Source organism: Sphingobium sp. EM0848, from assembly GCF_013375555.1.
Lineage (GTDB): Bacteria > Pseudomonadota > Alphaproteobacteria > Sphingomonadales > Sphingomonadaceae > Sphingobium.
Genome location: NZ_JABXWB010000005.1, coordinates 57,672 through 113,769, shown reverse-complemented (window position 1 = coordinate 113,769; position 56,098 = coordinate 57,672). Strand labels below are relative to the sequence as shown.

Annotated in this window: 58 protein-coding genes and 1 pseudogene (2 of these 59 only partly in view); 33 read left to right on the top strand and 26 right to left on the bottom strand. The window is 60.3% G+C overall.

Going from position 1 to position 56,098, the window contains the following annotated elements; genetic code table 11:
• The 4 genes from HUK73_RS18770 to HUK73_RS18755 all read right to left on the bottom strand — a co-directional run.
• Nucleotides 1-413 carry the 5' portion of an outer membrane protein gene (locus HUK73_RS18770; protein WP_218036654.1) on the bottom strand. Its footprint begins 217 nt before the window's first position, so only the first 413 of its 630 coding nucleotides appear in the window; the start codon lies at nt 411-413; its stop codon lies off the left edge, out of view.
• Nucleotides 414-730: 317 nt separating this feature from the next.
• Nucleotides 731-1,123, bottom strand: coding sequence for a PIN domain nuclease (locus tag HUK73_RS18765; protein WP_176593409.1), 393 nt, complete (start codon nt 1,121-1,123; stop codon nt 731-733).
• A complete protein-coding gene (locus HUK73_RS18760) occupies nt 1,120-1,314 on the bottom strand; it encodes a type II toxin-antitoxin system VapB family antitoxin (RefSeq protein ID WP_176593408.1) in 195 nt (64 codons plus the stop codon). The genes HUK73_RS18765 and HUK73_RS18760 overlap by 4 nt, the downstream gene beginning before the upstream one ends.
• Before the next feature lie 154 nt (nt 1,315-1,468).
• Nucleotides 1,469-2,344 (bottom strand): LysR family transcriptional regulator, encoded by an 876-nt coding sequence (locus HUK73_RS18755; protein ID WP_255326428.1) that lies wholly within the window; start codon nt 2,342-2,344, stop codon nt 1,469-1,471.
• A 133-nt stretch (nt 2,345-2,477) separates the two neighbouring features.
• On the opposite strand from HUK73_RS18755, the gene HUK73_RS18750 reads away from it, so the two are divergent.
• From HUK73_RS18750 to HUK73_RS18715, 8 genes are all read left to right on the top strand, one after another.
• Complete coding sequence (locus HUK73_RS18750) at nt 2,478-3,560, top strand: Rieske 2Fe-2S domain-containing protein (protein ID WP_176593406.1); 1,083 nt, start codon at nt 2,478-2,480, stop codon at nt 3,558-3,560.
• Entirely contained in the window at nt 3,557-4,276 is a 720-nt protein-coding gene (locus HUK73_RS18745; protein WP_176593405.1) for a glutathione S-transferase family protein, read from the top strand. The genes HUK73_RS18750 and HUK73_RS18745 overlap by 4 nt, the downstream gene beginning before the upstream one ends.
• A 26-nt stretch (nt 4,277-4,302) precedes the next feature.
• The gene (locus tag HUK73_RS18740; protein ID WP_176593404.1) at nt 4,303-4,593 is read left to right on the top strand and encodes a nuclear transport factor 2 family protein; all 291 of its coding nucleotides are present in this window, start codon (nt 4,303-4,305) and stop codon (nt 4,591-4,593) included.
• 102 nt (nt 4,594-4,695) lie between these two features.
• Nucleotides 4,696-4,842, top strand: coding sequence for a hypothetical protein (locus HUK73_RS18735; RefSeq protein WP_176593403.1), 147 nt, complete (start codon nt 4,696-4,698; stop codon nt 4,840-4,842).
• 290 nt (nt 4,843-5,132) lie between these two features.
• The gene (locus tag HUK73_RS18730) at nt 5,133-5,423 is read left to right on the top strand and encodes a type II toxin-antitoxin system ParD family antitoxin (RefSeq protein ID WP_176593402.1); all 291 of its coding nucleotides are present in this window, start codon (nt 5,133-5,135) and stop codon (nt 5,421-5,423) included.
• Nucleotides 5,424-5,792, top strand: a complete 369-nt coding sequence (locus HUK73_RS18725) for a type II toxin-antitoxin system RelE/ParE family toxin (protein WP_176593401.1) — start codon at nt 5,424-5,426, stop codon at nt 5,790-5,792.
• Between the two features lie 311 nt (nt 5,793-6,103).
• Entirely contained in the window at nt 6,104-6,412 is a 309-nt protein-coding gene (locus HUK73_RS18720) for a DUF1778 domain-containing protein (protein WP_176593400.1), read from the top strand.
• A gap of 20 nt (nt 6,413-6,432) precedes the next feature.
• Nucleotides 6,433-6,948 (top strand): GNAT family N-acetyltransferase, encoded by a 516-nt coding sequence (locus HUK73_RS18715; RefSeq protein ID WP_176593399.1) that lies wholly within the window; start codon nt 6,433-6,435, stop codon nt 6,946-6,948.
• Nucleotides 6,949-6,956: 8 nt separating this feature from the next.
• Here the strand turns inward: HUK73_RS18715 and HUK73_RS18710 are convergent, their stop codons facing one another.
• Entirely contained in the window at nt 6,957-7,265 is a 309-nt protein-coding gene (locus HUK73_RS18710) for a DUF3363 domain-containing protein (protein ID WP_255326583.1), read from the bottom strand.
• 515 nt (nt 7,266-7,780) lie between these two features.
• Nucleotides 7,781-8,056 (bottom strand): annotated as a pseudogene (locus tag HUK73_RS27275) (transposase); the annotation flags it as partial.
• Between the two features lie 70 nt (nt 8,057-8,126).
• Between HUK73_RS27275 and HUK73_RS18700 the strand changes: the two are divergent.
• The 13 genes from HUK73_RS18700 to HUK73_RS18640 all read left to right on the top strand — a co-directional run bounded on the left by HUK73_RS18700 (nt 8,127) and on the right by HUK73_RS18640 (nt 19,951).
• Nucleotides 8,127-8,729: a TetR/AcrR family transcriptional regulator gene (locus tag HUK73_RS18700; protein ID WP_255326582.1), complete on the top strand. Its 603-nt coding sequence runs from the start codon at nt 8,127-8,129 to the stop codon at nt 8,727-8,729.
• Nucleotides 8,730-8,770: 41 nt separating this feature from the next.
• Entirely contained in the window at nt 8,771-9,265 is a 495-nt protein-coding gene (locus HUK73_RS18695) for a hypothetical protein (protein ID WP_176593396.1), read from the top strand.
• The gene (locus tag HUK73_RS18690; RefSeq protein ID WP_176593395.1) at nt 9,255-9,782 is read left to right on the top strand and encodes a carboxymuconolactone decarboxylase family protein; all 528 of its coding nucleotides are present in this window, start codon (nt 9,255-9,257) and stop codon (nt 9,780-9,782) included. Before HUK73_RS18695 ends, HUK73_RS18690 begins: the two co-directional genes overlap by 11 nt.
• Before the next feature lie 308 nt (nt 9,783-10,090).
• The gene (locus tag HUK73_RS18685; RefSeq protein WP_176593394.1) at nt 10,091-10,348 is read left to right on the top strand and encodes a type II toxin-antitoxin system ParD family antitoxin; all 258 of its coding nucleotides are present in this window, start codon (nt 10,091-10,093) and stop codon (nt 10,346-10,348) included.
• Nucleotides 10,345-10,617, top strand: coding sequence for a type II toxin-antitoxin system RelE/ParE family toxin (locus HUK73_RS18680; protein ID WP_176593393.1), 273 nt, complete (start codon nt 10,345-10,347; stop codon nt 10,615-10,617). The genes HUK73_RS18685 and HUK73_RS18680 overlap by 4 nt, the downstream gene beginning before the upstream one ends.
• 733 nt (nt 10,618-11,350) lie before the next feature.
• Nucleotides 11,351-11,989, top strand: coding sequence for a toprim domain-containing protein (locus HUK73_RS18675; protein ID WP_255326427.1), 639 nt, complete (start codon nt 11,351-11,353; stop codon nt 11,987-11,989).
• Nucleotides 11,990-12,191: 202 nt separating this feature from the next.
• Nucleotides 12,192-13,793, top strand: coding sequence for a hypothetical protein (locus tag HUK73_RS18670; protein WP_176593391.1), 1,602 nt, complete (start codon nt 12,192-12,194; stop codon nt 13,791-13,793).
• A 127-nt stretch (nt 13,794-13,920) separates the two neighbouring features.
• A complete protein-coding gene (locus HUK73_RS18665; RefSeq protein ID WP_218036652.1) occupies nt 13,921-14,763 on the top strand; it encodes a M28 family peptidase in 843 nt (280 codons plus the stop codon).
• 246 nt (nt 14,764-15,009) lie between these two features.
• Complete coding sequence (locus HUK73_RS18660; protein WP_176593389.1) at nt 15,010-16,068, top strand: IS110 family transposase; 1,059 nt, start codon at nt 15,010-15,012, stop codon at nt 16,066-16,068.
• Between the two features lie 271 nt (nt 16,069-16,339).
• Complete coding sequence (locus HUK73_RS26555; RefSeq protein ID WP_218036651.1) at nt 16,340-16,939, top strand: hypothetical protein; 600 nt, start codon at nt 16,340-16,342, stop codon at nt 16,937-16,939.
• Nucleotide 16,940: 1 nt separating this feature from the next.
• A complete protein-coding gene (locus HUK73_RS18650) occupies nt 16,941-17,516 on the top strand; it encodes a type II toxin-antitoxin system VapC family toxin (protein WP_176593388.1) in 576 nt (191 codons plus the stop codon).
• An 836-nt stretch (nt 17,517-18,352) separates the two neighbouring features.
• Nucleotides 18,353-18,853: a DUF736 domain-containing protein gene (locus HUK73_RS18645; RefSeq protein ID WP_176593387.1), complete on the top strand. Its 501-nt coding sequence runs from the start codon at nt 18,353-18,355 to the stop codon at nt 18,851-18,853.
• Between the two features lie 84 nt (nt 18,854-18,937).
• Nucleotides 18,938-19,951, top strand: coding sequence for a DUF2493 domain-containing protein (locus tag HUK73_RS18640; protein ID WP_176593386.1), 1,014 nt, complete (start codon nt 18,938-18,940; stop codon nt 19,949-19,951).
• Between the two features lie 190 nt (nt 19,952-20,141).
• Here the strand turns inward: HUK73_RS18640 and HUK73_RS18635 are convergent, their stop codons facing one another.
• Nucleotides 20,142-20,381 carry a hypothetical protein gene (locus HUK73_RS18635; protein WP_176593385.1) on the bottom strand — a complete coding sequence of 80 codons (240 nt, stop codon included), beginning with the start codon at nt 20,379-20,381 and terminating at the stop codon, nt 20,142-20,144.
• Nucleotides 20,382-20,429: 48 nt separating this feature from the next.
• On the opposite strand from HUK73_RS18635, the gene HUK73_RS18630 reads away from it, so the two are divergent.
• A complete protein-coding gene (locus tag HUK73_RS18630) occupies nt 20,430-20,612 on the top strand; it encodes a hypothetical protein (protein ID WP_176593384.1) in 183 nt (60 codons plus the stop codon).
• Between the two features lie 181 nt (nt 20,613-20,793).
• On the opposite strand, the gene HUK73_RS18625 is transcribed toward HUK73_RS18630, so the two are convergent.
• Nucleotides 20,794-21,066: a hypothetical protein gene (locus tag HUK73_RS18625; protein ID WP_176593383.1), complete on the bottom strand. Its 273-nt coding sequence runs from the start codon at nt 21,064-21,066 to the stop codon at nt 20,794-20,796.
• Nucleotides 21,063-21,440: an Arm DNA-binding domain-containing protein gene (locus HUK73_RS18620; protein WP_176593382.1), complete on the bottom strand. Its 378-nt coding sequence runs from the start codon at nt 21,438-21,440 to the stop codon at nt 21,063-21,065. The genes HUK73_RS18625 and HUK73_RS18620 overlap by 4 nt, the downstream gene beginning before the upstream one ends.
• A 526-nt stretch (nt 21,441-21,966) precedes the next feature.
• Between HUK73_RS18620 and HUK73_RS18615 the strand changes: the two genes are divergently transcribed.
• Genes HUK73_RS18615 through HUK73_RS18600 form a run of 4 tightly spaced genes read left to right on the top strand, consistent with a single transcriptional unit; the run spans nt 21,967 to nt 27,887 of the window.
• Nucleotides 21,967-22,269, top strand: coding sequence for a hypothetical protein (locus HUK73_RS18615; protein ID WP_176593381.1), 303 nt, complete (start codon nt 21,967-21,969; stop codon nt 22,267-22,269).
• Entirely contained in the window at nt 22,266-24,314 is a 2,049-nt protein-coding gene (locus HUK73_RS18610; protein ID WP_176593380.1) for a type IV secretion system DNA-binding domain-containing protein, read from the top strand. Before HUK73_RS18615 ends, HUK73_RS18610 begins: the two co-directional genes overlap by 4 nt.
• On the top strand, nt 24,311-27,295 hold the full coding sequence (gene mobF / locus HUK73_RS18605; RefSeq protein ID WP_176593379.1) for a MobF family relaxase: 2,985 nt from the start codon (nt 24,311-24,313) through the stop codon (nt 27,293-27,295). The genes HUK73_RS18610 and mobF overlap by 4 nt, the downstream gene beginning before the upstream one ends.
• A complete protein-coding gene (locus HUK73_RS18600; RefSeq protein WP_176593378.1) occupies nt 27,285-27,887 on the top strand; it encodes a lytic transglycosylase domain-containing protein in 603 nt (200 codons plus the stop codon). The genes mobF and HUK73_RS18600 overlap by 11 nt, the downstream gene beginning before the upstream one ends.
• A 199-nt stretch (nt 27,888-28,086) precedes the next feature.
• Here the strand turns inward: HUK73_RS18600 and HUK73_RS18595 are convergent, their stop codons facing one another.
• The 8 genes from HUK73_RS18595 to pqqA all read right to left on the bottom strand — a co-directional run bounded on the left by HUK73_RS18595 (nt 28,087) and on the right by pqqA (nt 34,844).
• Entirely contained in the window at nt 28,087-29,139 is a 1,053-nt protein-coding gene (locus HUK73_RS18595) for a sensor domain-containing diguanylate cyclase (protein WP_176594700.1), read from the bottom strand.
• Between the two features lie 272 nt (nt 29,140-29,411).
• Nucleotides 29,412-30,752: an MFS transporter gene (locus HUK73_RS18590; RefSeq protein ID WP_255326581.1), complete on the bottom strand. Its 1,341-nt coding sequence runs from the start codon at nt 30,750-30,752 to the stop codon at nt 29,412-29,414.
• Between the two features lie 5 nt (nt 30,753-30,757).
• The gene (gene pip / locus HUK73_RS18585) at nt 30,758-31,711 is read right to left on the bottom strand and encodes a prolyl aminopeptidase (RefSeq protein WP_218036738.1); all 954 of its coding nucleotides are present in this window, start codon (nt 31,709-31,711) and stop codon (nt 30,758-30,760) included.
• 10 nt (nt 31,712-31,721) lie between these two features.
• Nucleotides 31,722-32,834 carry a pyrroloquinoline quinone biosynthesis protein PqqE gene (gene pqqE / locus HUK73_RS18580; RefSeq protein WP_176593375.1) on the bottom strand — a complete coding sequence of 371 codons (1,113 nt, stop codon included), beginning with the start codon at nt 32,832-32,834 and terminating at the stop codon, nt 31,722-31,724.
• A complete protein-coding gene (gene pqqD, locus HUK73_RS18575; RefSeq protein ID WP_176593374.1) occupies nt 32,831-33,103 on the bottom strand; it encodes a pyrroloquinoline quinone biosynthesis peptide chaperone PqqD in 273 nt (90 codons plus the stop codon). Before pqqD ends, pqqE begins: the two co-directional genes overlap by 4 nt.
• Nucleotides 33,100-33,840: a pyrroloquinoline-quinone synthase PqqC gene (gene pqqC / locus HUK73_RS18570; RefSeq protein ID WP_176593373.1), complete on the bottom strand. Its 741-nt coding sequence runs from the start codon at nt 33,838-33,840 to the stop codon at nt 33,100-33,102. The genes pqqD and pqqC overlap by 4 nt, the downstream gene beginning before the upstream one ends.
• Nucleotides 33,841-33,850: 10 nt before the next feature.
• Nucleotides 33,851-34,753, bottom strand: a complete 903-nt coding sequence (gene pqqB / locus HUK73_RS18565) for a pyrroloquinoline quinone biosynthesis protein PqqB (RefSeq protein WP_176593372.1) — start codon at nt 34,751-34,753, stop codon at nt 33,851-33,853.
• Nucleotides 34,754-34,760: 7 nt separating this feature from the next.
• Nucleotides 34,761-34,844 (bottom strand): pyrroloquinoline quinone precursor peptide PqqA, encoded by an 84-nt coding sequence (gene pqqA, locus HUK73_RS27270; protein ID WP_176594699.1) that lies wholly within the window; start codon nt 34,842-34,844, stop codon nt 34,761-34,763.
• A gap of 1,011 nt (nt 34,845-35,855) precedes the next feature.
• On the opposite strand from pqqA, the gene HUK73_RS18555 reads away from it, so the two are divergent.
• Together HUK73_RS18555 and HUK73_RS18550 are read left to right on the top strand one after the other, a co-directional pair.
• Nucleotides 35,856-36,611, top strand: a complete 756-nt coding sequence (locus HUK73_RS18555; protein WP_369805564.1) for an SDR family NAD(P)-dependent oxidoreductase — start codon at nt 35,856-35,858, stop codon at nt 36,609-36,611.
• Between the two features lie 103 nt (nt 36,612-36,714).
• Nucleotides 36,715-38,550, top strand: coding sequence for an NAD(P)/FAD-dependent oxidoreductase (locus tag HUK73_RS18550; RefSeq protein WP_176593370.1), 1,836 nt, complete (start codon nt 36,715-36,717; stop codon nt 38,548-38,550).
• A 113-nt stretch (nt 38,551-38,663) separates the two neighbouring features.
• Here HUK73_RS18550 and HUK73_RS18545 read toward each other — a convergent pair whose 3' ends face one another.
• Nucleotides 38,664-40,889, bottom strand: a complete 2,226-nt coding sequence (locus HUK73_RS18545; RefSeq protein ID WP_176593369.1) for a TonB-dependent receptor — start codon at nt 40,887-40,889, stop codon at nt 38,664-38,666.
• 313 nt (nt 40,890-41,202) lie between these two features.
• Complete coding sequence (locus HUK73_RS18540; protein WP_176593368.1) at nt 41,203-42,279, bottom strand: aldo/keto reductase; 1,077 nt, start codon at nt 42,277-42,279, stop codon at nt 41,203-41,205.
• A gap of 133 nt (nt 42,280-42,412) precedes the next feature.
• Between HUK73_RS18540 and HUK73_RS18535 the strand changes: the two genes are divergently transcribed.
• Complete coding sequence (locus HUK73_RS18535; RefSeq protein ID WP_176593367.1) at nt 42,413-43,174, top strand: SDR family NAD(P)-dependent oxidoreductase; 762 nt, start codon at nt 42,413-42,415, stop codon at nt 43,172-43,174.
• 17 nt (nt 43,175-43,191) lie between these two features.
• Here the strand turns inward: HUK73_RS18535 and HUK73_RS18530 are convergent, their stop codons facing one another.
• Nucleotides 43,192-43,512, bottom strand: a complete 321-nt coding sequence (locus HUK73_RS18530; protein WP_218036649.1) for a 2Fe-2S iron-sulfur cluster-binding protein — start codon at nt 43,510-43,512, stop codon at nt 43,192-43,194.
• Between the two features lie 205 nt (nt 43,513-43,717).
• On the opposite strand from HUK73_RS18530, the gene HUK73_RS18525 reads away from it, so the two are divergent.
• From HUK73_RS18525 to HUK73_RS18510, 4 genes are read left to right on the top strand one after another with little or no spacing between them, the layout of a single operon-like run.
• Complete coding sequence (locus tag HUK73_RS18525; protein ID WP_176593365.1) at nt 43,718-45,166, top strand: hypothetical protein; 1,449 nt, start codon at nt 43,718-43,720, stop codon at nt 45,164-45,166.
• Nucleotides 45,167-45,177: 11 nt separating this feature from the next.
• Nucleotides 45,178-46,665 carry an acyl-CoA reductase gene (locus HUK73_RS18520; RefSeq protein WP_255326426.1) on the top strand — a complete coding sequence of 496 codons (1,488 nt, stop codon included), beginning with the start codon at nt 45,178-45,180 and terminating at the stop codon, nt 46,663-46,665.
• Nucleotides 46,653-46,931 (top strand): helix-turn-helix domain-containing protein, encoded by a 279-nt coding sequence (locus tag HUK73_RS18515; protein WP_176593364.1) that lies wholly within the window; start codon nt 46,653-46,655, stop codon nt 46,929-46,931. The genes HUK73_RS18520 and HUK73_RS18515 overlap by 13 nt, the downstream gene beginning before the upstream one ends.
• 25 nt (nt 46,932-46,956) lie before the next feature.
• Entirely contained in the window at nt 46,957-48,201 is a 1,245-nt protein-coding gene (locus HUK73_RS18510; protein WP_176593363.1) for an MFS transporter, read from the top strand.
• Nucleotides 48,202-48,261: 60 nt separating this feature from the next.
• Here the strand turns inward: HUK73_RS18510 and HUK73_RS18505 are convergent, their stop codons facing one another.
• The 6 genes from HUK73_RS18505 to HUK73_RS18480 form a co-directional block, all read right to left on the bottom strand.
• The gene (locus HUK73_RS18505; RefSeq protein WP_176593362.1) at nt 48,262-49,260 is read right to left on the bottom strand and encodes a TauD/TfdA family dioxygenase; all 999 of its coding nucleotides are present in this window, start codon (nt 49,258-49,260) and stop codon (nt 48,262-48,264) included.
• An 88-nt stretch (nt 49,261-49,348) separates the two neighbouring features.
• A complete protein-coding gene (locus tag HUK73_RS18500; protein WP_176593361.1) occupies nt 49,349-50,470 on the bottom strand; it encodes an amidohydrolase family protein in 1,122 nt (373 codons plus the stop codon).
• Nucleotides 50,471-50,577: 107 nt separating this feature from the next.
• Nucleotides 50,578-51,525, bottom strand: a complete 948-nt coding sequence (locus HUK73_RS18495) for an AraC family transcriptional regulator (RefSeq protein WP_176593360.1) — start codon at nt 51,523-51,525, stop codon at nt 50,578-50,580.
• Nucleotides 51,526-51,632: 107 nt separating this feature from the next.
• The gene (locus HUK73_RS18490; RefSeq protein ID WP_176593359.1) at nt 51,633-53,663 is read right to left on the bottom strand and encodes a TonB-dependent receptor; all 2,031 of its coding nucleotides are present in this window, start codon (nt 53,661-53,663) and stop codon (nt 51,633-51,635) included.
• Nucleotides 53,664-53,889: 226 nt separating this feature from the next.
• Nucleotides 53,890-55,632, bottom strand: coding sequence for an amidohydrolase family protein (locus tag HUK73_RS18485; protein ID WP_176593358.1), 1,743 nt, complete (start codon nt 55,630-55,632; stop codon nt 53,890-53,892).
• Nucleotides 55,633-55,835: 203 nt separating this feature from the next.
• Nucleotides 55,836-56,098, bottom strand: the 3' end of a protein-coding gene (locus HUK73_RS18480) for a phosphotransferase (RefSeq protein WP_176593357.1). 790 nt of this gene lie beyond the right edge of the window; the window shows 263 of its 1,053 coding nt (coding positions 791-1,053); the start codon falls outside the window, past its right edge; the stop codon is at nt 55,836-55,838.

Sequence of the window (56,098 nt, the reverse complement as noted above, 5' to 3'; positions counted from 1 at the left end):
TAGCTATATTTCAGCTTCGCGCGGGCATTCGTGTAACCCGCTTTGGCGTAAACGAGCAGTGTAGGCGAAACCGGGAAGCCGACGCGCGCGCCAACATACAGATCACGGTCAGCCATCAGCGACAGCTTATCGTCTACCAAGGCCACGTCAGTGACGCTCTCCTTGATTGTCGAATCCGTGGCTTCGCCTTCGATGCCGATCACTGCACTGCCAAGGTCCACGTCATACCCTGCCGTAATGCCATACAGCAGACCGTCCTTCGATGCATGGATGCCGTCTTCGCTGAACCGCAGCTTGTCGTAACCCAGCACCAAGCCGACCTTTGCGCCACCGAAGTTCGAAGCTTCCGGTTGCGCGTAGGCAGGTGCGGAAATAGCCGTCATAGCAACGGCTGCGATGAGAATTTTCTTCAAGATTATCCCCCTAAAACAGTTGTACGAAAAGCGACCCCGCTGCCTCGGATAGCGACGGAAGCCGTAAGGGCAAGCTCGAAGATGAAGCGAAAATGACTAAATTGTGTTAGTGTTGTATTTTTGCAGCGGTGCTAGATATAGCATGACCATCACCACATCGGTGGCATGTGTTGCTGCTGACTGTCCAACGAAATGGGAGCCAAATCCGCAATGTCAGATATTGGTGATCAGCTTTCAGCAGTTAAACGGCAAAAAATGCGCAACGTTGTTGTCCGCTCGTCGGATGGACGCGCTGTCGCTGACAGAAGGCACCGCTTTCAATATACGGACTCAAGCCCCAGATGTTCGGTAAATGGATCAAAGTCACGGTCGCTATGAAGCAGGCCCAGGCCGGCTTCGATACATCGAGTTGCGATCAACGTGTCGATCGTCTTGCGAACAGTGACGCCTAGCCCCCTAAGTATGCGGAAATTGCGAGCTGCCTGCACTGCAATATCTCGGCCGCCGATCTCGATCATTTCGAGTGATCCGAGTAGGCGATGGCCCTGATTGAAATCGCGCTCGCTGGTGAAACCTTGCAACACCTCGACCAGAATGAGATCGCCGATCAACAACGGCTCTTTGCCGAGCAGTGAATCAAGCAGGTCCGCCTGCGGAGAAGCCGTGCCGCGAAAAAAGTCGATCCAAACGCTCGAATCTACGAGGATCATACGTCGTTTCGCATAATATCAAGATCTCCTTCCCAGGCGAACTTGCCGCGAGCGCCCCGAAGTTTGGCCTGCGACTGGAGCGTAAGGAGCAACCTTAACCCCGCCTCCACCACTTCGCGCTTTGTCTTGAGGCCAGTAGCGCGAAGCGCCTTGGTCATAAGATCATCGTCGATCACGATATTGGTCCGCATAATGTGTATCCTTTTCCTGATTTATACACATAACGCGCATTGGACTGCGGATCAATCGGGTCAAGCGGGTTCGCTCAACTGTGAACGTCTTTGCGGGTAGACAGGGCTGCGACACAACCGAACGCAGAATTGAGCGCGTTCGGAATTGGTCCCTTCAGGCGTAAGTCAAACGCTGGGACAGGCGAGGTGCCATGTCACTCAAAAATGTGCGGGTAGGTTGATCCATTGGGACATCGTCCCTTACCAAAAGATGAAGGCCTGTACCAAGTTCTTCATGCAGAGGGGTAACGCGATCGAGGTTAGCTATAGAATCAGCGACGAACGTCCACAGGAAGCCCGCACCCAACCCCTGTTCAACCGACTGTTTCAGTGCTGGCCAACTATCGACATAAGCGGATACACGGATGGTGCGGCAAAAAATATCATCCCACTGCTTCATGGCGCGCACACGTGACGAACTCGCACATCGCACCCATTCGTATTCTTGGGGTGGCAGACCATGTCCCCGCGCTTCCAGATAGGCATGTGACGCATAGCCAGCTTGACGCAGCGTGCCTATTCGCGTTCCGCGAAGGTGCCGCGGGATCGGATCGACCAGACATAAGCCGACTTCGCACTTGCGCGTGATGACATCGTCTTCCGGTTCGCCCGACGTGTTCATCCGGAGTCGGATATTGGGATGCGATCGTGAGAATGCCGCGAGCTCTGGCAAAAATTCGGATCCGAGTTCGGTCGCTATGGCTATGCGGAGCTCGGCCTGTTCCGCCTCAGATTCCCCAGACAAGTCGGTTCCGAGTCCCGCAATAAGTGCTTCAATCTGGTCGGCAACGCCGAGCACACGACGACCCGCGGCAGTCGGATGGTAACCTTCTTCTCCTTGTTCGAACAATGGCACGCCAGCTTGGTGTTCAAGTCGTTCCAGGCGGCGACCTACGGTGGTTCGGTCCACACGCAGCCGCTTTGCTGCAGCGGTATAATTTCCCGCACGGACGGCTGTCAGGAAGAATCTAAGGTTATCCCAGTCGATCATGTGGGGATATTTGCACGAAAATGATGTAATGTCCTGTGCGAATATGCACATATAGGTGTGCGAACTTCAATGTTGTTCGTTGGCCGTTCGTGCCGCACGTTTCCCAGAAGAACGCAATATTCGGAGGGCGGGAATGGCATCAACGGCGGAATACAGGCTCGGCGAGTTCGATTATCCACGCGGCTGGTTCATGATCGGTGACGCTGATGAGTTGGGCAGTGGTCCAGCGACCTTGCATTTCTTCGGCAAGGATTTGGTGTTCTACCGAGGTATGAGTGGTACGCCGCATCTCGTACAAGCCTATTGCCCTCATATGGGTGCCCATCTCGGGCGTAACAGCACCTCCTATATCGTGCGGGATGGATCCCAAGTGGAAGGTGAGTCCATCCGTTGCCCGTTCCACGGCTGGCGGTTCGGGCCTAACGGGCAGTGCAACGACATTCCCTATTCGCCGAATTTCATCCCCAAGGCGGCCTGCCTGACCACATATCCCGTTGTTGAAAGGGCAGGCATTGTCTGGATGTGGCATGATCCCGAAGGGCTCAAACCTGATCAGGATCTTCCCACCTTCGCTGCCTGGGAGAAGGAAAATGAAGGCTGGGTGCGCTGGCTAATTGATGACTATGGCACACTCCCAGTCCATCCGATCGAAATCGTGGATAACATGGCAGACTTCGGTCATATGGGTCCGATCCACGGCAGCATCGACAATCAGTATTTCGACAATCTCTTCGAGGGGCATAAGCTAGTCCAACGCTTCGATGCAGGGCACCGAACGTTAACGGTGGAAGCCAACGACACATTGTCGCTCGACACATGGTACGAAGGCCCGGCAATACTCCAGGTGGACATGCGTGGTACTTTTCCTTCTCATATGTTGATCGCGCATACACCCATCGACAACGGCACGGTGCGCGTTTGGCACGCGTTGATGGTAAAAATGCCAGACGCAACGGCCGCGCAAGCTGACCTACAAACGGCGCGCGGTTATCAGCGCGCCAGTCGCGATGCGCTTGGGCAGGACGTGGAAATCTGGGCCAACAAAGCTTCTTGCGTCAATCCTATGCAAATCCCGGCCGACGGCCCTTATGGGAAGGTCCGACTATGGTACAGCCAGTTCTACAATCCGCGCGATAAGGCTGCCGCAATTCAGAAGCGCGTGGAGGGACAGGTTGTCACGTTCGGAAAACAACGGGTTGTGGAGCGTGCGGCATGACCAACGGTGGCAATCACCCTCCGGTCGAACTCTACGGGATGGCAAGTCCTAACGTCCGAAAAATCACCATTATGCTGGCGGAAATCGGCCAACCCTACGGATTTCGGCGCATCGATGTTTTCCGTGGTGGGCAGTTTGAACCAGATTTTCAGCGATTGAACCCGAACCGAAAGGTGCCGGTGTTGGTCGATTATCGTGCTGATAAAAACAGCCCTACCGTGATTTTCGAGTCCGCCGCAATTCTGATCTATTTGGCTGAGCAATCCGGTGCGTTGTTGCCAACCAGCGAACCTGCCCGCACAGCAGTGTTTCAATGGCTGATGATACAGGCATGCAATGTTGGCCCGTTGATGGGGCAGTTCAATCATTTTGCCTTCGTTGCGAGAGAAGGCAACGATTACGCGTTCGAGCGCTATCGGCGTGAAGCGGAGCGACTTTACCGTCTCCTTGACGAACGGCTGGAACACCGACCCTATCTCGCTGGCGAAGAATATTCCATCGCCGATGTCGCGTCATATCCATGGGCTCTTTACCTCGAATGCCACGGCTTCGAATGGAACGCATTTCCTCATTTGGATGCATGGCGGCACCGCATCGCCGTGCGCCCCGCGGTGGAGGCTGGCCTACAGGCAGTAGAACAGGCGGAGGCTGCAGATGCCGTGGCTTTTGAAGCCGCTACGGCACAGGATCGCGATCGCTTCTTCGGCAAAATTTAGCAACACCAGAGCAGAACGGAACGAGCATGGGCGACCTCGAACAGAGACTTCTCGCGCTGGGCGAGGAAATGGCGAAGTTGCGAGACCAGATGGCAATATATCAGCTTTTAGTCCGATATGGGCCGTTGGTGGACAGCGCCGATGACGAGGTACGACGGGAGACGGCCGGTGCGCTGTTCAGTGAAAATGGCGTCTACGATCTCGGCAGTGACTACAAAGCACGTGGCCCGGACGGCGTAGCAGAATTGCTGGCCGGAGGAACTCATCGCGACCTGGTTTGTCATGGGCCTGCTAGATTGCGGTCAGCACGATCATGAAGACGGCGCTGACCTGGCCCCATACGGGCGAACCTCGAAGCCAACGAGCGGCGCCTTCCCGCCTTCGAGGCCCGTCTGGGCCAGGCATTCCCCGACGCCGCATTGCTGGAAGATAAGCTCCAGTTACTCGCCGCGCTTGAGGAGGAACTGGCGAACAGCACGGGCGAGTTCGAACCGGGCAAGGATGGGGAGGCCTATGTGGCCGATGGCGAAGGCATCGATGGCAAGCCGTTGTCGGAGGCGGCTTGACCGGCCCCGGCGCCATATCAGGCGGCAGGCCAGCGGTACCAGCAGGGTATCTCTACGGCGCGGCCTGCCTTCGATTGCTTGGGCTTGCTGAAAACCTGCGGAAATCCATAGTCCGGCCGGCTCCGAACCGTCCCAGCTCCAGGGCAATTCTGCCTCATAGCCCGACTGAATGGAACTTCGGTACGGTGGAATTGGGCTGTCAGGCCGCCAGCAACGGCGAGCAAAGATCGCACCCATTGGCATAATCTGCCATAAGATGCTATGACTCGCTGCCGGAGGAGATACCGTAAATGCCGACTCGCAATGTGGTGCTGACCGATCACCAGGCTGATCTCGTGGATTCGCTGGTTCGCTCTGGACGCTACCAGAACGCGAGCGAAGTCCTGCGTGAGGGGCTCCGCCTGGTCGAACGAAACGCTGCCGAAGACGCCGCAAGGCTCGATGCCTTGCAAAAGGCGGCGCAAACCGGGTGGGATGACCTCGATGCAGGCCGGTTTGTCGATGTTGAAGAGCATCAACTCGGCGAATTCATCGCGGGTTTGGGTCGGCAAGCGAAGAAGCGGGCGCGCTTGGCGCAATAAATGGCAAGCTATCGGCTTTCTGCCTCGGCGCAAGCCGACATCATCGACATATTGGAATGGACGCAGGCCCGCTTCGGCGACGCAGCGCGCGAGCGCTATGAGGTGCTGCTCGCAACCGCCATCCGGGGTATCGCGGCTGAGCCTGATCGGCCTGGCGCGGTTGACCGTCCCGAGTTGGGGAAAGATGCGCGCACCTGGCATTTGCGACTCAGTCGTGAGCGGGCACGGACTGACGTCGGAACCGTCCGTCGTCCGCGCCATTTCATCCTCTTTCGAGCGACCAATCCCGATGTCTTGGAGATTGGACGCGTCCTTTACGACGCAATGGAGCTGGAGCGCTATCGCTTGCGCGAAGAAGACTGGAACTGACCGGCGCCATATTGAATCGCGGCAATCCGGGGTCAGCGAGGTCGCTATCGCGCGCCAAGGACGCAATGTGATCCCAGATTCCAGCCTTGCTTCTGGTTCTGGCATGGAGCCTCTCGATCCCGAGCCTCGCGATACTGGTGTCCGCCTTGTCCTCGACAACATAATCGCAGCGTAGCAGCGATATCGCGTCCCTGACCGCGAGGTCCCCATAAGATCTGTGTGGTATTCATTGCTGGACCTTTAGTGTGAAAGATTGTATTGCTGTTGTCATGACAGTTTTGACGGATTGTCGGTTGATGAGGATGTGAGCGATGGCGCGGGCGGAGAGTTACGGACGGGAACGGCGCGCGTCGGCACGAAAGGATGATGTCATCCAGGTGCGTGCGATGGCGGGCACCAAGGCGCTGCTCAACCGCGCGGCGGCGATGCGCGGCCAGAAGCTGTCCGAGTTCATGCTGGAGAGCGCGCGGCGCGAAGCGGAGAATGCTCTCCTCGACCAGCGCAGCTTCTTCCTTGACGACGAACGCCATGCCGCGTTCGTGGCGATGCTCGATGCACCACACACACCTTCCGAAAAGCTCCGGGAGTTGATGCATCGCAAGCCGGCCTGGGACCGCTGACCCGGGCTCGCTGAGCGACGATGACGACATGCGCCGTTACCGCGCCGGCGCCGCTTCGGGCGGAGCATGATGCCGCCGCTTTTGCGTCCGGCCAACATGACACGCTCGATAGCTGGCTGAGGGAGCGCGCACTGACCAGCGAGGGCTTGTCGGCGCGCACCTATGTTATCTGCCACGCGGCCGCGCCGCAGCGGATTGTCGCCTATTACACGATCACCACCGTGATGGAGCAGCGCGCGGCGTTGCCGAGCGCTAAGCTCCGGGGGGCGATGCCCGAGCAGGTGCCGCTGCTGCTGGTCGCGCGGCTCGCGGTCGACCGCGAATGGCAAGGCCTGGGGCTGGGCGGGGATCTTCTGGGCGATGCCCTCCGGCGGTGCTTTGCGGCATCGGTGATCGCCGGCGCCCGCGGCATCGCGGTCCATGCGATCGATGAGGTCGCCGCCAGCTTCTATGAGCATCATGGTTTCCTGCGATCGCCGTTGGGGGAGCTGACCCTGATCCTCCCGATCGAGGCGCTGCGCGGGATTATTGACTGAAGGCCGCCTCACAGCCCAAGTCCCCGGCTACGGCCGAGCGCCCAATCGACGCTGCCGCCACGCCCCATCGTGCCGCTGATATACTGGGCGAGATGCTGATCAAGGGCCGGGCGCCAGGGCACAAACTGGAGGCCGAGGCCATCGTCGATCATCGCGAACCGTTCCGATGTGAGCGTCACCCGCTCGCGATAGATGCTGCTCACATAATCGCCTTCGGCCGATGGCTGGTGGGCAAGGCCGGTACGCCTGGCGATCGCATCGGCTTCCTGGGCCATCTCCCGCGCGCGCAGCGTCTCGAGACACTCCGTTAGAGTCAGTGGCTGTCAAAGGTCGCCTTCCTGTTTGGAACTCGCCTCGCGGAAACCATCTTGGCCAGCGGCTATATGCGGCCGCAACGACAGGTCGGACATATGGTCGCAAGCGATCCGGTCGAAATATCCGCTCAAACGTCTTGCAAGAGGGAGCCGCCCACATATGAGGTGGTGCCGGAAATTTGGACAGGGTGCTCTTATGTTCCGAATCAAGAACCTTGGGCATGGCTAGGTCCTTTCCGTCAGTTATGACGAAATCAAACACGTGAAGCTGATGTACAAAGTAGGAAGCAGGGCTTTCGACGATGGTTGGCATACTCTTATGCGCGGGTTGGTCACCGCATTCCCGTATGTTCGTCTGGGGCTGCCTCTGTCTAAGAACGGGCATGGACTTTTTCAGTCCGCCACATAGCACTTGGCGAGGGTTCCCCACCGGGGCCCTGCTCCCAACTTTGCACATCAAGCAGATGATCTAAGTCTTGTTTACTCCTTTCTCATGGCGGTTTGGCGATGATGAGCCTTCACGCCTGAGCGGTAGGTGCCACCTCTTGCCCGATCGCCCAGAGGAAGGCGGCCATTTCCCGAGCGATACGTGGCGATTGGCCACGGGTTCGAGCCTTGTACCATTTCGTCAGCGGACTTTCGGGATGCTTGCCCTGCCAGATCCAGGCAATTTCGATGAGGATGCAGCGGGCCCAGCTGTTGCCTGCTTTGGAGATACCCTGGCACCTTGTCATTGAGCCGCTGTCATATGCACTCGGCGTCAGCCCGAGGTACGATCCCAAATGGGAGCGGCTGCTGAATTGACGGTGGCCAGAATCTTATATACAGAACGAATATTCTGTAATGAATTGGAAGTCCAATGTGATGCCGCGTCCTGTCACCTATGATCGCGCAAAGGTTATCGAACTGGCCGCGCTCCGCTTCTGGGAGGACGGCTTTGCCGACTGCGATGTCGAGACGCTAACGCATGCGGCCGGGGTCAACCGGCACAGCTTGTACAAAGCGTTCGGGGGAAAGAGCGGCCTATTTCTCGATGCGCTCGATTTCTATCTCGACCAGATTGCCGCCCCCTATCTTGCGCTGCTTGAGGGAGGAGCGGGACTCGATGAACTGGTCCGCTATTTCGAGATCGCGGCGGGCGTGGTCAACGATACGGGCCACGGCGACATCCAGCGCTATGATCGCCGGGGTTGCCTGATCGCCAATACCGTCGCCGAGATGGGGCGCTCCGAGCCCCAGGTCAGCGTGATCATCGACCGTTATTATGACCGGGTCGAGCGCGCCTTCGCGGCGTTGATCGCGCGCGGGCAGGCGGCCGGATCGATCCGCGCCGATCTCGATCCCGGCGCCACCGGCCGCTGGCTGCTGCTGACGAGCCAGGGGATGGGCATTTCGGTGCGTATGGGAGCGGTTTCAGCTGATTTGCCGAATATCGTCCGTATGGCGCTCGCGCCACCGTTGGCCTAACCCGCACTATTTTCACGCTTTGATCATGTAAAGGAATACCCATGATGGATAGGCCAACCAGCGTCACCCTCGATCCGCATCTCGCCAAGGCAGGGCCGGCCGCCGAGAGCTTCGCCCGATTATGGCTGAGCCTGTGGCAGCAGGATCATGTGCCAGCCGTGACCTTGGAACTGTGCCGCCTGACATTCGCCCGCATGCACGACGATACGGCCGAGATTGCCGCCGCCAACCCGCATCTGGCATCGGACGCGATATCGGCCACGCGCCGGGAGGCGGTGCTGGCGGGCGAGGCGCTCGACCATTCGGATTTTTCCGAGGCGGAAAAAGCGGCGATGCTGTTCGCTGAATATTATTGGATGGACCCCCAGTCGATCACCGATGAGGCGGCCGACGCTGTGAAGGCACATGGCGGTGAAGCGGCCCTTGTCCTGTTGATCGAGGCGCTGGGCTGCATCGACGGCCGCATCCGCACCGCGCGCTGCTTGCGCGACATGGCCGCTCATATTCCTGCTCAGGAGGTCGCTCATGTCGGCTAAGCCTCGTGCCACCGGCCCCGCCACCCAGACCGGCAATGTCATCCGTGACAGTGCGATGGGACTGGTGCCCGAGACCGTGTCCGAAATCATCGCGCTCAATAGTCATGTCTGGCGTGAAAGCCTGGTGTCGCCCGCGCTGCTGGAGATTATCCGCCTGCGCAACGCGCGCACAGTCAATTGCGTGTTCTGCAAGTCGGTGCGTTACGATGTCGCGCGTGCGGACGGTCTGTCGGAAGACCGCGCCGAGATGGTGGCCGATGGTTATCAGGAAAGTGCGCTCACGCCCCGGGAAAAGGCGGCATTGGTGCTCGCCGATGCCTATCTCGGTTTCCCGGCGGGCGTGGATGCGCAAATCGCTCGGCAGGTCGCGGCGGACTATTCGGAAGCGGAAATCGCATCGATGCTCGTTGCGTTGATGTGCTTCAACTTCACGTCACGGATGGCCGTCAGCATCGGCGGCATGCCCGAAGATCCGCTGCCGATCATGGAAGTGTCCATCGCCATTTCGGCAGGTTAACCCGAGCGGCGATGGGCTGAACCGAATGGCCCAGATATCGCGCGGTTTGAGCGGACGCTTGGGTCCGACGTTCTGACCTACGTTCCAGGGGCGCCGTTCATGCACGGCAGGGTCCAGGTCTGAGTATCCCATGGGGCTTCTCCAATGGCCGGAATGGCCAAGTACAGGATACCGGTACTGCAGCATCGTGCGTTGAAGCCTCTTGTGTGCAAACGTCTCGCCAGTGGATGCTGGCCCTGCGCCCCTACCGAGAGCATTTTATCAACTGTTGATAAAGTGCTATTCTCGTCCCGAATGGAGGCTCGATCATGATTAGCGCGGATCTCGGACAGCAGCTTGAAAGTTTCGTCGCCAGCCTCGTTGCGACGGGGCGCTACAACTCGAAAAGCGAGGTTCTACGCGAAGGTGTGCGCCTAATTCACGACAGGGAAACCCGCTTGGCCGCGCTGGACGCCTCGATAGCACGGGGTCTTGCAGACGCGGATGCAGGGCGCACGACGCCGGCCGATAAGGTGTTCGATCGCCTCGAGGCCAAGCATCGCGGCATGGGTGCAGGCAACGAGTGATCGTCGATCTTTCGGCTGAGGCCGAATATGATCTTGAGGTGATCGGCGACTTTATCGCGCGCGACAATCCGGCGCGGGCCTTGAGCTTCTTGCGGGAACTGTGTTCGAAATGCTTGGGCTTGGCTGATATGCCGGAACGATTCCCGCTCGTGCCGCGCTATGAGGCGACCGGCGTGCTGCGGCGTGGTCACGGGGATTATCTGATCTTCTACCGAATCGAGCCCGGAAAAGTGATCGTCCTTCACATTCTGCACGGTGCCCAGAACTAGAATACGATCCTCTTTCCCTCCTAATCGCCAACTTAGCCGCCGTTTGCGACGCCGTGGCAGTTCTTCGTTACTTGCCGATTGTACATGCAGGTAAACCGGCTCCCCGAGATGATCGCGGAGCCGGAGAGGTCAAATTTCGGTGCGCTCCGATATCCTCCTGGAACAGAATGATGAATGGGCGGTCCAGCGGTCCCGCTACATGGCACTGGAAAGCGTCGTCCAAATCGGCGATGATCCGCTCTGAGGGAAGGGGGGATGGTAGATTGGAGGGACGTTGCCGGCATGGGCAGGCACGTTCGCGCATCTCTCTTTCAATTCTCCCTATCTGGCTCGACATCCCGGAATCCGGCGTGCTGTGTGTCGCCACATAGGAGCTATTGCGGCGGATTCTCCTATGACCAGCGCTGTTTCTTACCATTACAACATGCAACTGGAGGCGCTTGGCGCTTCCTTGGTCGGGCGCCTGGGCGGCCTGTGGAAATCCGGCGGCGGGATGTGTCTATGCCCGGCTCATGCCGACCGAAACCCAAGCCTTTCGATCCGGATAGGCACACGGGCGCTTCTTTTCAAATGCTTCGCCGGCTGCGATAGCCGCGACGTCATCGACGCTATTCGCCGTTTGGATGTCCATGCGCTGCATCGTGTCGAAACAGATGCATTCTCTCTACCACGGCCAAACACAGACCTGATGGTGCGGCAGCGCGCTCTGCGCGTCTGGGATGAGGCGCGACCCTTGATCGGTACAGTCGCGGAAATCTATCTTCGTCGCCGTCGCATCGCCATCTTGCCGCCGTCGCTGCGCTTCCATCCACTAACCCCCCTCGGTCGGGGCGGCCAGGATGTCGTCTTTCGCCCCGCCATGATTGCCGCGGTGCATGAGGTCGACCGCTTCGTTGCCATCCAGCGGACCTTTTTCGCCTCTGGCGAGCCTCGTCGCGCGCGGGACCTTCTTGATCCCAGACTCATCCTTGGCCGCCCTTTGCATGGTGCGGTCAAGCTTGCAGCGGCCATCGACCAGCTCGGACTTGCCGAAGGTATCGAAACGGCGATGTCCGCGATGATTCTGTTCGGAATTCCCGTCTGGGCAACGCTCGGCAGCAGGCGGATGCATCAGATCGCCATTCCGCTCAGCGTGACCCGCCTCATCCTATTTCCCGATAATGACCGCGCGGGGAGGATCGGGGCCGCCAACGCCACCCATGCCTATGCCATGCCTGGGCGCCGGATCGAAGCCGAATATCCGCCGGTCGGCTTCAAGGACTGGAACGATGTCCTGCGGGAGGGAGGGAAGGGGGAATGGGAGTTGTGGACCGCTTTGGGTCCTGACCCTTCCGGAGACCTTCCATGTCCCTTCCCTTGTCGCGCTCCCTGACCCTGGCGAACCTCAACTCTCCAAAGTCGATCAGCCTTTCACCATCGCTACGGACACTGCAGACACCCTCTGCAGCGGTCGGCGGCTTTTGCTGATCGCCCTGTAGTCAACAGGGACCAGCAGCTCCTTCGCTGAACCCTCCGCAATCCGCATCAACAATCCAGCCGTGCCCAGCTGTGTGCGGCTGCGTGGAGTCACGTCCATGGCACAATTCCAAATCCTGTTCCCTTACTCGGCCACCGAGTGGCGGCCGATGACGATCGAGTTCGTCTGGGCACCGTGCGGTGACCAGCAATATCTCTGGTCCTCCTTCGAAGAGGCTGAGGTGGCCCGGCAGCGACTGCTCACGCGTGTGCCTGGTGCCGCGCTCCGGATCGCGCTCGCCGGAACCGATATCGGTGACGTCGACTGGCCAATCCGCGAGAAGCTGCGTTTTGCCGACGGCACCTATTCGCCTACGCCCTGGCATGACGAACCTTGGTACCAGGCCAGGCACGATGAGCATTTCTGCCATATCTCCAAGGAGCAGGCGGGCAAGGTCGCGTTTACCGAAAACGCTGCCAAGGGGCAGGTCGATCGTCAGTTGGTGATGTCGCCGGGCCGTTATTTGAACCGCTTCTTCTCCGAGCATCTGGACAACAGCGCGATCGAAGGCTGGTGCGCCAGGCTTTCCGTGCTGTTGCAGGAAGACGCCCTCAAAATCACCCAGGACGCAGACGAAATTGAAGACGTCTATGTCGGCGGTCCCGGCAGCTGCATGGCACATGAGGCGTGTGACTTCGACAGCTCGTGTCATCCGACACGTGTTTATGCCGGTCCGGACACGGCGCTCGCATACATTGGTCCTCGCGAGGATGCGAAGGCGCGCAGCGTCGTCTGGCCTAGCCGCAAAATCTACACCACAATCTACGGCGACGTATCTCGTCTCAGGCTGCTGCTGGAGGAGGCTGGCTACATCGAAGGCGGCCTGAACGGTGCCCGCATTCGGCGTATCGAGGATGGTGACGGCTTTGTCGTTCCCTACATCGATGCAGGAGATGATCTTGGCGACGACGGCCAATATCTTGTAATCGGACGAGGCAGTATTTCATCGGAGAATACCAACGGTCTGGCACATAGACCGTGGTATTGCCCGCGTTGCGATGAGGACGCCAGCCCTTATGGTATGGTCCATTCTGTAGATGGATCATCTGAAGAGTGGTGCTACAGTTGCTACCATAATCACACGACGTTCTGCGATCACAATGGTCACCGATATAGTGATGATGAAAACTTCATCACCGTTTACATCGAGCATGGCTCGCATACCATCCTTGAGGAGGATGCAGCAGATTTTGGCGCCGTCTATCTCGAAGATCGCGGCGAATGGTGGGCCAGCAGTTGTTGCCGTCAATGCGATGCCTCCGGCGAGTGGTTCCATGCAGAGGATCTCACCGAATATCATGGCGAATGGCTGTCCGAGGGTCATCTGCCCGAACCGTTCGATGACGACGACGTCTCCCTCGTCAATGCCCATGTTCGGGCTTATCGCCAGTTCCTTGATGAGATGGCCGCAATCCATGCCGATGTCGCCAGGTGGCAGGCTGCCGGAGAGCGCGCCCGGGACGAGAGGTTAGAGCGAGAGCGAGACGAGACGGAGCGCCTTCGGATTGAAGAACTGCGGCCCGATGTCCATGCGCCACACGGTGACGCGCGCTCGCAGGACAATTGCCACGAGCCGGCTCACATTTCCGAAGAGTTCCTTGCCACCACTGCGATGACGGTGCCGGCCTCGGCCGCGACCTCCTCCCACGCAGGAGGCTGATCCCATGACCCATGATGTTGCGGGCCGGACGGGCCTGCTCAAAATCCTGTCCTGGGCACGCCCCCATGACAGTGCTATCGAACGTGCCTTCTGCCGGGAATTTCTCGATTCAATCCCGGGCATGACCATGGACGGCTTCGGCAACCGGATGTTCACTATCGGCGACAGACCCCGCGTGATGTGGAGCTGCCACGTCGATACCGTGGCCGCCCGGGGCGGGCAGCAGGACGTGGGCATCGACGAGCGAGGAATCGCCAGCTTGTGCGATGGCAGGCCAGGTATGTCGCTCGGCGCCGATGATGGGGCCGGTGTGTGGATCATGCTCAACATGATTGCAGCCGGCCGCCCTGGCCTCTACCTGTTCCATCGCGGCGAGGAACGCGGCTGCCTTGGATCGCAATGGATTCAGCGCAACAATCCGGAGTTGCTAAAAGACATCGGCGCGGCCATCGCCTTCGACCGTGCAGGCTTGGGTGACGTCATTACGCATCAGAGTTACGGACGGACATGCTCGGACGCGTTCGCGGCCAGCCTTGCATCTGCGATCAATGATCTGGACCGGGCTTTCCGATATGCCCCTGACAATACGGGCGTCTTCACCGATACCAACGAATATGCGGGCATCATTCCCGAATGCACCAACCTGTCAGTGGGTTACTATGGCCAGCATGGGCCAAGAGAGACGCTCGACGTCGATCATTGCGAGAAACTGCTTGCCGCCATGCTGGAATTCGACGCGTCCCTGCTGGTGATCGAGCGGGATCCCTCGGCACAGGAAGACGATCGGTGGGGCTGGTTCCATAGCTATCGCGGCCATTGCGACGACTTTGCCGACGCGGTCGCGGACTATCCGTGGTTGGCAGCGCGAATGCTGGAGGAATGCGGCTGTACGCTGGACGATTTTCGGATGGCCGTCTGGGTAGAGGAGATGGGCGATGACTCCGGCTACCGCCCACTCATGGCATCATGATGACGACGGATTCCGTGCGCTGGCCCGTCGCTATCCCGCATTATCAACGCGGCGCTGCTCTGGAGGGAAAGGGGGCGGTCCGGAATGTCCCGGGCCGTGTGATCCCAGGAGCCGGTATGAAAGCGTTGAGCTTCAGTGATGGAATGGGACGGTGAAATGAGCACCGTTGCGGCAAGGGTGCACCCCCTCGTGCAGGCACGCGCGTTAAGCAAATTGCTGAACCCCATCAGCAATGGAGATGCACCCATGTCTTACGATTATCACATCGGCGTGGCTTACCACAAAGCCTATACGCATCTGGTGGTGCAGGACGGCGGCGGGAAGGTTCTGCGATCGGGCAAGGTGAAGAACGATCCTCGTTCGCTGGGCAACTTTCTGGCGCCCTATCTGGAGAACAGTCATGCGGTGATGGGAGCGAGCCGCAACTGGACGGTGATGTACGACTGGCTCGATGAGCTGTGTGACGATGTCGTTCTCGCTCATCCGTTGAAGGTGAAGGCAATCGCCGACGCCAGGATCAAGACTGACAAGATCGACGCGACGATCCTGGCGCATCTGCTGCGGGCCGATCTGATCCCGGAGTCCTATGTCCCGTGCGAGGCTGCGCGCGAGCTTCGCCAGGCGTTGCGAGAGCGGATCTTCTTCGTGCGGCTGCGCACGATGGTGAAGAACCGGGTGGTGACGATCTTCGACCGCTATCCGGAACAGACCCGAGCGCTGCGGGAGATGTCGGACCTGTTCGGCAAGATCGGGCGGGGCCAACTCGAACTGCTTTCGGTGTCGACCATCGATCGCGAGCATATCGACCGCGCGCTGGCCTTCATCGATGACATCAACCAGCGGATCCGCGAGGCTGAAAAGACGATCCGCCGCTTCAGCAAGGACAATGCGGACGTCAAACGCCTGAAGACGATCCCCGGCGTGGGGGAGTTCTTCGCGCGCCTGATCGCCGCCGAGATCGATGATGTCTCGCGCTTCCGGTCGGCCAAGAAGCTCGCCGCCTATGCGGGCCTCGTGCCTTCGACCTACGCCAGCGGCGGCAAATGCTGGAACGGGCGGATCATCAAGGCCGGCAACAAGTGGCTGCGCTGGGCCTTCGTGGAAGCCAGCATTCCGGCCATGCGGGCAGAACCTGCCCTCAAATTCGAATATGAGCGCCTCAAGGCCACCAAGGGCGCGAACCGCGCCAAGGTCGCCGTGGCGCGCAAGTTATTGACGATCGCCTTCCAGATGCTGCGCGACCAGCGCGACTATGAGCGCCGCGACGCGCTGGAGCGACCGTCTGATCCTTCTCGGCTGTCCTGATGGCTGTCTAGTGGGTCCTGCATCGCGGGGCTGCACTCTCCAGGAGAATGGGAAGCCGAGAGCCGAATAACCGGAATGTGACCGAGCCTATACGGTAAGGTCACGGATTGGAGAATGGCTCAATGCCGAAACGAGGACAGGGCGTCTGTCCTCGACAAAGAGAACTCGTCCGCAATGACGTCAGCGGACACAGGAAACATCAACGAACCCACGAGGAAACGTGCTTTTTACGTGCACTCTGCCTCTTGAGTTCTTTCATTGGAGAACTCCCATGGTCAGTTTTCCCCAATCCATCGACACGTCAGCGGCTGCGGGCGCCTATCGTGTCGACATCTCCCGCAGTCAGAATATCGGTCGTGTCTCGTCGGAATGGTTCTCGCGCCCCGCCGACGACCAGTTTCTTCCCCTCGACGACCTCTATGCGAACGTCCGTCACCGGGCCGAGGGCGCGCGACCTCAACTGACTGCGGGCAGTCTTGATCTGCCAGCATTGCTGCGCTATGTTAGACAAAATTTCATATTGTTGGACATTATGGCAAAATCGCATGGAACGGAGCCACACTCCGCAAAGCAAGCCCGGGGCAAGGCGCGCAGCGCCTCGACCGACGTAATCGTCTCCGTTCAGAATGTGCGGGTCGAAGCCGTGATGGCGGCCGCCGAACGTTCGGGCCTCCTCAAGGAGAAAGGCGGTCGCATCGGTGGCCGTGTGAGTGCCGCGCTCGTCAGGCAGGCCAAGGCGCAGACAGGAATCCAGACGGATACCGACCTCATTGAATTCGCCCTCGCGAACCTCGCACTCGAAGACAAATTCTCCGAGGCCTTCAAGGCTGCTCGCGGCAAAGTGGACTCGGATCTGAAGCTGGGTTTCTGACGTGGCGGCATTTGATATTGGAGGTGCACTGCGCTGGGCACGGTTCGATCCGGGCAAGACACTTGCGCGTCGGGCGGACAGCGAACTCCCCTTCGCCAGCGAAGAGGAACTGGTTGGCCAGCCGCTGCTGCTCGATACCTGTGTCTATATCGACCAGATGCAGGGCCGAGCACCTGCGGTCGTTGAGCGCCTGGTCGAGACGCGGCAGGCCAATCATTCGACGGTCGCCATCCAGGAACTCATGCATTCCGCTGGCGCGCTTGATCCCAAGGACAAACGAACGGGTCCGGTCATTACTGTCATCCGCAAGCAGATCGAAGCCATGCCCGCGCACCGCGTCTTTACGCCCGATGCCGAAATTCTGGGTCGGGCTGCCTTGCTTGCGGGCATGTTGAGCCGGCTGCAAGGCTATGCGCGGGATCAGCGGCTCAAGGCGTTGCAAGACTGCACCCTGTTCCTGCAAGCGCAAAAGCTCGGCTTCACGGTCGTCACGGGCAATATCGTCGAATTCGACCTCCTCCTTCAGCTCGTGCCGACCGGGCGTGTGCTGCTGTATCGCTCGGGCAAAGGAGCCTGACGGCTCTCTGCCGATCGCATTGATGCGGAGCCGGCGCGGCGCCTATCACCTGCGTTCAGCGTATCGCGCTGAGGGGAGGGGGAGGATTTGATGTGGCGGGGACTAGCCTTCGTACGTCAAATGTCCCAATCCCATGACAATGCTATCCACCACCAGCCCGCGGTCGTCGATGCGCTGACACGAAGCTGATACTCCACCGGGCTCTATCTGCGTGCTCTTTGACCAGGCCTCTTCGGGCTCTTGTTCGCTGGCGCGGTTACGATTCCTTCCGCTGGTTTTTGGGCTCCGGCCTGTGCTGTCAATCGGGCGTTGCAGCGGCCCTCGGCGGGGCGCCTCGGTCCGCTATCTGGCGCGGACAAGGTCTGTCATCGCATCCGGAGCCGCCTTCGCAGTGTCGCGGCGTGCCGGAGGCGGTCCGGGGGCACAAGGGCTGCCTCCGGCCAAGCTGCGGTAGAAGAAAAGGGGCCTGCCGGCGGGATCATTTATCCCAGTGGTGCCGACAGGCCCCTTTTCTCCAACCTCCGCTAAAGGCCGCAGCGCGACGTCCCTTGCACCCCCGGACCACCTGCGGCTCTGGCGCCCCGGCGAAGGCGGCTCCGGATGCGATGACAGACAAGGCCACCGTCCGTCCTCCCCTGATCAGGTCGGTATCGCCTTTGGCGATGCTTCTTTTTGTCTGGGGACGCTCCCGCGTCCTTTTTAATTGGCTCAGGCTCACCAGACACGATAAAAATCTGTCAAGAAATCAATGATATGGAAGAAATTGAGGGAAGGAGGTAAGTTAATGATACGGCCGGAGAGAGAAACCGGACCGCTTTAGCAGAAAGGATAAAGTCATGAAAATCGGATCATTCAAGCATGATGAACGTGTTGGTGAAATTGTCGGCAAGATCGCCACGCGCTCCATGCGTTTCCCTTATCTTATCATGCGCCGTGTCGTGGATCGTCAGAGCGAGAGCGCGCCGGTATTCGAGATTTACGAAACCAGCCCGGCAGGTGATGAAATCCAGATCGGCGTGGTTTGGGAACGCCGTATGCGGGCCAGCGACGAGGTGTTTCTCTCCGGCATGATCGACGATCCGAGCTTCAGTGAACCTCTTCCCATCGCCTTGTTCGGGGATGAAGCGAGCGGCTTTGTTGTCCAGTGGCGGCGCGAGCGGGAACGCGAACCGCAGGGCGGAGGATATGGCGGCGGAAACTATGGCAGCGGGGGCGGCGGACAGCGCCAGAGCGGCGGCGGTCGACGGAGCGGCGGTTTCACCGGCGGCAGCACCGCAGGCCCCGGCGGCGAATATACCGGAGGCTCGCGCGATCTCGACGACGAGGTGCCCTTTTAAAAATTCATATGAGGCGGGCCGGGGGAGCGCTGGAACGCTTCCCCGAACCCTAAGCCGTTACCCTGACAGTCAGGAGCCAATCCCATGTCCAAGCAAACAGCCTCCCATGGCGTTAGCAGTTTTGCAGACCTGCCGGAACTCTACGCGGAACTGATCGAAACCCCGGATTTCGTCGCCTCGTTCGGCGATCCCATTCCCCTCACCATCAGCGAGGCGGGCGAGGAACCCGCCGAGCATGACATGCCCGAACCCATCGCGGCGCAGGCCGAATGTGGGGGCGTCATCGCCTCCATCTTCGACCTGTTCACCGATACCCGGCTTGAACCGCTCGCGCCCGAAATCGCGTGGGGCTTCGTCAACAGCTTTCACTTTGTCGCATCCAAGCTGGAACGGCAGGAAGATCGACTGGCCGACCAGATACGAGACATGGCGCGGCGACTGGAGCCGAGCGAAGTCTTCATCAACGAACTGGAGCAGACTCAACTGGAATGCCAGTCGATTGCCGAGCAACGCGCCGCGATGGAGGCAATGCGCGACTATGGCGCGGCGATGTATCGCACCTGTTGCGGGCGGCCATGGTCCCCGGCGAAAGGTTCGCGCGCCTCGCAGGTGACAACCGCCAGCCAGATTTCAGCGCTCGATTTCCTGCGGGCGCGGGCGGAGCGGCGGCGCGACCGCTATGACCCGCAAGGGCCTATCGTCGTCGTGTCCGGACCGCAGGATTGGCATGACGGTCCCTTGATCTGGACCCGCCTCGACCAGATCAGGACGCGCATCCCTCGCATGCTTCTTGTCACCACCGGCCAGCGCAAAGGCGTCGATGCCGTTGCCGCCGCATGGGCCGCGCAGAGGGGCGTGCCTTGCGTCGCCTTTGGCCTTTGGGGGCGGGGCAAGGGAAAGGGGTTCAAGCGCAATCGCGATATCGCGGACTTGCGGCCGGTCGAGGCGATATTGTGTGAGGGATCGGGCATTCAGTCCAGTCTCTATGAACTGTTCAATCCGCAGAACGGGCACCGCGTACCGACCCATGTTTTCATGCGGGCCGACCAGAAGCCGGATGTGCCGGTGAGGCGCAAGCGCCGCGTCATACCGGCCTGAAACCGGCAGAAATCAAAGACGAGGAACCGGAGCGGGAAACCGCCGCCGGTTCCTTGTCGTGCTGTTGCACAAGGCGGGGGAAACCCTAGCGGTTTCCCCCGCGCCGCTCCTTTTTGCCGGGCCTATGGCCCGACAACGTCGCTCCCCTTTCCGCTAAGGCCAGGTGCGCACCGGCATACCGTATCGAAGATCAGGACGCCATTGCGGGGAGGGATTTTAGCGCCGTGACCGCCGCGCCCCCGCCGACCCGAATGGCCTGCGACAGCACCTCCCGAAACTCGCGGTCGGTCAACCTTTCAACGGCCAAATCTTCGACCAGTTTCGCATAATGTCCGCGCAGATTGCGCCGTACCGTTTCCGCTTCTTGCGCGAGATTGCGCAGGTCGATCTCGATCTTCACCAGCCGCTCGCGGTCCGTCATCTTGGGCATTTCGACTCCTTCACAAAAAGGAGGCCCGCTCGCCGGTGGCGACTATCCATGAACGAACAGGATCATGCAATGCTTGCCCGAAAGCTCGCCGTCACGCATCGGACGATCGGCACCAGAAAGGGGGATGCCGCCCTGCCAGCAGGGGCGGGGCGCAGCGGCAAGCGCGCTGCGGGCAAGGTACGCACGTCAAAGGCGTTTGTAACGCATCGCACGCACCCATTCCGCCAATAAAGAAGGTAAAATCAATCATTTATGAGATTTTGCAAAAAATCTCAAGGCACATTTTTGGGGCAGAGAAGCAGCTTGGCAAGCTCTTTTTTGCAGTGCTCGCTTATCTCCGAAAGTCGCCCCAAGCAGGGCGTTCATGCCATCCGACGTCTGAAACTGAGGTTGGAGCAAAGGCTGTGCCGGGCTACCGAGATTGAGGTGATAGCGGCTGGATTTGAGCATGCCGGATGCCGTGCTGTTTCCTGCGCAGGCCATGGCAGGGGTTCGAACCCGGTTCACGCAATCCATGGTCCTCCGCATAGAGCATCAGTCCCGAAAGAGTGGACGGCGCCATACGCACGGCGCTGCTCTTCGCGGTGATGTCCAGATGCCAGCGGTTCACCTCTTCCGGGGTTAACGCGCGAACCTTGTGTCCCCCGAAATGGGGGAGGATATGCATCTTCGTGATCGCCTTCATGTTGCGGATTGTGCCGGGCTTCCAGCGTCCCGCCTCGCCTGAAGCGAGGAAGCGAGGAAGCGAGGGAAGGCCTCCGCCATTGTCGCATCGGGACCAAAGAGGGCATCGTTCGCGACGGTGGATCGGTCCTGCGGCCCGGCGGACAGCAGGCGACGGGCGGCCTCAAGGGGCAGGTGCCGTGCATCGCCAAGCGTGGTGCGGACGGTGCGGGCCGCCGTCCGCTCGACGGCGACCCATGTGCGGGCACCCGAAGCGCGCAGGCGCAGGGCGAGGCCTTTCGCCCGCGCATCGTAGAGTAGCTTTTCTCCCCGCGCGGGAAGGGGAATGGAAAGAATATCGATGGCTTCAAAGTCGATCTTCGTGCCGCTGGGCATGACAATATGGCTCCACAAATTCCGGCACCTCGCGGGCCGGTGGAAGCGCGTCCGGGGTATGTTCCCCAGGACACGCGGGGAACTTATCGGCAGCATTGATACGTGGCGGACATCGCTCTCAGGGAAGGGCTGTCACCGATTGTCATCCGGATTTGAATTACCGTTCAGGATCAGTAGGTTGCCCGCCGCATCGAGCTATCATCTGGCGCATTCGCAAGCTCATGCGAAAGGCCGGACGCACGCCTGAAAGGCGTAAATTGTAATGCACCCCACGCACGGGTGCTGCGGGACCAAAATCCACAGATTTCTGCGCCTTTCGCGTGGCACAGGCTGGCAGCCGCCATGGCACAGCTCGGCTGCCGATGGCTGCCAAGTGACTTCTGTTGTCGACCTAACGGCTTGATTTGGCTTGGCACTTTCTGGCTGCCGCCGGCAGTTTTATTAAACCATTGATATTACGTGATAACCAAGCTAAAAGAATGATGCTTCACCACATTCCTGGCGTGTCGGACACGGAGTCCGCCGCTTGGCACGCATCACAATTCGCATAGATGACGACCTCTATGCGCGCCTTACCATTCAGGCACGCAATGCAGGTCTCGGGACCGCAACCTATTGCCGTGACATCCTCGACCGGTTCGAGGGAGTGGATCCATCGGGCTATCATGCCCGTTTCGATGAGCTGCACGCCACGGCCATCCAGGCCTTCGCCATTCTCGCCACATCGGTTGGTGAGCGCTCGCCGGACATTCTCCAGAAAGGGCTGAGTGAGGCGCGCCGGCTCCTCCGGGAGAGGGGGCTGCTCGATCCCGAGCAGGACCGCCTATGAGTATCTTCCGACACGATACGCTGGGCTCATGGACACGAGGTGGACAGGCCATCGTCCACAACGTCCGGATGACCACCCAGGTTTTCTACCAGACCTTTCTCGCCGGGCTTGTCATCTGGATCGGCGGCATCATCTGGTATGCGCTGGAGAAGTCTTCCGATTATGAACGTTTCGTCCTGCTGAAGCTCGGGCAGGCCGTCGTCATGGGGGACGCCGTTCCTGGCAATGTCTCCCCGATCCTTTTCAAGGCGCCCGCAGGCCAGCAATATTGGACGAGCCCCAAAGCGCTGCTTGAGTCCGGTATCGCCCGCAAGACGCTCGATGCTTTCGAGATTTATCTGCTCCACGGGGCTGCGCTCTCGGGGGTGTTCGCGCTCGCCATGCTCGCCTGGGCCTGGTTCTACTTTACCCGGACAGGGCGGGGCCTTGGCTCCAACCAGTTCCTGCGCGGGGCGCGCTTCGGAACGGTCCGGCAGGTCCGCCGGGCGCTATGGCGACACGCCAGGGGCAGTTTCGATATCGGCGGTGTCAATGTGCCGGACGCCTTCGAGCCGGAGCATATCCTGATCTGCGGCGCCCCCGGCACGGGCAAGACCAACATCATCGTCAAGATGCTCGCCGGTATCCGCAAGCGGAAGCGGCGCGCCATCGTCTATGACACGGCCGGCACCTTCGTCGAGAAATTCTATCGCCCGGGAGTCGACATATTGCTGAACCCGCTGGACGCCCGATCCGACCGCTGGTCGCCCTGGGTCGATGTCCCCCGTGACTATCATTATGACGAGATCGCGGAGTCGACGATCCCGGAAAAGACAGGGGATCCCTTCTGGGCAAAGGCCGCGCGCGGTACAATGGTCGCCGTGATGCGCAAGCTAGCCCGGCAGGAGCGCACCTTCGTCTCGATCCTCCTCGATATCCTGTTGCGGTCGAGGCTCCCGGACCTGGCTGCCTTTACCGTGGGCACTGACGCGGCGGCGTTCATCTCGACAGAGGGTGAGCGGACCAGTGCCGGCATCCAGGCCGAGCTGGCCTCTGTCATGCGCAGCTTTTCCTATCTCGACGACACGGAAGATGGCCTCTCCATCCGCGATTGGGTCGCCAATGAGAAGGATGACAGCTGGCTCTTCATCACCGTGAAGGCCGACCAGCTTCCCTCGTTGCGGCCGCTGATCACGGTCTGGCTCGATATCGCGATCAGCGCGATTATGAGCATGGCGCCGGACCGCAATCGGCGCTTATATTGTGTGATCGATGAACTGCCGACGCTCCAGAAACTGCCGTCGCTCTCGGACTTTCTTGCCCGCGCCCGGAAATATGGCGGATGCGGAATCCTCGGCTTCCAGTCTTATCCTCAGCTTGAAGCGACCTACGGTATCCAGGATGCCGCCGCCATCACCGGCTATTGCTCAACTTGGATAGCCCTTCGCGCCAACGACACCCCGACCGCGAAGCATGTTTCGGAAAATCTGGGGCAGGTAGAGCAGATCGAAGCCAATGAAGGCATGTCCTATGGCGTGAACGATATGCGCGATGGCGTGAACCTCTCGCGCATGCAGGTGACGCGACCGTTGGTCATGCACACCGAGGTCACCAATCTTCCGAACCTCATGGGCTATCTCCGCTTTGGGCGCAGCCTGCCGGTGGTCCGTTTCGAGGACAGCTATAATATGGTGCCTTCCATTGGTTTGGCATTTGAGGAACGCCGTGATCCAACCATTCGGCTCTCCGTCCCGATAGCGGTGAACCCGGCCAAATCTGAGGTGCCATCGGGACCCAAAAAACCGAAAACAACGCCTGCACAACGGCGCCGACCGCGCCCCTCCCCGCCCGATGCCGAACTGCCTCTCGCCCCACCTGACGATACACATGGCGACGCAGAGCCGCCCCAGCCTGGGGTGGCCCATGGCGCAAATTCTTCGGTGGACGGGGGCGCTCAACAACCGGCCGGCGCGCCGCCGCTCGTCCTTTTCGGCAAGCCCGTTGGTTTGGAACTCCGGCAACATGGTCGCCATGACGGCGCCCGTAATGCGGCGAGGCCAGCATGATCAACCCCATTCGCCTGAAAGGGAGGCCGGCGAGCATCGCCCGCTATTATACGGTCGGTGACTATTACACCAAGGGCGCTGACGAGCCTTCCGAATGGGGTGGCAAGATTGCCGCCGAACTCGGATTGACGGGAAAGGTCGATCCTACCGTCTTCAAGGATCTGCTCGCAGGAAAAGTCGGCGATCAGCAACTCGGCCGGCATCGCGCCAATGGCGCGATCCAGCATCATCCAGGCTGGGACTTCGCCGTCAATGCGCCCAAATCGGTTTCGATCATGGCGCTCGTTGCGGGCGATCAGCGGATCATTGAAGCGCATGAGCAGGCTGTCGGTGTCGCGCTGTCCTATCTTGAAGAACATGCCACCATGCGGCATCGCGTCAGGGGCGAGATTGTCGAAAAGACGACCGGGCGATTGATTTTTGCCCGCTTTACCGAGCATGCCTCGCGAGAGCTGGACCCGCATCTCCATACCCATGTCGTGGTGATGAATATCACCGACGAGCGGGACGGCGCAAAGAAAGTCAGCCTCGAAACCCGCGCGATGTTCGCCGAGCAAATGGCCGCTGGCCAGGTCTACCGCAATGAACTGGCGCATCTCCTCAAGGAGCGCGGATATGAAGTCGAATTCGATCCGCGTCGGGGGCTGTTCGAGATCAAGGGGGTGCCCGGGAAGCTGATCACCGAGATGTCTCGGCGCGCGGAGCAGATCGATGCCCATGCGAAGGAAAAAGGGCTGACCGGCCAGGCGGCCCGACAGCAGGCCTTCTATGTCACGCGCGGTCCCAAGCAGAAGGCCTCGCTCGAAGAACTGCACAAGGGCTGGGAGGAGCGCCTCGGGAAACATGCCGAGACCGTGCATGAAACATTGGCGTGGGCGAAGGAGAAGGGAGAACATTCGATTGACGTCTCGCGATCGGTCGCTGCGCGGGCGATGCTCTTCGGTCTGCGGCAGTCGGAAGGGAAGGAAGCCGTCAACAATCTCGGGCGGTTATTGCAGGTCGCGTTGGCGTCGCACGTCGGCGAGGTAAGACTCGCCGATGTTCGTCCGGTTGCGCAGGAGCATCAGGCACGAACCAAGCTTCTCGAAACCCGCTATCCAACCGGCGACGAAATCCATACTCGCGGTCGAACCTCGCGGCGGACCGCTCGCCTCGAACTGGCGATCTCCGACCATTTGGCGCTCGCCATCGATGATGCGAAACCGCTTGCGACCGTTGAAGCCCTTCGCGAAGCTGGCGCCCGTTACCAGTTGAAACCGGACCAGCAGGCCGCGCTCGAACATCTGGGGATATCTTCCGACCGGGTGGTTGGCCTCCAGGGTGTTGGCGGTTCGGGTAAATCCACCATTGCAGGTGCGCTGCGTGAAGTAGCCGGAGACAGGGTATCTCTGCTTGCGCTCGCGCCAACGTCATCGGCGGCGGCGGAGCTGGGCAGGAAGGCTGGGATCGAATCCCACACCGTCGCCAGTCTTTTGGCCGGCGGTGGTCATAAACTTGACGACAGGCACGTCCTGGTCGTGGACGAGGCTGGTCAGTTGGGCAATCGGCAGGCGATCCGGCTCCTGGAGATCAGCCGGTACACCGGCGCGCGACTGATCTTTCTTGGCGACACCAGCCAGACCGGGGCCATCGAACAGGGCAAGTCCTTCTGGCTTATGCAGCGGCTGGGCCTGTCCAAGTCCGAGCTTTTGAAGCCGGTCCGGCAGGAGGCGAAGAAGATGTACCTCGCTGTCACGCTGGCCCGACGGAAGGACTATGTCGGGTCCATCAGTTATCTCGATAAGGTGGTGAGCGGGGAGGGCAGCGAGAAGCTTGCAGGAGGGCTGGTCAGCGAATGGACGCAGTTGAAGTTTGAAACGCGGGCGAAGACCAACATCCTCGTCCTCGAAAATGCGACCAGGCTGATCGTCAATACCAAGGTTCGCGAAGCGCTCAAATCCGAGGGAGCGATCGCTGCGGAAGATACGCGCCTTGCCGTTTTGGCCCCTTCCGGGATGACCGATCAGGAGAAGCATTTTGCGCGCTTCTATTCGCGCGGGGCGGTTGTCATTTTCTCGCGCGACAATGCAAGTTTAGGGATCGCGCGCGATGCCGAATACCGCGTTGTTGGCATTTCCCGCGATGCGCGTGGGCGACAGGCAGTCGATCTCGTCGACGAGCATGGCAGGGTGATAACATGGGATCCACGGATTGGCCGGGCGTCCCAGGTCAATGTGTTCATGGAGGAGACGCGCAACCTTGCCGCAGGTGATCGCATTCAATGGCGTTTGGTCAACCACGATCTCAATATCAAGAATGCCGAGCGCGGCACGGTCGAGAACTTGGATAGCCATGTTGCCACGATCAGGTGGGATCGCAGCGGCGAAGTTCAGATGGTCGATTTGTCCCGGTACAAGACCTGGGACCATGGCTATGCCGAGACAGTCTATTCCGCGCAATCCAAAACCTATGATCGCGTCTATATATTGGCGCCGGTCAATTCACCTCTCGTAACGGGGCAGAATTATTATACGGCGATCACTCGCGCAAAATATGGCGTGAAGCTCTGGACCGAAGATCGGAAACGCTTGGCCGAGAAGCTCAAGCAACGCTCAGGCGAGAAGACGTCCTCTCTGGAAGGGCTGGGACGTCTTGATCGCGACAGCATTAAGGGGAGGGCGAGTGGCCAAGGCGAACGCTGGGGGCGCCTGCGCGATGAGCAACGAGCCGAACGGGAAGCACGCAAGGAACGCAGAGCGGCGGACCGCGCGCGTCGCTCCAGACCAGAACCAAAGGGCATGGCCGCGTGGCTGACCGGTCGCGCGCAGTCGGCAGTGCAATCTCTCGACCAGTGGATCGTGTCGCTTGTAGAGCAGCGACGATCTCTTCCTGAACGCTCCCCAGGACGCGCGAAATCCGACGGGCGGGTCGTTGTACCGCATCCAGCACCGGCGCAATCGCAGCCCAACCGGGAAAATCGGGGAGGTGAGCATGATCGCTGATCCGAGCGGATACCAGTTCACCGCGATCATCGCAATCATACTCGGCGCGGTTACGCCCGCTTTTGCAAAGCCTCTCTCGCAGCCCGATCATGAAGCCAGGCTGGGCGCATGCATCGTTCAAGCTTCAGGCGGTCGTACCTGGCTTGAGAGAACGCTCTGGGGCCTTCGTGATCAAGAAGCAGGCTGGATCGGTGCAGAAATCGCAAACACGAACGGCACGCATGATCTTGGTCCACTTCAGATCAATAGTTTCTGGGTACCCAGGCTTTCGGTTCTGGTCGGCCGATCGCCGGCCAACGTGTGGCACTGGTTGGTCACCGATCCCTGCTTCAATGTGCAGGCGGCGCGATGGATATTCCTGTCGGGCCTGGCGGTGACGAGAGATTATTGGGATGCGATTGGCGTATATCATAGCCCGGCCGCATCGCGCCAGCACCGCTACAGGAACGGCGTAGCCGGGCATTTGATCGCTCGCTTCGGCCGCGATGTATTCAGCCATTCTCTTCAGGCGGGATATGGTTCGGAAGGTCGTGATAGAGTTGTTCAAACCGTTCAGGTGTCGGCGCAACCGCTGAAAGGTGGGAAGCAATGATGCTCCCGCCGATGGCGAGAGGCCGGTACCAGCGAATGACGGCGACGCCCCGGAGGAGAAGAACGGACCAGATCCACGCATCCTCCGGATCGTGGCCGCAATAGGGCGCCAGTTCGCGCGCGAATGGCACGCGGCGAACCGGGCTGCGATGAACGGACCGGAAAATCAAGAAGAGCCGTTGGATGGGAGGGGCTATGAGTTAATCCTGACCGCCACCCAATACACCGCCCCGCGCTGGCAGCGGTTTATCGTTTATCGAGATTGGGTCAAAGCCGGTCTGTTGCATTCTCGCCCACTCAAATCGGTTCCGGCCATTGCGCTTGGCGGCATAGAGCAAGTGGTCGACCGCTGCGACGAATTCTCGTGGACTGCCCTCACCACCGACGGTGATCGTGCCTACACCCAAACTGACGGTGATGATACTGTTGACGTCCGATCTTTCGTGGCGAATCCGCAAGGTTGCGATCGCGTCGGCGCAGAGTTGTGCGCTACGTTGCGCACCTTCTGCGTCGGTTTCGGGCAACAGCAGAGCAAATTCTTCTCCACCAAGCCGCGCCGCGAGGTCCCGCGGGCGTTTTGCCAGCCCATGCAGCGCCCGAGCAATTTGACCAAGGCAAGCATCGCCTTCCGTATGCCCATAGAAATCATTATATTGCTTGAAGTAATCGACATCGATCACGATCAATGAGAGTGGTTGGCCACTGCGCCTGGCATTCTTCCACTCATTTTCTAGTCGTGTATCGAACGAGCGCCGGTTGGCGATCCCCGTCAGGCTATCAGTATACGACAGAACCTCCAGTTTCTTCTGCAATTCCAGCACCCGCTCTTCGGTTCGCTTGCGCTCGCTGATGTCAAACATGAACCCGACAAGGCTGTCGACCGAACCATCGGCCTTTCGTACGACATGCACCACATCCCTGATCCAGACGGTGCCGCCCGATGCGGTCAGTGCGCGATAATCCGCTTCGTGATCGATCCCCGCTTGTGATTGCGAGACGCAGAAATTGACCACCCTTTCGCGATCTTCGTCGTGGATGCGGGTGGCCCAGTCCTGAACCGTGATCCAGCTATCTTGACGCCAGCCCAGTAATTTTTCGATCTGCGGGCCTATATATGTGAACTGCATCGTCTCCCAATCGATCCTCCATGGAATCGCCTGAGTCGATTCGAGCAACGTCTGATAAACCGCAGTATCGCCCCCGCCGTTTGTATCCCCGGCGAACTGGCTGAAGGCGTTGTCGTGGACGAGCATGTTCACGGCTGTAATTCCTTATGAGATGGCACTGTCAGCCATATTGATCCCCTTCAGCCCAGGCTGACGAGCGATGCTATCTTCGGCTTGGGTTGAAATGTTATTAACGATGAATTGATGGACAGCTTCTTATAATGCTTAGATGAGTCCATGAGCTTGAACTGCAGGCGATCCCATTGAAAACGCACAGTACGGCCGGATATAGCAGCGTTATTCGAGTCGGTTGACTACGACCGCTTGCCATATCAGACCCGTCGCGCGCCGGATGGGTCCTATCGACGATAGGCCAGGTAGGCAGCGGCTAGAGCCACGAAAACGGCTACATGAAACGCCATCAATGATCCCGGTCCAAGCAGGCGCAGGACCAAAGCTGCTATCAGCGCTCCTGCCGTTTGCCCAAGCAGGCGGGACAAGGATAGCATTCCGGCCGCAGCGCCAGCGCGGTCCATCGGACCGGTGGTCAGCATCACCAGATTATTGGGTGGTTGGAACAAGCCGAAACCAATGCCGCAAAATCCTATCGCAATCATCAGAAGCGCCAAGGGAGGTCGGGCAGGGAGAAGAAGGGTGATAGCGATCAGAACTGAGGCCATGAGGCACAGGCCCAGGGCACTGATTGCCCCGCCCCGATCCATTCGCGCCAATCGGCCCGCAACCGGGGAGGCAATGGCAATCCCGATTGGGAAAGGCAGCACAAGCAGGCCGATCGTCGCAGCGCCAAGCCCCAGATATTCCACCAGCAGGAAGGGCAGGGAGACCAGCATGCCCATCTGTGCAACAAAGGCACAGACCGAAGCGCCATAGGCGCGGCGCAGGCGGGCGATGGCCATGAGATCAAAGGGGATCAGTGGGCGCGGGCGGGATCGTTCCCGCCGGATGAGCAGCATGCCGGCCACGCCTCCCAGCAGGCAATAGCCGGCAAGCCGGAACGACAGATCGCCATGCACCGCATCCGATGCCGCCAGAAACAGGGCACCGAACATAACGGCATTGAAAAGCGCGCTTTTCCAGTCGAACGTCTTTGCTACGGACGGCGTCTGTGGAGCAAAGCCCATGCCCAATACGAGCGCGATGAGGCCAAGGGGGAGATTGATGAGGAACAGCCAGGGCCAGTTACCGAAGGACAGGATCAACCCGGCCAGCACTGGTCCTGCGGCTGCGCTACCGGATATGACGACCGCATTATAGCCGATGCCTCGTCCCAGCAGAGCTTTGGGCCAGACGAAGCGCATTTGCGCGCCATTGACGCCCATCATCGCCGCAGCTCCCAGACCCTGTGCAAAACGGCAGACGGCCAGCATTTCCAGGCCGGACGCGACGGCACAGCCCAGCGACATGAGAGTGAAGAGGACCAGCCCGCCCAGATAGACGCGATGATATCCGATCCGCTCGCCCAAAGCGGCTACGGGCAGCAGGGTCATGACGATGGCAATCTGATAGGCGGTCACCACCCATGTTGCCAGCGACGCGCTGACATGCAGATCCCACGATATCAGCGGCAAGGCGATATTGACGATGGCGGCGTCGATCACCGACATCGCCATGCCGATCCACAAACCGATAAGTGCCCAATGGCGGCGCGGTGCCGGTAGGCCGTCAGGCACCGCGTCCATGCCGCTCACCGATGCGGCATACGCGCATAGGCATCCGTCGCCCGGATCAGTCGGTCGAGAATGTCGGGTTCGGTGAAGGCATGGCCCGCCCCTTCGATGAGATGGAAGTCCGCCTCTGGCCAGGCCTTGTGCAGTTCCCACGCGGTGCGGGCAGGGCAAACCAGATCATAACGCCCCTGAACGATGATGCCGGGGATACCCCGCAATTTATGCGCGTCACGGATCAACTGACCATCCTCCAGCCAACCCTGATGCACGAAATAATGATTTTCGATGCGGGCGAAGGCGAGTGCGAAATGCGGCTTCTCAAAGCCGGAGGTGATATTGGCATCGGGCAACAGGGTCAGCGTGCGCCCTTCCCACAACGTCCAGGCCTGCGCTGCCTCCAGCCGGACCGCCTCATCGTCGGACGTCAGTCGCTTGCGATAGGCGGCGCGCAGGTCATGCCGTTCATCCTCCGGGATGGGTCTGACGAAATCCTCCCATTTTTCCGGGTGCACTTCGGACGTGCCGAACTGATAATACCAGTCCAGTTCCGATGGCCGCACGGTGAAGATGCCGCGCAACACCAGTTCGCTCACATGCTCGGGATGGGTCTGCGCATAAGCCAGCGCCAGCGCCGACCCCCAACTGCCGCCGAAGATCAGCCATTGCTCCACCCCCATCAGGGCGCGCAGCTTTTCCATGTCCGCGACCAGATGCCATGTTGTGTTGGCCTCCAGCCCGGCATGCGGGGTCGACCGGCCGCAACCCCGCTGGTCGAACAGCATCACGTCATAGAGCGCGGGATCGAACAATTGCCGATGCCGGGGTGAGATGCCGCCGCCCGGCCCGCCGTGCAGGAAGACGGCCGGCTTGGCACCGTGCGTGCCGCTGCGCTCATAATAAAGAACATGGCCGTCACCGACATCCAGCGTGCCGGTTTCATAGGGTTCAATGGGCGGGTAGAAGCTGCGCAGGTGGTTCATCTCACGCGTGATGCAGCCTGCGGGGCACAAGGTCCAGCGGCGCGTTCGCGGCAGCCGCGACAGCTTGGCTCATCAGTTCGTGATCCGGTGAGAGATGACAGGCTGGATCGGTGCGCGCCGCGTCTCCCGCGAGCGCCAGCGCCTGACAGCGGCAGCCGCCCCAGTCGATCTCCCGCTGATCGCACCCCCGGCAGGGTTCGGGCATCCAGTCGGTGCCGCGAAAACGGGCAAAGGCATCGGATGTGCTCCAGATCGCGCTCAGCCCGTGTTCCCGCACCGAAGGGAAGGTGAACCCGGGCAAAGTCTCCGCCGCATGGCAGGGCAGCGCCTTGCCTGAGGGCGAGATATTGATGAAGCGATTGCCCCAGCCGCCCATGCAGGCCTTGGGCAAGGCGGCATGATAATCCGGCACGACATAGTCGATGACGATGCGCCCCTTCAGTCGTTCCCGCGCCGCCGCCGCCACGCCGTTGACATATTCGAGCTGCTCACGGCTCGGCAGCAGCGCGTCGCGGTTGAGCAGCGCCCAGCCATAATATTGGGTGTGCGCCACCTCGATCCGCTCGGCGCCCAATTCCTCGCCCAGCGCGATCATCTCTTCCACCCGCTCGATATTCTGGCGGTGGATGACGAAATTGGCGGTCAGAGGCAGGCCCGCCTCGCGGATGCGGTGGGCGGCCTCCAGCTTCTTTTCATGGCCGCCGCGATAGCCGCCGAAGCGGTCGGCATGAGGCGCCTGCACATCCTGAAAGCTGAGCTGGATATGGTCGATCCCGGCGGCGAGCAACTCGGCCATGGCAGCGTCGGTGAGCAGTACGCCCGAAGTGATGATATTGCTGTACAGCCCTGCACCGGCCGCATGGGCGACGAGGGCGCTGAGGTCGCGCCGGGCCATCGGCTCGCCGCCAGAGAAATGGACCTGCAATATACCGATGGCGGCAGCTTCATCGAGGATGCGGAACCACTCCTCGGTCGACAGCTCGGATTTGGGCGCGTCCATCTGGAGCGGATTGGAGCAATAGGCGCATTGCAGCGGGCAGCGGTGGGTCAACTCCGCGATCAGCCCCAGCGGCGGAGCCGCGATCCGATCAGGCGGTGGCGCCAGCGCGCTCATAGCTGGATACCGCCGCGCGCCGAAAGATCATCGAGCACCGCGATCACGTCGGCGGCGATCACCTCGCGCGGTGCATCAAAGCGGTCTGCCAGGTCATCGACGATCGCACGGATCGAGCGTTCCCCATCGACCAGCTTCAAAATCTCGACGGCAATCTCGTCGGGCATGAACAGCTTTTCGGGGGCCAGCAGCACCCAGGCATCGCGCACGGCATCGAAGCGAAACTTCACCCCGCGCCGAAAAGCGGGAATGGCGGCTTCGTCGGTCATGCCCTCTCGTCCGGCACGAAAGCGCCCGGCGGGATCATTCCCGGCGCCACATAGGCAAAATACAACCCGTCGAGCTGGCACCAGAGCACATCGCATTTGAAGCGCAACGCCGCCAGCACCGCCTGCTGCTTTTCCGCCGTGTCGGCATGGGCCTTCACATAGGCAAGCGCCCAGTCGCTGTCCTGCGGGGCCTGTGTCAGACGCGGTGTGAAATAGGCCAGCGTGTCCTGCGTGATCCAGTCATAATGACGCAGCATCCCCGACACCCGCTCGGCGATGATGGTGGGCGAGAAAAGTTCGGTCAGCGAGGAGGCCACAGCTTCAAGCAAGCTGCGGTCGCGCACGAAATGGACATAGGCGTCGACGGCAAAGCGCGTTTCGGGCAGGATATGGGCCGCGCTTTCCACCATGGCGCGGCCGAGACCCACGCCCTCGGCCAGCTTCAGCCAGCGCTCGATGCCGCCGGGCTTGTCGGCGGTGCCGTCATGATCCTCGATCCGCCGCCGCCATTCGCGCCGCTCCTCCATCGTGGGCAGGCGTGCCATCAGCGTCGCGTCCTTGGCGGGAATGGCGGCCTGATAATAATAGCGATTGAGCGCCCAGGCCTGCACTTGCGGACGGGTCAGCTTGCCGTCATGCAGTAGACGGTGGAAGGGATGGTGGATATGGTAACGCTCCGCACCGATCTGGCGCAGCGCGGCTTCCAGTTCGTCGGGGGAAAGCAGCCTCTCGCTCACCTCATGTCCTTTAGATCGTGAATGCCATGCCGTCATGGGCGACGGTCCAGCCCGCCGCCTCGGCCTCGGCCCGCTCGGGACTATCGGCCAGCAAGACGGGATTGCTATTGTTCATATGGATAATGACCTTGCGCTCGACCTTGATCGACCGGAAGGCTTCAACGGTGCCGTCCAGCCCGCTCAGGCTCATATGGCCCATGCGCTTTCCGGTCTTCTGGCCGATGCCCGCTGCCACCATCTCATCGTCGCGCCAGAGCGTGCCGTCGAAGAAGGCGATATCCGCGCCCTCCAGCCGATTCCGCAGTTCCGGCGTCATTGCTGCGCAGCCGGGGATGAAGAGCATTCGGCACTCTCCCTCGGTGATTTCCAGGCCAACCGTCGTGTCATCGACCAACATCGGCGGCGGCTCGCTGCCGCTTTCCAGATAAAGCGGCACCTTGCCCGGCACGGCAAAGAAGCGGGCATTCAGCCCTTCCTCCAGCGCGAAGGGCGCATCAAGCGACTCGACGCTGCGGGTGACGACATCGCGCGCCAGCACTTCGAAGATAGGATTGGCGTCGAGCACGGCATGGATGCGCTGCGTCGCATGGACGGTCAGTGCCTGCCGTTCGCGCAGGGCCAGAAGTCCCGCAATCACATCGACATCGCCGCCGGTCAGCACCACGCCCGCGATTGGGGAATGGCGCAGGCCATGGCGCGGATGCAGCGCGGGCGTCTCGTTGATCTGCTGCCGCAGGTCAGGAGAGGCATTGAGCAGGAACCAGCGCACCCCGTCCCGGCTGACCGCAACGCTCGCCTGTGTGCGGGCCGGCGCGGCTGGATCACCACTGCGGGCGCGCCGGCACCCTTGCGCATTGGAATTCCACTGAGGGAAGCCACCGCCGGCCGCCGCCCCCAGGACAATGATTTTCATGGGAAATTCAGGCGGTCAGTTCCGCGCAGGCATAGCAGTTGATCTCCGCGCCCAGCGCGATCTCACGAATCTTGGGTGTCTTCCAGCTCATGAATCTTCTCCTGATGTGTCATTTTGCAGGGGAATAATGCGGATTTTTGTTGTCCGTGCAAGCCCACGCCGATGCGAAACAAATTATACTTTTGGCCAATATCATTCTGGGATATGTTCGATCAGCTGATACCGAGCGTACTGACCCTTTGCCGTCATTCCATAATCAGAACTGCAATGCTGAGAGCGGATGGATGGTCAGGTTGTGATCATCCACCCCACCTTAAAGAATGCACGTGAGACGACGAGGTTCATGGGGCGGTTGTAGTCGAATAGCTAAGTTATTCGGCTTCGCCCTCACAGATCCGGGCGGGCGAATTTCCCGCACCCGGCTCCCCCGAGGGTAACCCGCATCACATCCGTGCCTGCGCCCAAGACCGAGTGATACGAGGCAACGGAAGGCGGAAGCGGGACGTCAGGGTATCGAACTCATGCCACGCCATACGCCGGGATTTCTGACTGCGGCATGGGAGACAGCGCGACGGACTTCGCGGTAGAAACCATTGAGCGCAGGGTAGTTGTGCAGTCTGCCGTAATAGCCATTGATCACGTAGCACGGCTGAGTACCAGTCGTGCTGTATGGCCAGTGGAGCGTGCATGAACCGCCAAGCTTCCTCGCGGACTGCCTTCAGCTTTCGCGTCAGGCGTTTTCCTTCGGTTTTATGCTTGACGATAAACCGACCGTCCCCGGTCTTCCCACGGTAGTGGATGAAGCCCATAAAGGCGAAGGTCTCGGGACGCCGCTCACCACGCCGCTGTCTCGTCAAGGCCGCGAACCGACCAAACTCGATCAACCGCGTCTTGTCCTCGTGTAGAGCCAAGCCAAATTGACTCAGCCTTTCTTTGAGGGCAAAAAAACATCTCCCGCGCGTCCGCCTCCTTCTCGAAGCGCATGACGAAGTCGTCGGCATATCGCACGGTCACAACGCGACCGCCAGAGTATAGCCGCGAATGTGACCGGCGCGCTGTTGGTCAGCGATGGGGAAATCTCGCTCTAACTTGGAGAAGGCGCGTGTTGCAGGGCAAGGTCATCATCGTTACCGGGGCTGCGTCGGGTATAGGGCGGGCGTCGGCGGTACGCTTTGCCGAGATGGGGGCGCATGTCGTAGCCGTCGATCGCGCAGCAGAGGTGGAAGCGACGGTGGCCGCCATCATACAGGCGGGCGGTCAGGCACACGCTATGCAGGTCGATATCAGCGAAGAGGCGCAGGTGCAGCGCTTCGTGGACTTTGCGGTCGGCATTAAGGGGCGGCTGGACGGCGCCTTCAACAATGCCGGGGTCGATCAGGTGAGTTCACCTTTGCACGAACTGTCATTACAGGAATGGCGGCGTGTGAATGCGGTCAACCTCGACGGCACTTTCCTGTGCATCAAGCATCAGGTTGCGGCCATGTTGAAAACGGGCGGCGGGGCTATCGTCAACACATCCTCGGTGCTGGGGCAGGTGGCGATCACGCTCAACGGCGCTTATACCGCTGCGAAACATGGCGTCGTTGGACTGACCCGAGCGGCGGCGATGGAATATAGCCGACAGGGCATCCGCGTGAACGCCATACTGCCCGGCGCCATCGAAACCGACATGTTCCGCCAGGGCATGAGCGACCCGGCCATGGCCATGCAATTGGGAGCGATCAAGGCGGCGCATCCGATCGGCCGCATGGCGCAACCCATTGAGGTGGCAGAGATCGCAGCCTGGCTGCTTTCGGATGCGGCCAGTTATGTCACCGGCGCGGCTATGCCAGTGGATGGTGGCTATACAGCGGCTTGATGTGAGATTTATCTAATCAAATTAAATTTACATTGAAATTTTTCGCAGATGGCGCTTATCTGACGGAACAAGGCTGCCAGGGCCGTTTGAAGGAGAGTCGGATATGGGTTGTGCGCCATCAGTGACGCCCCACGATATCGAACTGGATGCGCTGCGCGAAAAATATCGGCATGAACGTGATAAGCGGCTGCGCAAGGAAGGCACCGCCCAATATGTGCACGTCACCGCCGAGATGCATGATTTCTGGGAGGCCGATCCGCACACGCCACCTGTGGAGCGCGACCCTGTTGTCGAAAATGTCGATGTCGTCATCATCGGCGGCGGTTTTGCGGGCCTGTTGGCCGGCGCGAACCTAAAAAAAGCCGGCGTTCAGGATGTGCGTATCATTGAGATGGGCGGTGATTTCGGGGGCGCATGGTATTGGAACCGCTATCCCGGTATCCAGTGCGACAATGAATCCTATTGCTATGTTCCGATGCTCGAAGAACTGAATTACATGCCGTCGAAGCGTTTCGTCGACGGTGTGGAGATTTATCAGCATTGCCAGAATATGGGTAAGCATTTCGGTCTTTATGAAGGCGCATTGTTCGGTACCATGATCCGGTCAATACGCTGGGATGAGGCGACCAGACGCTGGACCATCGTCACCAATCAGGATGATGAACTGCGCGTGCGCTTCGTCATCATGGCGACGGGGCCGTGGAGTAAGCCCAAGCTGCCCGGGATCTCTGGTCTTTCCAGCTTCAAGGGGCACACATTCCATTCCGCGCGCTGGGATTATGACTATACCGGCGGCGGTCCCAAGGACCCGGTGCTGAGCAAATTGGCCGACAAGCGCGTTGCGGTGATCGGTACGGGCGCGACGGCGATCCAGATCGTGCCGTTCCTGGGCCGTTACGCCAAGCATTTGACGGTGTTTCAGCGCACGCCTTCCGCCGTGGACCATCGCCGCAATGACCCGACTGATCCTGAATGGGCCGCGAGCCTGCAACCGGGTTGGCAGCGCGACCGGCAGGAGAATTTCTACATCTTTTCCGGTGAGCCATTTCCGTCGAAACCAGCCGAGGATGACTATACTTGCGACTTCTTCACCGAAGTCGGCCGTAATGTGTCGGGCCGCGTCGCCGCTTCGGACAAGGCTGAACTGTCGATCGAGGAACTGGTCGCGATCCGCGAGCAGGAAGATTATGGCGTGATGGAGCGTATTCGGCGGCGGATTGACGATATTGTTGATGATCCCACCACGGCCGAGGCGCTCAAGCCCTATTATCGTTACATGTGCAAGCGGCCTTGCTCCAGCAATGACTATCTGCCGACATTCAACCGGCCCAATGTCACACTGGTCGATGTGTCGTCCAGCAAGGGTGTCGAGCGGATAACGGAAAAGGGACTGGTGGCCAATGGTCAGGAATATGAAGTCGACTGCGTTATCTTCGCCAGCGGTTTCGAGATCGCGGCGCAGGACCAGAAGGTCGCTTCGGGCATAGAGGCGATCGACGGTCGCGACGGCCTGTCGCTCTATGACCATTGGCGCGAGGGCTATCAGACCTTCCACGGCATGAGCAGCCATGGCTTTCCCGGCCTGTTCTTCACTGGCTTTACGCAGGGCGGGCTTAGCACCAGCGTCACGGCCATGTATGAACAGCAAGGCGAGCATATCGCCTATATCATCCGCGAGACTCTGGCGCGGGGCGCGGCTTCGGTCGAACCGACCCGTCAGGCGCAGGATGATTGGGTCAGGACGATCCGCGAACTCGCGCCGCCCGACACCTTCCTGCAGGAATGCACGCCGGGCTATTATAATAATGAAGGTGGCGGCACCGGCGGCATCCGTGCGGCGGTCAGCGAACCTTATGCGCCGGGTTTCTACAAATTCGGCGAACTGATCGGCGAATGGCGCGACAAGGGCGACCTCGGCGGTATGATGCTGATCGATTGACTTTTACCAGAGAAAGCCCGTCTCTCCTTTCGGAAAGGCGGGCTTTGGTTGGTTCAGGCCGGGCGGTGTATCGGGTTTCTCAAACCCCATTCACCGCCCCTTTTTCTAAAGCCTCAGTAACGGAAGCTGACCGAACCGCCGATGACCCGTGGCGGGTTCCATGCGACGCCAGTGCCAAGTCCGTTCGGCAGAACCTGGGCCTTATAGGCCTTGTCGGTCAGATTGTTGACATAGGCCGCGAATGTGACGTGGTCGCTTGGATCGGTCCAGGCGGCACGAAGGTTCACGATGGCAAAGCCGTTCTGAACATTGTTATTGGCTGCATCGAAATAGAATTTCGAGGAATAATAGACATTGGCATTCAGGTTGAGCTTGCCATTGGCCACCTCGAAATTGCCGTCCAGGCCTAGATTGCCGGTCCAGTCCGGCGACCGGATCATGTGGTTGCCCGACGCATCGATCGGTGTGTTGTCCGTCATGCCGGTAGTGTAGTTGAACACATTGCCCGGCGCTCCCGGATAGCTCTGGTAGCGGCCATGGGTATAGGCAACCCCGCCGGTGACGCTGAAATGTTCACCCAGCGCCTGGTAGAGCGACAATTCTCCACCATAGACATGGGAACTTGCCGCATTGGTGGTAATGCTTTGCGTGCCGTTGTAGATCGACACCTGCAGATCCTTGTAATTATAATAGAATCCGGACAGTTCAACACGCGTCCCGCCGCTCGACAATTTATAGCCGCCTTCAAAGGCCGTGATCTTTTCAGGCTTGATGAAGCCGGTGTTCCTGAAGCCGTTAATGTCGAGCAGGCCCGCCTTGTAACCTCTGGTAACGGAGACATAGATGTTGGACTGATCGTTCAACTGGTAACGGATCACTCCGCGCGGGGTGAAGGCGTTGAAGGTGTGATCCGGTGGCCCATCGCGACCGAAGGTTGCACCAGCCGGGGGAGGGCAGAATCCAGCGGCTGCGCCTGCCGGATAGCAGTACCAGTAACCCGAATTCTTTTCCGAACTATAGCGCGCGCCTGCGGTCAGGAACAGATTGTCCATCGCCTCCCAGGTGACGTCCGCAAAACCGGAGATGGACTTGATACGGTTGTGAATGTCATAGGCCGTCTCGATCGGCGGTGTGATCGAACCGAAGGGAGCTTCGCTGCCCTTCTGGTCCATGTAAAAGGCACCGACAACCCAATTGAGTCGTCCGCCGGGATTGGAATTGAGAAGAACTTCCTGCGTTATCAGTCGGTCATAATTGTTGAAGGCGACACGGAAGATAGGAATGCTGCTATCGTCGACTTCCAGATCCTGCCGCGACTTTTCCTTGCGATATTGCGTATAGGAGGTGAGCTGCGCGAAGCCGAGGTCGAATTTGGCCGTCAGTTGACCGGCATTCAATTCGGAGCGGAACAGCGGCGTGAAGCCGGGATCGGCTGCCATATGGCGATTATCCATGCCGATCAGTGCGCCAGGAATACCGAACGCATAGGCCGCGCTCTGGAACCTGCCGTCGGGGTCCTCATAGACGCTCCAGAGCATGGGCGTCGGGTCCTTGAGCTTGGTATGGATATAGCGGGCCAGGATATAATTCTTGCCGGACTCATCGAACTCATATTTCAGGCTCGTGCGCAGCGAAAAGTTCCGTCCGCGCCCGACATGATCGTTGCCGTCGGTCAGATTGGTGAACCAGCCATTGGTATATTTATAAAGCACACCAATGTCCGCCGACAGGCCTCCACCAAGTCCTGTCGTACCGTAGAAAGATCCACGGATGGTATCGAAACTCGATACATCCAGTTTCCCCTGCACAGCAGTCTGTTGTTGCGGTTCGGATGTGGTGACAAGGACAGCGCCAGCCGTGGTATTTCGGCCGAACAATGTGCCCTGGGGGCCCTTCAATACCTGAACATTGTTGACGTTGAGAAATTCGAAATCCTGCGTCAACGGGCTCGCATTGTAGAAGCCGTCGATATAGACGCCGACTGCCGAACCGCCGCCGACATTGGCGACGGCGGTGCTGACGCCGCGGATCGTTGGTTGGGCGAAGGCGCCATTATAGTCCAGGCGAAAAGCCGGGACGACTTGCGACAGCGAGTTACTCGCGGTCACGCCTGCATTTTGCAATGTCTGGCTGTTCACCGAAGTGACGGTGATCGGCACATCGACCAGTCGCTCTTCCCTGCGCTGGGCTGTGACGACAATGTCGCTTGAGGAAATGGATGGTTGCGCACTTGGCTGGCCCTGCGCGGTCTGCGCGTAGGCGGTTCCATAAGCGGCGCTGCAAAGGCAACTCGCTGCCAGCAGGCAAGCGGTAACGGATGGTAAACGCGTCCGGCCCATCACTCTCTCCCATCGGGTTAATTAACCTCTTATCTACAGGGATAAGGCAACAGAGCAGGCAAAAAATCAAGGGCCATTTATCGCCGGATGTGAAATGATGATAAACCGTTGTGCAAAATCCACAGTCGCGGTCGGTCAAATCAGGCGCCCTATGACAAAAGCCTTATAATCAATATCTTATGAGATATAGAATAGGCGGTACATTATATTGTAAAAGTACCAAAGAGGCATCGCGCCGGGCAGAAGAGCGAGGGACGCCCGACTACCCGACTATTTGCTTTCAAGATATGGAGCGATTCTACCCGAGAACTGCTCAGTCCCTGGATGTGTGGTTGAGGCCGCTCACGCCGCTCCAACCCCGGACCGGGCCGTTCATCGTCGTCGCCATTCGCTTGGGGCGGAAGAAATCATAGGGTGTTACAAGCGGTGGACGCGAAGTCATGTGCAGCCGGTCCCGTGCCGCTTCAGGCAGGTCGAAATCGACTGAGTTCAGATTGGCCGACAACTGTTCCGGCCGTGTGGCGCCAATGATGACGGACGTCGAGCGATACTGAGTCGCGACCCAGTTCAACGCCACTGCGGCAGGACTCTGGCCGATTTCCTCGGCTATGGCGGTCAACGTGTCGATCACGGTCCAGCTTTGCTCCTTGCCCAATACGCCCCGAGAAGGTCCCGCAACACTGGTGAGGCGTCCTTCGATGCTGACGTCGCCGCGCCGATATTTACCGCTGAGCGCTCCGCCTGCCAGCGGACCCCAGGGACAGAGACCAATGCCGAAATGCGACGCTGCAGGTAGATGTTCGCGCTCAATGCTACGTTCTAGCAGCGAATATTCCAGTTGGAGCGCGATGGGCCCGGCCAGACCATGCTGTGCGGCATAAAGGACGGCATGGACTGCGTACCAGGCAGGTATGTCGGACAGTCCGTAATAGCGAATCTTGCCCGCACGGATGAGGGCGTCGAAGCCATGTACCACTTCTTCGACCGGCGTCACCGTGTCCCAGGCATGCATCCAGTAAAGATCGATATAATCAGTATCCAGCCGCCGCAGCGAGTCGTCGACCGCACGCATCATGTTCTTGCGGCCGTTGCCAAAGGCATTGATCCCTGACGCACCGGAGTCGAATGTATATTTTGTCGCGATCACCATCTGCTCGCGTAGGCCGGCGTCGTTCAGGACTTTGCCGACTATGTGTTCGCTGATGCCTTTGCCATAAACATCGGCGGTATCGAAGAAGTTGCCGCCAGCCTCGACATAGGCGTGGATCATCTGCGCCGATATGGTCTCATCGCATCCCCATTCGGATTGGCCGAAGGTCATCGTACCCAGGCATAGCGGGCTGACGCGCAGGCCGGAGCGGCCCAGGGTGAAATAATCGGTGAGCGCCATATATTCTCTCCTCCATCAATCGACACGATGGCCGACGCACAGATAAATCTAATGCCATTCGGAAAATCATTGCCTCAATCATGCCACCGGGGCAAGGCTGTCGCTCGGACAATATTTGCAGGAGAGTGCAGCCATGGGCGGTGTGAATCTGGCGGGACAAGTGGCGTTGGTGACGGGCGCAAGCGCCGGGCTGGGGCAGCATTTCGCCCAGACGCTGGCGGAGGCCGGGGCTGCGGTCGTCGTGACCGCGCGGCGCGCGGATCGGCTCGATGCGCTGGTGGACAAGATCAACGCGGCGGGCGGCAGGGCGACGGCGCAGGCGCTCGACTTGCGGGATGCGGCGGCAATTGCTGCCACTTTCGATGCGGCGGAAAAGACCTTTGGCATGGTCGACATTCTCGTCAACAATGCTGGCATATCCGATGGCAATTATGCGGCCCGGTTGTCGCTGGAAGATATCGACAATGTCATCGACACCAATTTCCGCGCGCCCTTCCTGATGGCGACGGAAATGGCTCGGCGGCTGATAGCGGCGAAGCGGCCCGGACGGATCGTCAATCTGTCGTCGATCGGTGCCTATAGCTATGGTCCCGCTTCGGCGGCGGCGCTCTATGCCTCGACCAAGGCCGGGATCAGCCGCCTGACCGAGACGCTGGCGCTGGAATGGGCGCGGTTCGGTATTAATGTGAATGCGATCGCGCCGGGCATGTTCATGTCCGAAATGACCGAAGGCTATCTCAGCCGCGTCGGCGACGGGGTGAAGCAACAATGGCCGCGCGGCCGTTTCGGTCAGCCGGAATTTCTCGACAGCACTTTGCTCTATCTGGTCGATCCGGCGTCGCATTTCGTGACCGGCACCATCATCGTCGCGGACGATGCGCAGTCGAGCCGCTGAGAAGGGCGAGGGGTGCCTCACCGCTGCGCGGTGGGCACTATGACCTCGATGCCGTCCATCTCCGGCGTCACGACGATTTGGCAGGACAGGCGTGCCTGGGGATGAGGATCGGGGACGCAATCGAGGATGGTCGCTTCCATATCCTCTGGGGCGGGCAGGCGCTCCAGCCATTCCGGGCTGACATGGATATGGCAGGTTCCGCACACCATCGAACCGCCGCAGTCGGCGTCGATCCCTTCGACGCTGGCGGCCTTTGCCGATTCCATCAGTGACACGCCGCATTGCGCGTCGATTTCGCGCCGGTCGCCAGATGGGGTGTGAAAAATCGCTCGAACCACTATGCTCTCCATGATATTGTTTAGCTAATCGATTAACAGACTCGATGGGGTCTGTCGAGCGTAAGTCCATTTTGCCGCTCGACCAGCATTTTTTGCAATCCGACCGCGTGAAGCGGCTCGGGGTTGATACCGGTTCCGCTCGGGTCTTAGCTCGACAGGTGATGGCGCGATAGGGTGCGTCCTGCTCTTGAATGAGGTGCGACTTATGACCGAAGCGATCGATCTTGCCGGGCGGACGGATATCGCCTCTCAGGCGAAGGCTTTGTGCGACGATCCGGCGGCATTTTTCGAGCATAGCTTCACGAAGATGCAGTCGATCGATCGCGATCGGCTGGCGGCGCTCCAGCGAGAAGGGTTGCGGCAGCGTTTTGCCGATCTCAAGGATCGCGTGCCGATGCTGAAGAAGCTCGCGGACGCGCAGGAGATTGCGGAAATGCGCGAGATTGACGATGTGGTACCGCTGCTGTTCGAGCACACCATGTACAAAAGCTATCCCCCCGCCTTTCTGGAGAAGGGCCGCTTTGCCGAGATCAACAAGTTCCTCTCGAAGCTCACGACGTTCGATCTGACGGGCATCGATGTGTCGGAGTGCCAGACGATCGACGACTGGATGGAACTTATGGACCGCGAAAGCCCGCTGGTGATCATGCACAGCAGCGGCACGTCGGGCACCATGACCTTCCTCCCCATCTCGAAACATGAGTGGGACAAGTTCGGCAAGACCGCCCGCGTGATCGCGCTTCAGGAATTTGGCGACGATCCGTCGGTCATGGACGAGGGCGGCGATTTCTACGTCATCTATCCCTATTTCCGTCATGGCGGGTCGGGCCATGTCCGCACCTGCGACCTGTTCGTCAAATATGTCAGCAAAACGGAGGAACGGCTGCTGGTTCCCTTCCCTGGCCGGATGAGTTCAGACCTCCTCTATCTCGCCGCGCGGATTCAGGCCGCGGCGGCGAAGGGCGAGTTGGAAAAGCTCGACATCTCGCCTGTGATGATGGCGCGCAAGGCGGAATATGAAGCGTTGCAGGCGGAAATGCCGGCGCGGCTCGACGCCTTCTTCACGGACATTGCGGAAAATTATCAGGGTAAGCGCATCTTCTTCTGGGGTGCTCAGAACCTGCTCTTCAATCTGGTGCGGATCGGTCAGGAAAAGGGCTTGTCCCGCGTTTTTGCACCCAATTCGGTGATCGGCACCGGCGGCGACTCCAAAAATGGCGTGAAGATGCCTGAAGATTGGCGTCAGCAAGTCTGCGACTTCATCGGCATCGAAAATAGCAAGATGTGCTACGGCATGACCGAGGTGAAGGGCTGGCACAAGAAATGCAGCCATGGTCATTATCATTTCTGTCCCTGGATCATTCCATTCCTGCTGGACCCCGACACCAGCGAATTGTTGCCGCGTAAGGGGCGGGCGATGGGAAGGGCGGCCTTCTTCGACCTGGGGTCGGAGACGCGCTGGGGCGGCTTCATCACCGGCGATGAAGTCACGATCGAATGGGATGAACCCTGCGGCTGCGGCCAGTCCACCGTCTATGCGATGGACGGGATCGAGCGCCTCAGCGCCAAGCGCGGCGGCGATGACAAGATCAGCTGCGCCGCGACCGAAGGCGCGCACAAGGAAGCGATGAGCTTCCTCACCAGCTTTCAGTGAAGGATCGGACCATGGGCATGGAAGAAAAGCTCGACGTTGCGGGAGCCGGCCGTCAACTCCCCATCGCCAGCCTCATCATCCGGGGCGAGGTGATCAGCGACAATCTGATCGAGGTCGGCGGAAGGGGCGGGGATCTGACTTTTCTCACTCCGGACGCGCATAAATATCTCGACCGGCTGCCGCTCAAAAATCCAGCGCATATGGCCGATCTCTACCGGCTGAAGTTCGACGATATTCTCGACTATCTGGAGGAGCTGGGTACGCGGCTGGACGTTGCGGACAATGAACATCTCGCCAGGGCGCGCGACCTGTCTTACCTCACCGCGCCGACCACGCCGCCGCTGGTCGACGCCTCCTATGCCGACCTGAAATCCAAGTTCGACCGCGCCGTAATGCGGGAAATGGCCGACAAGATGATCGGCATTCCTTATCTGGAAGGCTGGGTGGAGGAGGAGCGGCTGAATGGGCTGCGGCTCGGCATCCGCTGTTTCGGGGCGCGGACGCTGCATGTGATCGCGGGCAACAGCCCGACTATCTCGGCTGCGACGATCATCCGCAACGCCTTGCTGCGCAGCGACGCGATCATCAAGGCGCCGTCCAACGATCCCTTCACCGCGATCGCGATCGCGCAGACCATGATCGACATGGCGCCCGACCATCCGCTGACCCGGCATCTGACCGTCGGCTATTGGCGGGGCGGCGACACGGCGTTCGAGGAGAGACTGTACCAGCCCCATTATGTCGAGAAGATCGTCGCCTGGGGCGGCTTTGCCTCGGTCAAGCATGTGACCCAATATATCCAGCCGGGGCTGGAGCTGATCTCGCTCGACCCCAAGCGCAGCGCCAGCATCATTGGCGAGGAAGCCTTTGCCAGTGAGGAGGGGATGCAGGACGCCGCCGTCCGGCTGGCGAGCGACATTGGCGCGATCAATCAGGTCGGCTGCGTCAATGCGCGGGTGGTTTATGCCTTGTCCGGCACGGATGAAGCGGGGATCGAGAGGCTCAACCGCTTCGGGGAGTTGGTTTATGCACATATCCAGACGCTACCTGAGCGGACCAGCACGGTTGCCAAGCGCTATGACCGCGAGTTGAAGGCGCATGTCGATGCGCTGCGTTTGCAGGATGAATGGTATAAGGTGATTGGCGGCAAGGGCGGGGAGGGTGCGATCATCGTGTCGCAAATGGCCGATCCGGTGGACTTTTCGACCAGCCTTGTGGACCGCACCGCGAATCTGGTGCCGGTGGATCGGATTGATGATGTGGTGGGGGCGGTCAATGCCTATACCCAGACCGTCGGAGTTTATCCCGAGAGCCTGAAGGCGGAATTGCTGGATGTCCTGCCGCTCCATGGGGCGCAGCGTTTCGTGTCGCTGGGCTTTGCCGTGCAGGCCTCCAACGCGCAGCCGCAGGATGGACTGGAGCTGATGCGGCGCATGGGCAAGTGGATCATCAACGAGATGCGGTCGCCGGAAAAGGGGCAGGCGCCTTGGTTGCCTTGAGGCTCTGCCGCCCTCGGTTCGGCACTTTTGCCGATCGACCGCGAGATTTTGCCGATTTTGCCAATGTGCTGGGGGAAACGCCCGCCGCGCGGTTGACCCGTATCCGGCTGATTGAAGCGCGGCGCCTGCTGGGTGGAGAGCGGGTGATGCGCGATGACGCGGCCAATGTCGGCTACCGCTCGCAGGCGGCGTTCAACCGTGCCTTCCGTCGCCAATATTGCGAGACACCGGCCGCCGTGCGCCGCTCGCTCCGCGGCAAAGGCTGACAATAAAAAGTTCGAGAGGATGGTTATGGACGACAGACATGAATTTCGCGACCATTGGCCCGTCCTGTTCGGCGCGACCTGCGCGGTGGCGAGCGGTGCGTCCCTGTTCGTCTATGCCGCCAGCTATTTTGTGAAGCCGCTGGCCACCGCCTTCGACTGGTCGCGGGGGGAGATTGCCTTTGGCGCGACCATCGCGTCGCTGACGGTGGGAGTCAGCATGCCGTTCATGGGGGTGCTGACCGATCGCTTCGGCCCGCGTGCGGTCGGTTCCGTGGGGCTGCTTTGCTATGCGGTCATGTGCTTTCTGCTGGCGGCGGTGACGAGCAGTCTGACGCTTTTCTACGGCCTCCTGTTCCTGACGGCGCTGGCCTATTCGGCGGTGACGCCGGCCGTGATCGCGCCGCTGGTGGCGGCGACCTTCCAGCGGCGGCGGGGCTTGGCGCTGGGTATCATGATGAGCGGGCCGGCGATGCTGCTCGCACTGTTCGCCCCAGCGCTGGTGGCGCTGATCGGCGTGGCGAGCTGGCGCGCGGGTTATGTGGCCTTGGGATGCCTCGCCCTGTTCGTGGGCCTGCCGGGGCTATTGATCGCTCAGCGCGCCGTGGGTGAGCGTCTGGCGAGGAGGGCGAAGAAGGAGGGTGCGGATGGGCTGACGCTGGGGCAGGCGGTGCGCACGGCGACCTATTGGAAGTTGATCCTTGCGACGGTCGCCTCGACGCTGCCGTTGGGGGGGCTGGTCCATCAATATGCTGCCCTGCTGTCGGACAAGGGGCTGTCGAGCGTGAAGGTCGCTTTGCTGGGGTCGCTGTTCGTGACCAGCGTGGTGATCGGGCGGACGGGCGTGGGGTTTCTGCTCGACAGTTTCCGGCCGCCTTTGGTGGCCTTTGGGGTTCTCCTTTGCGCGGTGGGGGCCACGTTGCTGATGCTCGATCCGACGCCGACGATCCTTGGCTGCGCGGTCTTTCTGGTCATGACCGGCTGTGCCATGGGGGCGGAGGGCGACTTCCACGCCTTCTTTGCGGCGCGGCAGTTCGGGTTGGTGAACTTCTCGGCGATCTTCGGGACTTTTTCGATGTGCACGTCCGCCGGTTTTGGGTTCGGTGCCTATATGTTCGGGACGTTGTTCGACCGCTTCGGCAGCTATGACAAGGCGATTCTGCTGTCGGCAGGTGGGTTGCTGATTGGGGGCCTGCTGTTTGGGAGCTTGCCGGGTAGCGGAGCAGCGCGTGGGGAAAAGAAAGCTGGCGGGTTAGAGAGGCGATCGGCTTGAAAAAACCGTCATCCCCGCGGAGGCGGGGATCCATCTCCCAACCGTTCCGAATAGGACTTCTTATGGGAGATGGGTTCCCGCTTTCGCGGGAATGACGAGGTGTGAATTGGCGGTTACATCCACATCACCCGGTCCCAGCACCGAACCATAGCCAGCGGTCGTAATCCGCTCCAGCATGCGCGGCTCGGTATAATTGCCCGTCGCGGCGTGCTGGACCGCGCGATTGTCCCAGACGGCGATGGCGTTGGTCGTCCAACGCAGGCGCATCTGATAATCCGGTTTCTGGACTTCGTTGAAGAGAAGCGCGAGCAGCGCGTCGCTCTCCGCTTGATCCATGCCCACCACTTCGCCGGTATAGACCGCATTCACGAACAGCGTGCGCCGCCCGGTTTCGGGATGAACCCGCACCATCGGATGCGCGACCGGCGGGTAGGCTCGCTTGGCCTCTTCCATCCGCTTGCTGTCGGCAAGACCGCCATAGCCGCCCGCCTTCTGCGCAAAGCCCTTCCAGTGCAGCGCGCGCAGCCCATCGATCCGCGTCTTCATTGCATCGGGCAGGCCGTCATAGGCGTCCCCCGCGCTGGCAAAACAGGTGTCGCCGCCCAGCGAGGGCATGATCTCGGTCGAGCGTAGCACCGATATTTCGGGCGGGCATTCGGCCCAGCTTCCGTCGGTGTGCCAGATATCCGCCGCCGTGCGCGTCACGCCGTCGGCATAGACGTTCAATATTTCGCGATGACCTTTGATTGGACGGGCCTGGGTGTCGCTGTAGAAGAAAGGGTCTTCCGGATTACGCGCGAAGATCCTGGCTAAGGCCGTATGCTGCGCGCGGTCTATCCGCTGGTCGCGCAAGATAACGACCTGATAGCGCAGCAGCGCTGCTCGCAGATCATCGGCCTGCGCAGGGCTAATGGGTAGCGTGAGGTCGATGCCGCTGATCTCCGCGCCGATATTGGGCTGGATCGGCGTGGCGACCAGCGATCCGATGCTGTGCGTGACGGACATGACGAGATATTGCCCTTTCCCATTCCCGTCATTCCCGCGCAGGCGGGAATCCATCTCCCATAAGATGAGTTGGTTGGCACGGTCGGGAAATGGATTCCCGCCTGCGCGGGAATGACGGGCTTATTTATGTTCTGCGCCTCAATCAGAAGGCCAGCTTGTAGAGGCTGGCGACATTGTCGTGCAGCACCTTGGTCCGCTCCAGCGCGGTCAGGCCAGCGGTATGCTCCGCCAACAGGGCCTGCGAGTGGGGATAGGTGGAATCGAGATGCGGGAAGTCGCTCGCCCACATCATGCGGTCGATATTCATCTCATCCTTGAACTTGAAGGCGGTGATATCGTCCTGGAAGGTCAGGTAGATATTCTCCTTCAGATAATCGCTCGGCTTTTTCGACAGGATCACATCGCCCAGATTATGGGGCGAACGCTCCACTGCATGGTCCATGCGATACATGAAATGCGGTATCCAGCCCGCGTCGGCTTCTGCGCAGACGACTTGCAGTTTGGGGAAACGCTCGAACACGCCGCCGAAGATCAGCATGCCGATAATGTCCTGATTGCCGCGGATGATGCGGATGAACTGGTTGAGCTTCGGCCCACGCGGCTTGTCGGCGCCGGTATTGCCCTTGTAGGTCAGGATGTGGAAGCTCAAGGGCATATCCAGATCGACCGCAGCCTCCCAAAAAGGATCATAGATACGGCTGTCATAATCCTCCATCACCGGATAGCCGGGCATCATCACGCCGCGCATGCCCAGTTCCTTCATCCCGCGAAGGTCCTTGATCCCCTGTTCAGGCGATTCCAGCGCCGTGACGCCAAGGCCAATCAGCCGGTCGGGTGCGGCTTCGCAATATTCGGCCAGCCATTCATTATAGGCGCCGAACATCGCCGACTTATACGCCACATCGTCATGGCTGGACAGGAACATGCCGAGACTCGGATAGAGGATTTCGGCATGGATGCCGTCCCGTTCCTGATCCTTGAGCCGCTGCTTGGGGTCCCAGCCGCCCGTATGGCAGTCGAGGAAATTGGCGAAGGCCTGATCGGCCAGTTCCTTGCCACGCTTGCCCGCCGCCGATGCCAGCGTAATGGGATAGAGATTGTCCATCCCCGGAATCTGGAAGACGTCGCCGCCTTCAGGGCGGCGGATCATTCTGGGGGCAATCTCCTCATATTTTTTCGACAGCCGGTTCTTGAAGATATCGGCGGGCTCGGTGACATGGGAATCCGCCGAAATGATGGGCTTTTCGATCAGCTTGCTGTTCATCGGAACTCTCTCCTTTTGTCCTGTTCAAAGCCTGCGCGGTGGGCAGGTCGATGCCAAGCGAACGGCCGGAAGATGGCCGTCCGGCACAGACTCGCATTCTCCCGGCATCAAGCGTCGCCCGCGCGGCGCAGTGCCTCGCGCGCGGCGGTCGGCGTCTCGCCAAAATGGCGGCGAAAGGCGCGAGCGAAGGCCGCCTGCGACTTGTAGCCGACCGCCGAGGCGATATCCGCGATCATGCGCTCGCCTCGCAGCAAGCGGCGCGCTTCGGTGAGGCGGATCGCGACCAGCCGGGTGAGGGGAGGCTCCCCGATGGCGGCGGTGAAGGCGGTGACGAAGGAGGATTTCGCCATCCCCGCCGCCGCCGCGAGCTGCTTGATCGTCCAGGGTTCGTGATAATGGCGCTCCATCAGCCGGTGGGTCGATGCGATGCGTGGGAAGCGGAAGGCGTAGATGTCGGGCTGATGCGCGATCGCTGATCCGCTCATGGCAGTGCGCACCGCTTGGGTGAACAGCAACTGCATCATGGCCGCCGCAAAGGCGGAGGCGCCCGCCCCTTGCAGGGCCGTCTCGCAGAGGGGGGACGGCTTGGGCGACGCGGTGCGGTGGTCACCGGGATGGACGACCACAATCTCCGGCAGGGTCGGGACGGTATAGTCCGCCGCCGTACGCAATGTCTGGAGCGAGCCGCTCAAGACGCAGGTCCGCTTGTCGGAAGAACCGTAGCGGAATCGCGCCGGTTCCTCCGAGGTCGGCAGGTCGCGCAGATAGCGCGCAACCTGCGGCTCCTCGCTGGCCTCCAGCCCGATAAAGGCATGGGAGGCGCCGCGCGGCAGGCAGATGAAGTCTCCGGGCACCAGACGGCGGCGAACGCCGTCCGGCCCTTCGAAATTCAGCTCGCCGCGCAGCACATAGTGAAAGCCCATGCGGTTCATCGCCGGCAGGCGCAGATGGGCGTCGGCGCCGATCTCGATCATCGCAAAGCCCGCCCGCTCAATCGGCATGGACAGCACCAGCTTGGACAGCGACATGGTGGAGCGGGCATTGTTTTGCGCCATTCTCGACTCCATCTGCGGCTTGGGTCTTGGTTTGCGCCCGGCTCCCGCATAAGGCCGGACGCCTGGTGTCGAGGAACGATCGGACAGATAGGCCATTTTCCTCTCCTTCAATATCGGATCGTTGCGGTCACGCCGTAGGTCGCCGGATCGCCCCAGGTCGACTGGATCGAATAGGGGCCGCCCAACACCTGATTGCGATATTTGGCGTCGGTTACATTGTCCCCGAACACGCCGAGCGAGAAATGGTCGTCGTCGCTCGTCCAGGTCGCCCGCAGGCCAATAATGGCATAGGGGTCCTGCTTGAACTGGTGGATCGGGTCGAAATAGACGGTCGAAGTGTAGAAACCATTGGCGTTGAGCGTGATCCGCCCGCTCGACAGCGGAATATCATAGTTGATGTTCGCCGTGGCCGTGAATTTGGGCGCACGTTGCATCGCAAGCCCGCTGGCGTCGCCGTCGCGATTGAGGAAACGGCCATAGGTTGCACTGGCGGGATTCAGATTCTGCTCGAAATAGGGTGCGTTCAGGAAGTCCTTATATTTCGCATTGGTGTAGGCCGCGCCGAGATTGACCGTCAGCGCCTGTGTCAGCTTGCCGGAGAATTGGGCCTCCGCACCATAGATGCGGGAGTTGGCGGCGTTACGCACCAATGCCGAGACGCCGTTGAAGGTCGCGACCTGCAAATCCTTATAATCATAATAGAAGGCCGACACGTCGAAACGGATGCCGCCGCTCGCCATCTTGTAGCCGATTTCATAGGCGTTGATCTTCTCCGGCCGCAGCGAGACGGTGGTGAAGCTCGACGGGTTCAGTACGCCCGCCTTGAAGCCGTTGCTCCACGACGCATAAATGCTGCTGCCCGGCGCGGGTTCGTAGCGCAGCACGACGCGTGGGGTGAAGCGTTTGAACTTGTCCGTATATTCGACGCGCCCGCCCGCTGCCGTGCCGAAAAAGGCGTCGGGCTTTTCCTCGCTATACCGGCCGCCTGCGGTCAGGAACAGGCCGTCGGTCAGCTCATAGGTGGCGTCCAGAAAGGCGGCATAGCTTTTGGTCTTCACGCCATAATTGGGCGTGTTGACCAGCGGTCCACCATTGGTCGAGGATTTGAGATAGGGGAAGAAATTATTATCCTTCATGAAGAACAGTCCCGCTACCCAGCTGAAGGGGCCGCCGGGCTTGGAGGACAGGTTTAGTTCTTCGGTGAAGGTGTTGTACTTGGTCTGGCTGTTCGAATAGAGATAGGGCAGGAACAGGCCATCGCGGTCGAGATTATTCTCGCCCGTTTCCCGCCGGACCATCGTATAGGATTTGAGGTCCGCGAAGCCCAGATCGAACTCGCTGGTCAATTGATAGGCATAGGTTTTGAGCAGGAAATCGACCTTGCCATTATAGGAAACGTCGCCCCGATCCTGTGCGATGACGGTGCCGGGGACGGTGGTGCCGATCGACAGCCCCTCATAGGCATTATAGGCACGCACCTTGCCGTCGCGGACATGGTTGTGCGTGAAGGCCAGGGTAAAGCGCACGGCGTCGGACGGCTCGAACAGTAATTTGCTGCGTACGCCATAGCGTTCATAATCGCCATCGCGCTTGCCGGTGACGATATTGTGCAGCCAGCCATCGCTGCGTTCATAGATGCCCGCGAAATCGATCGCGATCTTGTCGCCAAGGCCGGTCGAGCCATAGACGCCGCCATTGAGGGTGTTCCAGCGCGAATAGCTGGCCCGCGCCGTCATGGTGGGCGTGAAGCTGGGCTTGGCGGTCGTCACCAGTATCGCGCCGCCGGTCGCATTGCGGCCGAACAGCGTGCCCTGCGGACCTTTCAGCACATCGACGCTCTGGATGCTCATGAACTGGAAATCGAGCGAGGACGGGCTGGGCATGTAGAAGCCGTCGACATAGGTCGAGACGTTGGAATAGAGGCCCGGTCCCGACAGGGCGCTGCCGACGCCGCGAATGGTCGGCTGCGCGGCTGCTCCCGCGAAGTCGAAACGCAGCGCGGGCACGGCGCGGGCGATCTGGGTGACGGTGTTGATATTGTTCGACTGTAACGTCTCTCCGCTGACGGAGGTGATGGTGATCGGCACATCCTCCAGCTTTTCGGCGCGGCGCTGGGCGGTCACGACGATGTCGGGCATCGTCATTCCCTGATCGGGCGCCGTCTGCGCGGATGCGGCGGATGCGCCAACCAATGCGAAACCGCTCACGGACGTCAGGCACAACAATAGCCTGGAACAATCAATGGCTCCCATACCCTCTCCCTTGATGTTCGCGGGCGGGTCATCAAAGACCGTTTATTGTGCTGCCCGCTTATTGTGGACTGTCATATTCTACGGAATATCGTTTTATTCTTGGCGGTTACTCTCACGCCGCGTCGCGCAACGGTTCCTGAAATCCCGAACCCCGCACCAGACGGCCGGGCAGCGCGCCGGTTGGCTCGCCCTCCCTATAGGTGATGACGCCGTTGACGAGCGTTACCTCATAGCCGTCGGCGCGCTGTTGCAGCCGCCGCCCGCCCGCCGGCAGATTATAGACCGGGCGTGGCGAATGCAGGCGCAGCCGCTGGTGGTCGATGACGTTGATGTCCGCCTTCATGCCCGGCGCCAGCAGGCCACGATCCATCAGGCCCACCGTTTCGGCAGGACGGCGAGTCAGCGCGGCGATCATCCATTCGATGGGGAAGCGCTCCTCCTCCGCTACGTCGCGACCCCAATGGGTCAGCAGGTGCGTGGGATAGCCCGCGTCGCAGATGACGCCATAATGTGCGCCTCCGTCGCCCAGAGCAATCACCGTGTCGGGATGCTGCATCATCTCGCGCACTTCTTTCAGCGTGCCGCTGACGAAATTGGCGCTGGGGAGGCAGAGGATGGCGTGGCCGTCCTGCTCCAACAGCAGGTCATAGGCGAGGCTGAGCGGACTGACGCCCCGGGCTTCTGCTCGTGCGCCGATCTGCATTTCGCGCGGCGGCGCATAATCGGGGTCGGCGCCCAGCGCGAACATCCGGTCGACCGCGCCGATCAGGCGGTTGGCGAGCGGCACCGGGTCCGGCTCGACATCTTCGGCAAGCAATTTTGCCTTGAAGGCCGGATCGCGCATGATGGCGATGCGCTCTGCCAGCGGCAGGCGGGCGATGGCCTTGTAGCTTGGCTTGGTCGACAGTGGATTGAGGCTGAGTTCGAGGCCCAGCAGCACCCCGACCGGCCGTTCGTGAATCTGGCCGCGCACGGTACAGCCTGCCGCATTGGCCTTTTCCATGCCCGCAATCAGGCCGCGCCAGCTATCGGGCGCTTCGGGAACTTGTGACAGGGTGAAGGACACAGGTCGCCTGGACACTTCCCCGATCCGCTGGATGATCGCCATTTCCTGTTCGGGCGGTTCGCTCATTTCGGTGATGATCTGGAAGACGCCAGCACCGGCTTCGGCCAGCCCCTGCGCCAGCGCCAGCACTTCATCAACGGCGGTCTGCACGCTGGGCGCGGGCTTGCCGTCCTTGGCGCGATGGTTGAGCGAGCGGGATGTCGACACGCCGACCGCGCCGCGCCGCACAGCTTCTGCCACCAGCCGCGTCATTTCGGCGCGATCGGCCTCGCTGGACGCGTCATGGTTCACGCCCCGGTCGCCCATCACATAGACACGCAAGGGCGAATGCGGGATCTGCACCGCGACGTCGACGTCGAAGCTGCGGGCGGCGAGCGCGTCCATATATTCGGGGAAGCTTTCCCAATTCCACGGGATGCCCTCGGTCATGACGATTTCGGGGATGTCCTCCACCCCCTCCATGACCTTGACCAGCTTCAGCCGGTCGTCCGGGCGGCAGGGTGCGAAACCGACGCCGCAATTGCCGGTGACGACGGTGGTGGTGCCATGGTTGCTCGATGGCATCAGCCGATGCTCCCATGTCACCTGCCCATCATAATGGGTATGGATGTCGACAAAGCCGGGCGTCACCAGCTTGCCGCTGGCGTCGATTTCCCTTGCACCTTTGCCCTCGACCATGCCGATGGTGGCAATCAATCCGTTCCGGATCGCAACATCGCCGGTGAAGGGCGCGCCGCCGCTGCCGTCAACGATCAGACCGCCTCGAATAATCACATCATATTCGACCATCTTATGCCCTCTCCTTGTGAAAAAATTATGAGAAGGCGGGCGGCACGGTGCAACTTAATCGGTCGATTATGCTTGATCGGCAAAACAATGTGGCCGTTCGGCACAATGGCGTAGAAAGGCTAGGAAATGCGGGTGCGGTGCATAACAAATGGCGTCTGCCCCTTCTCCGGGACCGGCGTCATCCGTTAGGGTTTTGCGCCTGCCTAGCCGTTCAGGATCAGGTCGATCGACCCCAGGTCGACCACGGCGGCCGAAAAGCGTTCGGCCATGGCGCAGCAGGTTTCCTCGCTCTGCATTTCCACGAGACACATCATCCAGCCAATGCCGTGAAAGGCATAGGCACGGAACGCTTCATAGGCGGCATCGACATTGGGTGCATCGGTGACGCCAAATTCCCGCAACGCCCCAACATAATCGACGATCAGGTCGCGGGCGGCCGCCCGGCGATCCGCCACCGAAAGCCCGC

What these genes read in the sequence shown, in the direction of transcription:
- HUK73_RS18765 (WP_176593409.1), bottom strand. Translation starts at nt 1,123, where the DNA reads ATGATCCTCGTAGATTCGAGCGTTTGGATCGACTTTTTTCGCGGCACG.
- HUK73_RS18760 (WP_176593408.1), bottom strand. Translation starts at nt 1,314, where the DNA reads ATGCGGACCAATATCGTGATCGACGATGATCTTATGACCAAGGCGCTT.
- HUK73_RS18755 (WP_255326428.1), bottom strand. Translation starts at nt 2,344, where the DNA reads ATGATCGACTGGGATAACCTTAGATTCTTCCTGACAGCCGTCCGTGCG.
- HUK73_RS18750 (WP_176593406.1), top strand. Translation starts at nt 2,478, where the DNA reads ATGGCATCAACGGCGGAATACAGGCTCGGCGAGTTCGATTATCCACGC.
- HUK73_RS18745 (WP_176593405.1), top strand. Translation starts at nt 3,557, where the DNA reads ATGACCAACGGTGGCAATCACCCTCCGGTCGAACTCTACGGGATGGCA.
- HUK73_RS18740 (WP_176593404.1), top strand. Translation starts at nt 4,303, where the DNA reads ATGGGCGACCTCGAACAGAGACTTCTCGCGCTGGGCGAGGAAATGGCG.
- HUK73_RS18730 (WP_176593402.1), top strand. Translation starts at nt 5,133, where the DNA reads ATGCCGACTCGCAATGTGGTGCTGACCGATCACCAGGCTGATCTCGTG.
- HUK73_RS18725 (WP_176593401.1), top strand. Translation starts at nt 5,424, where the DNA reads ATGGCAAGCTATCGGCTTTCTGCCTCGGCGCAAGCCGACATCATCGAC.
- HUK73_RS18720 (WP_176593400.1), top strand. Translation starts at nt 6,104, where the DNA reads ATGGCGCGGGCGGAGAGTTACGGACGGGAACGGCGCGCGTCGGCACGA.
- HUK73_RS18715 (WP_176593399.1), top strand. Translation starts at nt 6,433, where the DNA reads ATGACGACATGCGCCGTTACCGCGCCGGCGCCGCTTCGGGCGGAGCAT.
- HUK73_RS18700 (WP_255326582.1), top strand. Translation starts at nt 8,127, where the DNA reads ATGCCGCGTCCTGTCACCTATGATCGCGCAAAGGTTATCGAACTGGCC.
- HUK73_RS18695 (WP_176593396.1), top strand. Translation starts at nt 8,771, where the DNA reads ATGATGGATAGGCCAACCAGCGTCACCCTCGATCCGCATCTCGCCAAG.
- HUK73_RS18690 (WP_176593395.1), top strand. Translation starts at nt 9,255, where the DNA reads ATGTCGGCTAAGCCTCGTGCCACCGGCCCCGCCACCCAGACCGGCAAT.
- HUK73_RS18685 (WP_176593394.1), top strand. Translation starts at nt 10,091, where the DNA reads ATGATTAGCGCGGATCTCGGACAGCAGCTTGAAAGTTTCGTCGCCAGC.
- HUK73_RS18670 (WP_176593391.1), top strand. Translation starts at nt 12,192, where the DNA reads ATGGCACAATTCCAAATCCTGTTCCCTTACTCGGCCACCGAGTGGCGG.
- HUK73_RS18665 (WP_218036652.1), top strand. Translation starts at nt 13,921, where the DNA reads ATGGACGGCTTCGGCAACCGGATGTTCACTATCGGCGACAGACCCCGC.
- HUK73_RS18660 (WP_176593389.1), top strand. Translation starts at nt 15,010, where the DNA reads ATGTCTTACGATTATCACATCGGCGTGGCTTACCACAAAGCCTATACG.
- HUK73_RS26555 (WP_218036651.1), top strand. Translation starts at nt 16,340, where the DNA reads ATGGTCAGTTTTCCCCAATCCATCGACACGTCAGCGGCTGCGGGCGCC.
- HUK73_RS18645 (WP_176593387.1), top strand. Translation starts at nt 18,353, where the DNA reads ATGAAAATCGGATCATTCAAGCATGATGAACGTGTTGGTGAAATTGTC.
- HUK73_RS18640 (WP_176593386.1), top strand. Translation starts at nt 18,938, where the DNA reads ATGTCCAAGCAAACAGCCTCCCATGGCGTTAGCAGTTTTGCAGACCTG.
- HUK73_RS18635 (WP_176593385.1), bottom strand. Translation starts at nt 20,381, where the DNA reads ATGCCCAAGATGACGGACCGCGAGCGGCTGGTGAAGATCGAGATCGAC.
- HUK73_RS18630 (WP_176593384.1), top strand. Translation starts at nt 20,430, where the DNA reads ATGAACGAACAGGATCATGCAATGCTTGCCCGAAAGCTCGCCGTCACG.
- HUK73_RS18625 (WP_176593383.1), bottom strand. Translation starts at nt 21,066, where the DNA reads ATGAAGGCGATCACGAAGATGCATATCCTCCCCCATTTCGGGGGACAC.
- HUK73_RS18620 (WP_176593382.1), bottom strand. Translation starts at nt 21,440, where the DNA reads ATGCCCAGCGGCACGAAGATCGACTTTGAAGCCATCGATATTCTTTCC.
- HUK73_RS18610 (WP_176593380.1), top strand. Translation starts at nt 22,266, where the DNA reads ATGAGTATCTTCCGACACGATACGCTGGGCTCATGGACACGAGGTGGA.
- mobF (WP_176593379.1), top strand. Translation starts at nt 24,311, where the DNA reads ATGATCAACCCCATTCGCCTGAAAGGGAGGCCGGCGAGCATCGCCCGC.
- HUK73_RS18600 (WP_176593378.1), top strand. Translation starts at nt 27,285, where the DNA reads ATGATCGCTGATCCGAGCGGATACCAGTTCACCGCGATCATCGCAATC.
- HUK73_RS18595 (WP_176594700.1), bottom strand. Translation starts at nt 29,139, where the DNA reads ATGCTCGTCCACGACAACGCCTTCAGCCAGTTCGCCGGGGATACAAAC.
- HUK73_RS18590 (WP_255326581.1), bottom strand. Translation starts at nt 30,752, where the DNA reads ATGGACGCGGTGCCTGACGGCCTACCGGCACCGCGCCGCCATTGGGCA.
- pqqE (WP_176593375.1), bottom strand. Translation starts at nt 32,834, where the DNA reads ATGAGCGCGCTGGCGCCACCGCCTGATCGGATCGCGGCTCCGCCGCTG.
- pqqD (WP_176593374.1), bottom strand. Translation starts at nt 33,103, where the DNA reads ATGACCGACGAAGCCGCCATTCCCGCTTTTCGGCGCGGGGTGAAGTTT.
- pqqB (WP_176593372.1), bottom strand. Translation starts at nt 34,753, where the DNA reads ATGAAAATCATTGTCCTGGGGGCGGCGGCCGGCGGTGGCTTCCCTCAG.
- pqqA (WP_176594699.1), bottom strand. Translation starts at nt 34,844, where the DNA reads ATGAGCTGGAAGACACCCAAGATTCGTGAGATCGCGCTGGGCGCGGAG.
- HUK73_RS18550 (WP_176593370.1), top strand. Translation starts at nt 36,715, where the DNA reads ATGGGTTGTGCGCCATCAGTGACGCCCCACGATATCGAACTGGATGCG.
- HUK73_RS18545 (WP_176593369.1), bottom strand. Translation starts at nt 40,889, where the DNA reads ATGGGCCGGACGCGTTTACCATCCGTTACCGCTTGCCTGCTGGCAGCG.
- HUK73_RS18540 (WP_176593368.1), bottom strand. Translation starts at nt 42,279, where the DNA reads ATGGCGCTCACCGATTATTTCACCCTGGGCCGCTCCGGCCTGCGCGTC.
- HUK73_RS18535 (WP_176593367.1), top strand. Translation starts at nt 42,413, where the DNA reads ATGGGCGGTGTGAATCTGGCGGGACAAGTGGCGTTGGTGACGGGCGCA.
- HUK73_RS18525 (WP_176593365.1), top strand. Translation starts at nt 43,718, where the DNA reads ATGACCGAAGCGATCGATCTTGCCGGGCGGACGGATATCGCCTCTCAG.
- HUK73_RS18520 (WP_255326426.1), top strand. Translation starts at nt 45,178, where the DNA reads ATGGGCATGGAAGAAAAGCTCGACGTTGCGGGAGCCGGCCGTCAACTC.
- HUK73_RS18510 (WP_176593363.1), top strand. Translation starts at nt 46,957, where the DNA reads ATGGACGACAGACATGAATTTCGCGACCATTGGCCCGTCCTGTTCGGC.
- HUK73_RS18505 (WP_176593362.1), bottom strand. Translation starts at nt 49,260, where the DNA reads ATGGATTCCCGCCTGCGCGGGAATGACGGGAATGGGAAAGGGCAATAT.
- HUK73_RS18500 (WP_176593361.1), bottom strand. Translation starts at nt 50,470, where the DNA reads ATGAACAGCAAGCTGATCGAAAAGCCCATCATTTCGGCGGATTCCCAT.
- HUK73_RS18495 (WP_176593360.1), bottom strand. Translation starts at nt 51,525, where the DNA reads ATGGCGCAAAACAATGCCCGCTCCACCATGTCGCTGTCCAAGCTGGTG.
- HUK73_RS18490 (WP_176593359.1), bottom strand. Translation starts at nt 53,663, where the DNA reads ATGCCCGACATCGTCGTGACCGCCCAGCGCCGCGCCGAAAAGCTGGAG.
- HUK73_RS18485 (WP_176593358.1), bottom strand. Translation starts at nt 55,632, where the DNA reads ATGGTCGAATATGATGTGATTATTCGAGGCGGTCTGATCGTTGACGGC.